This is a genomic window from Streptomyces sp. Xyl84 (assembly GCF_059731885.1).
On record NZ_AP029182.1, the window covers coordinates 1,597,879 to 1,655,549 of the forward strand.

45 protein-coding genes and 1 pseudogene (2 of these 46 only partly in view) are annotated in these 57,671 nt (G+C 72.6%); 23 read left to right on the forward strand and 23 right to left on the reverse strand.

Annotated elements, in window-relative coordinates; genetic code table 11:
- The 6 genes from AC6I72_RS06870 to AC6I72_RS06895 all read right to left on the reverse strand — a co-directional run.
- A protein-coding gene (locus AC6I72_RS06870) for an ABC transporter ATP-binding protein (RefSeq protein WP_497999975.1) crosses the window boundary here: on the reverse strand, nucleotides 1-969 show its 5' portion. 204 nt of this gene lie to the left of the window's left edge; the window shows 969 of its 1,173 coding nt (coding positions 1-969); its start codon is at nucleotides 967-969; its stop codon lies off the left edge, out of view.
- Nucleotides 970-1,481: 512 nt separating this feature from the next.
- Nucleotides 1,482-1,850: a DUF6479 family protein gene (locus AC6I72_RS06875; protein ID WP_497999976.1), complete on the reverse strand. Its 369-nt coding sequence runs from the start codon at nucleotides 1,848-1,850 to the stop codon at nucleotides 1,482-1,484.
- Between the two features lie 153 nt (nucleotides 1,851-2,003).
- The gene (gene msrB, locus AC6I72_RS06880) at nucleotides 2,004-2,411 is read right to left on the reverse strand and encodes a peptide-methionine (R)-S-oxide reductase MsrB (RefSeq protein ID WP_497999977.1); all 408 of its coding nucleotides are present in this window, start codon (nucleotides 2,409-2,411) and stop codon (nucleotides 2,004-2,006) included.
- 19 nt (nucleotides 2,412-2,430) lie between these two features.
- Nucleotides 2,431-3,822, reverse strand: a complete 1,392-nt coding sequence (murC, locus tag AC6I72_RS06885; protein ID WP_497999978.1) for a UDP-N-acetylmuramate--L-alanine ligase — start codon at nucleotides 3,820-3,822, stop codon at nucleotides 2,431-2,433.
- Between the two features lie 73 nt (nucleotides 3,823-3,895).
- Nucleotides 3,896-4,369, reverse strand: a complete 474-nt coding sequence (locus AC6I72_RS06890; RefSeq protein ID WP_366728864.1) for an indole-3-glycerol phosphate synthase — start codon at nucleotides 4,367-4,369, stop codon at nucleotides 3,896-3,898.
- 262 nt (nucleotides 4,370-4,631) lie between these two features.
- A complete protein-coding gene (locus AC6I72_RS06895; protein ID WP_497999979.1) occupies nucleotides 4,632-5,459 on the reverse strand; it encodes a pyrimidine reductase family protein in 828 nt (275 codons plus the stop codon).
- 37 nt (nucleotides 5,460-5,496) lie between these two features.
- Between AC6I72_RS06895 and zapE the strand changes: the two genes are divergently transcribed.
- From zapE to AC6I72_RS06940, 9 genes are all read left to right on the forward strand, one after another.
- Complete coding sequence (zapE, locus tag AC6I72_RS06900) at nucleotides 5,497-6,609, forward strand: cell division protein ZapE (RefSeq protein WP_497999980.1); 1,113 nt, start codon at nucleotides 5,497-5,499, stop codon at nucleotides 6,607-6,609.
- Between the two features lie 256 nt (nucleotides 6,610-6,865).
- Nucleotides 6,866-7,258 (forward strand): hypothetical protein, encoded by a 393-nt coding sequence (locus tag AC6I72_RS06905; protein WP_497999981.1) that lies wholly within the window; start codon nucleotides 6,866-6,868, stop codon nucleotides 7,256-7,258.
- A gap of 90 nt (nucleotides 7,259-7,348) precedes the next feature.
- On the forward strand, nucleotides 7,349-7,927 hold the full coding sequence (locus AC6I72_RS06910) for a carbonic anhydrase (protein WP_497999982.1): 579 nt from the start codon (nucleotides 7,349-7,351) through the stop codon (nucleotides 7,925-7,927).
- 8 nt (nucleotides 7,928-7,935) lie between these two features.
- Nucleotides 7,936-9,447, forward strand: a complete 1,512-nt coding sequence (locus AC6I72_RS06915) for a SulP family inorganic anion transporter (protein ID WP_497999983.1) — start codon at nucleotides 7,936-7,938, stop codon at nucleotides 9,445-9,447.
- Nucleotides 9,448-9,753: 306 nt separating this feature from the next.
- Entirely contained in the window at nucleotides 9,754-10,734 is a 981-nt protein-coding gene (locus AC6I72_RS06920) for a slipin family protein (protein WP_497999984.1), read from the forward strand.
- A 71-nt stretch (nucleotides 10,735-10,805) separates the two neighbouring features.
- On the forward strand, nucleotides 10,806-12,410 hold the full coding sequence (locus AC6I72_RS06925; protein ID WP_497999985.1) for an FAD-dependent oxidoreductase: 1,605 nt from the start codon (nucleotides 10,806-10,808) through the stop codon (nucleotides 12,408-12,410).
- Nucleotides 12,411-12,503: 93 nt separating this feature from the next.
- Nucleotides 12,504-13,388 carry a polysaccharide deacetylase family protein gene (locus AC6I72_RS06930; protein ID WP_497999986.1) on the forward strand — a complete coding sequence of 295 codons (885 nt, stop codon included), beginning with the start codon at nucleotides 12,504-12,506 and terminating at the stop codon, nucleotides 13,386-13,388.
- 129 nt (nucleotides 13,389-13,517) lie between these two features.
- A complete protein-coding gene (locus AC6I72_RS06935; RefSeq protein WP_497999987.1) occupies nucleotides 13,518-13,748 on the forward strand; it encodes a hypothetical protein in 231 nt (76 codons plus the stop codon).
- 100 nt (nucleotides 13,749-13,848) lie between these two features.
- Nucleotides 13,849-14,592 (forward strand): aminoacyl-tRNA hydrolase, encoded by a 744-nt coding sequence (locus AC6I72_RS06940; RefSeq protein WP_498004614.1) that lies wholly within the window; start codon nucleotides 13,849-13,851, stop codon nucleotides 14,590-14,592.
- Between the two features lie 49 nt (nucleotides 14,593-14,641).
- Here the strand turns inward: AC6I72_RS06940 and AC6I72_RS06945 are convergent, their stop codons facing one another.
- Nucleotides 14,642-14,992 (reverse strand): antibiotic biosynthesis monooxygenase family protein, encoded by a 351-nt coding sequence (locus AC6I72_RS06945; RefSeq protein ID WP_497999988.1) that lies wholly within the window; start codon nucleotides 14,990-14,992, stop codon nucleotides 14,642-14,644.
- 304 nt (nucleotides 14,993-15,296) lie between these two features.
- On the opposite strand from AC6I72_RS06945, the gene AC6I72_RS06950 reads away from it, so the two are divergent.
- The 3 genes from AC6I72_RS06950 to AC6I72_RS06960 all read left to right on the forward strand — a co-directional run bounded on the left by AC6I72_RS06950 (nucleotide 15,297) and on the right by AC6I72_RS06960 (nucleotide 19,803).
- Entirely contained in the window at nucleotides 15,297-16,784 is a 1,488-nt protein-coding gene (locus AC6I72_RS06950; RefSeq protein WP_497999989.1) for an MbnB/TglH/ChrH family RiPP precursor modification enzyme, read from the forward strand.
- Between the two features lie 277 nt (nucleotides 16,785-17,061).
- Nucleotides 17,062-17,847, forward strand: coding sequence for a TIGR04222 domain-containing membrane protein (locus tag AC6I72_RS06955; RefSeq protein ID WP_497999990.1), 786 nt, complete (start codon nucleotides 17,062-17,064; stop codon nucleotides 17,845-17,847).
- Nucleotides 17,848-18,120: 273 nt separating this feature from the next.
- A complete protein-coding gene (locus AC6I72_RS06960; protein ID WP_497999991.1) occupies nucleotides 18,121-19,803 on the forward strand; it encodes an alpha/beta hydrolase in 1,683 nt (560 codons plus the stop codon).
- Between the two features lie 112 nt (nucleotides 19,804-19,915).
- Here AC6I72_RS06960 and hemQ read toward each other — a convergent pair whose 3' ends face one another.
- Nucleotides 19,916-20,647: a hydrogen peroxide-dependent heme synthase gene (gene hemQ, locus AC6I72_RS06965; protein ID WP_037858528.1), complete on the reverse strand. Its 732-nt coding sequence runs from the start codon at nucleotides 20,645-20,647 to the stop codon at nucleotides 19,916-19,918.
- Nucleotides 20,648-20,651: 4 nt separating this feature from the next.
- Nucleotides 20,652-22,115 (reverse strand): protoporphyrinogen oxidase, encoded by a 1,464-nt coding sequence (hemG, locus tag AC6I72_RS06970; RefSeq protein ID WP_497999992.1) that lies wholly within the window; start codon nucleotides 22,113-22,115, stop codon nucleotides 20,652-20,654.
- A 173-nt stretch (nucleotides 22,116-22,288) separates the two neighbouring features.
- Between hemG and AC6I72_RS06975 the strand changes: the two genes are divergently transcribed.
- From AC6I72_RS06975 to AC6I72_RS06990, 4 genes are all read left to right on the forward strand, one after another.
- On the forward strand, nucleotides 22,289-23,383 hold the full coding sequence (locus AC6I72_RS06975; RefSeq protein ID WP_497999993.1) for a DUF4349 domain-containing protein: 1,095 nt from the start codon (nucleotides 22,289-22,291) through the stop codon (nucleotides 23,381-23,383).
- Between the two features lie 82 nt (nucleotides 23,384-23,465).
- On the forward strand, nucleotides 23,466-24,905 hold the full coding sequence (locus AC6I72_RS06980) for an FAD-dependent oxidoreductase (RefSeq protein WP_498004615.1): 1,440 nt from the start codon (nucleotides 23,466-23,468) through the stop codon (nucleotides 24,903-24,905).
- 91 nt (nucleotides 24,906-24,996) lie between these two features.
- Nucleotides 24,997-25,815 carry a rhomboid family intramembrane serine protease gene (locus AC6I72_RS06985; protein WP_497999994.1) on the forward strand — a complete coding sequence of 273 codons (819 nt, stop codon included), beginning with the start codon at nucleotides 24,997-24,999 and terminating at the stop codon, nucleotides 25,813-25,815.
- Nucleotides 25,816-26,025: 210 nt separating this feature from the next.
- Entirely contained in the window at nucleotides 26,026-28,401 is a 2,376-nt protein-coding gene (locus tag AC6I72_RS06990; protein WP_497999995.1) for a glycosyl hydrolase family 18 protein, read from the forward strand.
- 92 nt (nucleotides 28,402-28,493) lie between these two features.
- Here AC6I72_RS06990 and hemE read toward each other — a convergent pair whose 3' ends face one another.
- Nucleotides 28,494-29,564 (reverse strand): uroporphyrinogen decarboxylase, encoded by a 1,071-nt coding sequence (hemE, locus tag AC6I72_RS06995; protein WP_497999996.1) that lies wholly within the window; start codon nucleotides 29,562-29,564, stop codon nucleotides 28,494-28,496.
- Between the two features lie 125 nt (nucleotides 29,565-29,689).
- Here hemE and AC6I72_RS07000 point away from each other — a divergent pair, with 125 nt between their 5' ends.
- The 5 genes from AC6I72_RS07000 (at nucleotide 29,690) to AC6I72_RS07020 (ending at nucleotide 36,745) form a co-directional block, all read left to right on the forward strand.
- The gene (locus AC6I72_RS07000; RefSeq protein ID WP_497999997.1) at nucleotides 29,690-30,364 is read left to right on the forward strand and encodes a DUF3000 domain-containing protein; all 675 of its coding nucleotides are present in this window, start codon (nucleotides 29,690-29,692) and stop codon (nucleotides 30,362-30,364) included.
- Nucleotides 30,365-30,776: 412 nt separating this feature from the next.
- Nucleotides 30,777-31,433 carry a response regulator transcription factor gene (locus AC6I72_RS07005; RefSeq protein ID WP_037856131.1) on the forward strand — a complete coding sequence of 219 codons (657 nt, stop codon included), beginning with the start codon at nucleotides 30,777-30,779 and terminating at the stop codon, nucleotides 31,431-31,433.
- A gap of 253 nt (nucleotides 31,434-31,686) precedes the next feature.
- Nucleotides 31,687-32,979: a ribonuclease D gene (locus AC6I72_RS07010; RefSeq protein ID WP_497999998.1), complete on the forward strand. Its 1,293-nt coding sequence runs from the start codon at nucleotides 31,687-31,689 to the stop codon at nucleotides 32,977-32,979.
- Between the two features lie 419 nt (nucleotides 32,980-33,398).
- Nucleotides 33,399-34,619, forward strand: a complete 1,221-nt coding sequence (locus AC6I72_RS07015; RefSeq protein WP_497999999.1) for a thiolase family protein — start codon at nucleotides 33,399-33,401, stop codon at nucleotides 34,617-34,619.
- A complete protein-coding gene (locus AC6I72_RS07020) occupies nucleotides 34,616-36,745 on the forward strand; it encodes a 3-hydroxyacyl-CoA dehydrogenase NAD-binding domain-containing protein (protein ID WP_498000000.1) in 2,130 nt (709 codons plus the stop codon). The genes AC6I72_RS07015 and AC6I72_RS07020 overlap by 4 nt, the downstream gene beginning before the upstream one ends.
- 51 nt (nucleotides 36,746-36,796) lie before the next feature.
- Here AC6I72_RS07020 and AC6I72_RS07025 read toward each other — a convergent pair whose 3' ends face one another.
- The 3 genes and pseudogenes from AC6I72_RS07025 to AC6I72_RS07035 all read right to left on the reverse strand — a co-directional run bounded on the left by AC6I72_RS07025 (nucleotide 36,797) and on the right by AC6I72_RS07035 (nucleotide 40,017).
- The gene (locus AC6I72_RS07025) at nucleotides 36,797-37,723 is read right to left on the reverse strand and encodes a glycosyltransferase (protein WP_498000001.1); all 927 of its coding nucleotides are present in this window, start codon (nucleotides 37,721-37,723) and stop codon (nucleotides 36,797-36,799) included.
- Nucleotides 37,720-38,574 (reverse strand): annotated as a pseudogene (locus tag AC6I72_RS07030) (stealth conserved region 3 domain-containing protein); the annotation flags it as partial. The gene AC6I72_RS07025 and the pseudogene AC6I72_RS07030, both read right to left, overlap by 4 nt.
- A 321-nt stretch (nucleotides 38,575-38,895) precedes the next feature.
- Nucleotides 38,896-40,017, reverse strand: coding sequence for a PLL family lectin (locus tag AC6I72_RS07035; protein WP_498000002.1), 1,122 nt, complete (start codon nucleotides 40,015-40,017; stop codon nucleotides 38,896-38,898).
- Between the two features lie 282 nt (nucleotides 40,018-40,299).
- Here AC6I72_RS07035 and AC6I72_RS07040 point away from each other — a divergent pair, with 282 nt between their 5' ends.
- Nucleotides 40,300-40,710 carry a PIN domain-containing protein gene (locus AC6I72_RS07040; protein ID WP_498004616.1) on the forward strand — a complete coding sequence of 137 codons (411 nt, stop codon included), beginning with the start codon at nucleotides 40,300-40,302 and terminating at the stop codon, nucleotides 40,708-40,710.
- Between the two features lie 125 nt (nucleotides 40,711-40,835).
- On the opposite strand, the gene AC6I72_RS07045 is transcribed toward AC6I72_RS07040, so the two are convergent.
- From AC6I72_RS07045 to ngcE, 9 genes are all read right to left on the reverse strand, one after another.
- Entirely contained in the window at nucleotides 40,836-42,353 is a 1,518-nt protein-coding gene (locus AC6I72_RS07045; protein WP_498000003.1) for an amino acid permease, read from the reverse strand.
- Nucleotides 42,354-42,517: 164 nt separating this feature from the next.
- Nucleotides 42,518-44,449 (reverse strand): 1-deoxy-D-xylulose-5-phosphate synthase, encoded by a 1,932-nt coding sequence (gene dxs, locus AC6I72_RS07050; RefSeq protein ID WP_498000004.1) that lies wholly within the window; start codon nucleotides 44,447-44,449, stop codon nucleotides 42,518-42,520.
- A gap of 217 nt (nucleotides 44,450-44,666) precedes the next feature.
- Nucleotides 44,667-45,962 (reverse strand): sugar ABC transporter permease, encoded by a 1,296-nt coding sequence (locus AC6I72_RS07055; protein ID WP_498000005.1) that lies wholly within the window; start codon nucleotides 45,960-45,962, stop codon nucleotides 44,667-44,669.
- A complete protein-coding gene (locus tag AC6I72_RS07060) occupies nucleotides 45,959-46,750 on the reverse strand; it encodes an ATP-binding cassette domain-containing protein (protein ID WP_498000006.1) in 792 nt (263 codons plus the stop codon). Before AC6I72_RS07060 ends, AC6I72_RS07055 begins: the two co-directional genes overlap by 4 nt.
- Before the next feature lie 230 nt (nucleotides 46,751-46,980).
- Nucleotides 46,981-48,090, reverse strand: a complete 1,110-nt coding sequence (locus tag AC6I72_RS07065) for a sugar ABC transporter substrate-binding protein (protein ID WP_498004617.1) — start codon at nucleotides 48,088-48,090, stop codon at nucleotides 46,981-46,983.
- 134 nt (nucleotides 48,091-48,224) lie between these two features.
- Entirely contained in the window at nucleotides 48,225-49,424 is a 1,200-nt protein-coding gene (locus AC6I72_RS07070) for an ROK family transcriptional regulator (protein WP_498004618.1), read from the reverse strand.
- 255 nt (nucleotides 49,425-49,679) lie between these two features.
- A complete protein-coding gene (locus AC6I72_RS07075; protein ID WP_498000007.1) occupies nucleotides 49,680-50,603 on the reverse strand; it encodes a carbohydrate ABC transporter permease in 924 nt (307 codons plus the stop codon).
- Between the two features lie 2 nt (nucleotides 50,604-50,605).
- Nucleotides 50,606-51,532 carry a carbohydrate ABC transporter permease gene (locus AC6I72_RS07080; RefSeq protein ID WP_498000008.1) on the reverse strand — a complete coding sequence of 309 codons (927 nt, stop codon included), beginning with the start codon at nucleotides 51,530-51,532 and terminating at the stop codon, nucleotides 50,606-50,608.
- A gap of 91 nt (nucleotides 51,533-51,623) precedes the next feature.
- Complete coding sequence (gene ngcE / locus AC6I72_RS07085) at nucleotides 51,624-53,069, reverse strand: N-acetylglucosamine/diacetylchitobiose ABC transporter substrate-binding protein (protein ID WP_498000009.1); 1,446 nt, start codon at nucleotides 53,067-53,069, stop codon at nucleotides 51,624-51,626.
- A 460-nt stretch (nucleotides 53,070-53,529) separates the two neighbouring features.
- Here ngcE and AC6I72_RS07090 point away from each other — a divergent pair, with 460 nt between their 5' ends.
- Nucleotides 53,530-57,333 (forward strand): GH92 family glycosyl hydrolase, encoded by a 3,804-nt coding sequence (locus AC6I72_RS07090; RefSeq protein ID WP_498000010.1) that lies wholly within the window; start codon nucleotides 53,530-53,532, stop codon nucleotides 57,331-57,333.
- Between the two features lie 109 nt (nucleotides 57,334-57,442).
- On the opposite strand, the gene AC6I72_RS07095 is transcribed toward AC6I72_RS07090, so the two are convergent.
- Nucleotides 57,443-57,671 carry the final stretch of a GH92 family glycosyl hydrolase gene (locus AC6I72_RS07095; RefSeq protein ID WP_498000011.1) on the reverse strand. It continues 3,056 nt past the right edge of the window, so 229 of the gene's 3,285 nt are visible here — the last part of the coding sequence; its start codon lies beyond the right edge, outside the window; it ends in the stop codon at nucleotides 57,443-57,445.

Genomic DNA, 57,671 nt, shown 5'->3' on the forward strand with positions numbered 1-57,671 from the left:
GGATTCGCCGCCCCGCACGAAGGGCCGCCCGTGGGGCAGCAGCCGGACCGGGTCGATCCGGCCGCCCGTCAGGTCGCCGGGCTCGCCCCAGCCGAGCGGGCGGCCGTCGGGGCCGGTGACGAGGAGGTAGGGCACGTCGGCACTCGCGCGGGCGGCGATCTGCTCGGCGGTGGAGTCCACGGCGACGATCGGCGAGGTGAGCAGCTCCAGTTCCGCGGTGCCGAAGAAGGACAGCCGGCGGATGCCGCGGTCGGTGCCGAGGAAGTCCTCGACGAAGGCGTCGGCGGGGTGGGTCAGCAGCTCGGCGGGCGGGGCGTACTGGGCGAGCCGGCCGCCGGTGCGCAGCACCGCGACCATGGTGCCCAGTCTGATGGCCTCGTCGATGTCGTGGGTGACGAAGACGATGGTCTTGCCCAGCTCGTCCTGGATGCGCAGCAGTTCCTCCTGGAGGCCCTTGCGCACCACCGGGTCCACGGCGGAGAACGGCTCGTCCATCAGCAGCACCGGCGGGTCCGCGGCGAGCGCCCGCGCCACGCCGACGCGCTGCTGCTGGCCGCCCGACAGCTGGTAGGGGTAGCGCTTGGCGAGCGCGGAGTCGAGGCCGACGCGCTCCATCAACTCCACGGCCCGCGCACGGGACTTCTGCTTGCCCCAGCCCAGCAGCCGGGGCACGGTGGCGATGTTGTCGACGATGGTGCGGTGCTGGAAGAGCCCGGCGTTCTGGATGACGTAACCCATCGACCGGCGCAGGGTGTTGACGGGTTGTTCCTTGACGTCGGCGCCGTCGAGGAGGATGCGGCCCTCGCTCGGCTCGACCATGCGGTTGATCATGCGCAGGGTGGTGGTCTTGCCGCAGCCTGACGGCCCGACGAGAACGGTGATCGAGCGGTCCGGTATCTCCAGCGAGAGCCGGTCGACCGCCACCGTGCCGTCCGGGTACCGCTTGGTGACTGAATCTATGCGTATCAAAACGCCGCATACCCTTCGGGTCTGGCAGTAGCTGCCCGCTCTCGGCCACGGTCGCGCGGGCCGTTGCGGAGAGAGTCTAGACGCCCGGGATTGCGGCAGGATTGCAGCACCCGTGCGGGGCACGGCCGTCGAGGGGCGGCCGCTCCGGACACGACACCGCACCCGGCGCGGCGGCTTCGGCCGTCACACCGGGTGCGGTGCGAAGTGGGTCGGTGTCCGGGCGCGCCCGCCCGGCACGGCGTGAAACCGCCCGGGATGCGGTACGCGGAGGCCCGCGCCACGGGGTACGAGTACGAGGCGCGCCCGCGCGATCCGGTGCACGCACACGACGCCGCGTACCGGCACGGTGCGCGGCTGCCCGCGCCACGGGTACGGCGCGCGGCGCCCGGCCCGCGCACGCCCCCGGCGCCGTGTGCGGCATGCGCGCCGTCGGCCGACGTGTCACGCGCGCCGTTCTGCACGGCGCGCGTGTCGGGTCACGGCGCCGTGGACGCCGCGGCCGGCAGGCCGGGTCAGGTGCGGCCGGGTCCCCCGCTGCCGAAGGATCCGCTGCTGCCCGGAGCCCAGCGGCTGCGGTGCTGGTCCTGGCTGCGCCGGGTGCTCGCCGCGTGCAGCTCGTGCGGCAGGAGCCGCTTCCCGTCGTCGCCGCAGTGCACCTCGTCGGGCTCGCGCCTCTCGCTGATCTCCTCGACGGCGCCGGTGACCGGCAGGTGCGGCTGTTCGGACGTCTCGGGCCGGTTCGGCTCGCGGCGCATCACTCCGATGCCCATGCTGACGGCCCAGACGAGCGCCACCACGATGACGAGCCCGCCGATGAAGGCACCGAGCGTGGCCCACACGTGCGGAGCCACGGCCAGTACGACGTTGGACGCTGTGCCCATGTCTTCCACCCGCCTCTGCGGAGATGCGGCGAAACAACCGGCGGCGCCGACGACGCCACCGATGTCCCATATTGTCCCACCGTGGCCATTGTCCCACCACGGCAGGCCGCCGCAAAGCGCCGCCGGGGCGGCGCCTGTCGCCCCGGCCCCGGCTCAGCCCTCGGCGGGCGTCAGCCGCAGCGAGATGCTGTTGATGCAGTACCGCTGGTCGGTCGGGGTGGAGTACCCCTCACCCTCGAACACGTGCCCGAGGTGCGACCCGCAGCGGGCGCAGCGCACCTCGGTGCGCACCATCCCGTGCGAACGGTCCTGGAGGAGTTCCACCGCGTCGGTGTCCTTCGGGTCGTAGAAGGACGGCCAGCCGCAGTGGGACTCGAACTTGGTGTCGGAGGTGAACAGCTCCGCGCCGCAGGCACGGCAGGAGTAGACACCCTTGGTCTTGGTGTCGGTGTACTCGCCGGTGAAGGCGGGCTCCGTCGCGGCCTGGCGCAGCACGGCGTACTCGGCCGGGTTCAGCTCCTCGCGCCACTGCTCGTCCGGCTTGTCCACGTCGTACGCCATGAGCCCTCAGCCCCTTCGCTCAGTTCTGCTGCAGTCGGTCCAGGATGCGCGGCCCGAGGTCGGTGACGTCGCCCGCGCCCATGGTGAGAACGAGATCACCGGGCTTGGCCATTCCCGCGATCACGTCGGGGATCTCGGCCTTGTCGTGGACCGCGGTGACGTCGGCGCCGGCGGCCCGGGCGGAGGCGATGATCAGTTCGCTGGTGACGCCCGGGACCGGTTCCTCGCGGGCCGGGTAGATGTCCAGGACGACGGAGGCGTCGGCGAGGGCGAGCGACTGGCCCATCTCCTTGCCCAGTTCCTGGGTGCGGGAGAAGAGGTGCGGCTGGAAGACGACCAGGATCCGGGCGTCGCCCGCGGCGGCGCGCATCGCCTCCAGGTCGGCGGTCATCTCGGTGGGGTGGTGGGCGTAGGAGTCGATCACCTGGACGCCGGCGGCCTCGCCCTTGAGCTGGAGGCGCCGCTTGACGCCGGTGTAGGCGGCCAGGGCGGGGGCCAGTTCGGCGGCCGGGACGCCGAGGGCGGCGCCGGCGGCGAGCGCGGCGACGGCGTTGTGGGCGTAGTGGCGGCCGGGCACGGAGACCGTGAAGGTCAGCTCGGTGCCGTCCAGCACGACGGTGACCTCGCTCTTGAGGCCCTGCGGCACCACGGACAGGATGCGCACGTCGGCGTCGGCGGACTCGCCGTACGTCACCGTCCGCACCGATCCGGCCAGGCGCCGGGTCAGCTCGCGCGCGCCCTCGTGGTCGGCGGCGATCACCAGCGTGCCGCCGGGGACGATCTTCCCGGCGAAGGTCTCGAAGGACTCGTAGATCTCGTCGATCGAGGCGTAGTTGGCGTGGTGGTCGAGTTCGACGTTGAGGACGATGGCGACCTCGGGCGCGTACTTGTGGAAGCTGCGGTCCGACTCGTCCGCCTCGGCGACGAAGATGTCGCCCTCGCCGTGCAGCGCGTTGGAGCCGGGGGCGTCCAGGTCGCCGCCGATGGCGTACGACGGCTTCAGGCCCAGCTCGGTCAGACAGACCGCCAGCATCGAGGTGGTGGTGGTCTTGCCGTGGGTGCCGGCCACCGCGATCGGGCGCAGGCCGTCCATCAGGGCGGCCAGGGCGTCGGAGCGGTGGACGGCCGGGATGCCCAGCTCGGCCGCCCGGACCAGTTCCGGATTGTCCGCGCGGATCGCCGAGGAGACGACGACGCAGGTCGCGTCGGCGGCGAGGTGGTCCGCCGCGTGCCCGATGTGCACGGTGGCGCCCAGCGCTCGCAGCGCCTCGGCGGTCGCCGACTCCTTGGCGTCGCTGCCGGCCACCCGGGCGCCGCGCTGCGCGAGGATCTTGGCGATGCCCGACATTCCGGCGCCGCCGATGCCGATGAAGTGCGGTCGGTCCATGGCGGTAGGAAGGCCGGGTGCCATGCGCTGTTCTCCCCAGGTGGTGCGGCGTCGGTACGGGCGTGCGGCGCACCGCGGGCGCGGGCGCCGCCCCAGCCTAAGCCTTGCTGTGCGAGAACAGCTTCAGGACCGGCACGCCGACCTTGTGGCGGGCCCGCGAGGCCCAGTCGCGGTGGAAGAACTCTTCCACGTAGTGCGGGTCGGTCAGCACGATCACCTCGTCCGCCCCGGCCTGGGCGACCAGGGATCTGAGGGCGTCCAGCGGGTGGTTCTCGACGAGCCGGCCCTCGGCGTCGGCACCGGCCGCGCGCAGCGCCTTGAGGGAGACGTCCAGGGCCTGTTCGCCCTCGCCCTTGGCGGCCTCGCCCTCGGGTGTCCCGCCCTCGCGCGCGGCCTCGTCGATCTCGCCGAGGGCGATGTCGTCGATGGCCCGCAGCAGCCGGTCCGCCTGGTCCCCGCGCGGCTGGAGCAGCACCTCGAAGCGGACCGCCTCCTCCCCGTGCAAAGTCGTGACGAACTCCACGTCGGCGGACGTCAGGGCCTTCTCGATCATCAGTACGCTTGTGAACACCAGACGCCCTTTCTCGTGTGAGGGCCGCGCCCTCTCGCTACCTCCGTGTGGGCCGGAAACAGCCCCCGCAGAAACCATCCTGCCCTGTGATCGCACGGGTATCGCCGGAATTCCTCCCGCTGCCACCACCTGAACGGAATTACCAATTCCGCTTTCGGGCGACGCCGGGCCGTTCCCGGCCGTCCCGGTGGGGAGCACCGGGGGCGGGAGTGAGGGGGGCGGCGCCTCCTCGTCACGCCCGGGGCGGGCCGGCGCCCGGCCGTCACGCCCGCTGGTAGCGGCTGAACAGGAACCCCTCCTCCTCCAGCAGGGAGGCCAGGGTGAATCGGTGCGGGACAGCGACCGGGGGCCCGCCCGCGATGCGCTGGGCGTCGCCCGCGGTCAGCGTCGGCGAGACGGTCAGGCACAGCTCGTCCAGGACCCCGGAGGCCACCATCTGCCCGAGCAGACGCGGACCGCCCTCGGTCAGCAGACGGGTGTGGCCCAGTCCGGCCAGCGCCCGCACCGCACGCGGGGGGTCGATGCCCACGCCGTCGCCCGCGGTCACCACGCGCGCCCCCGCCCGCTCGGCCGCCGCGATCCGGTCGGGCGCCGCGGCGGCACCCGTGAGGATCAGCGTGGGCACCAGGGGCGAGGTGAACAGCGGCAGGGAGAAGTCCAGCTCCAGACCGGCGGTGACGACCGCGATCGCCGGGGCCGGCCCCTGCCCGGCCGCCGCCCGCAGGGCCGCGAACTCCCCGCGCGCGCGGGCCGGGCGGTACCCCTCCTGCCGTACGGTCTCGGCGCCGACCACCACCACGTCGGCCAGCGCCCGCAGCGTGCCGAAGATCCGCATGTCGGCGGCGCCGGAGATGGGCTGCGAACGGCCCTCGTGCTGCGCCGCCCCGTCGAGCGTGGAGACCATGTTGGCCCGCAGCCAGGGCTCCCGGCCGCCGGCCGCGGGCTCGGGGTAGGCGTAGGCCTCGGCCAGCTCGGCGAGGGTCCACTCCCGGTCCGCGAGGGCGGCGCTCACGCGCTCACCGCCGGCTCCGGCGGCCCCGCGCGAGGTCTGGGCTGCTGTTTCGTCGGTCACAGGGAACAGGCGTCGCATGCCGTGCAGTGTTCCACGCGGCTTACCATGGGGAACCGTGTCGTCCTCCACAGCCGCCTCCCGGCTCAGCCCCGTGACCGGTGCCACCCCGCTCTCCCTGTGCGCCCGCGAGCCGCACGTCCCGGCGGACCGGCTGGTCGCCGAGATGGTGCCGCCGCCGCGGTTCGACTCGGTGCGCTTCGCGACGTACATCCCGGACCCGAAGCAGCCGAGCCAGACGGAGGCGGTGCGCGTCCTGGAGGACTTCGCCGCCGGACTCGGCGGCGCGCCCGCAGCCGGTTCCGCCCGGCGCGGCCTCTTCGGCCTCGGCAGGGCCCGGACGAAGACGCCGAAGACCCCGGCCGCACCGCGCGGCGTCTACCTGGACGGCGGTTACGGCGTCGGCAAGACGCACCTGCTCGCCTCCCTGTGGCACGCCACCCCGGCCGAGCCCGCGCTCAAGGCGTTCGGCACGTTCGTGGAGCTGACCAACCTGGTGGGCGCCCTCGGCTTCCAGAAGACGGTCCAGACGCTCTCCGGGCACCGGCTGCTGTGCATCGACGAGTTCGAGCTGGACGACCCCGGCGACACCGTGCTCGTGTCCACCCTGCTCGGCCGCCTGGTCGAGGCGGGGGTCGCGCTCGCCGCCACCTCCAACACGCTGCCGGGCAAGCTCGGCGAGGGCCGGTTCGCCGCCGCCGACTTCCTGCGCGAGATCCAGGGCCTGTCGGCGCACTTCCGTACGCTGCGCATCGACGGCGAGGACTACCGCCACCGGGGTCTGCCCGAGGCCCCCGCGCCCTTCTCCGACGAGCAGGTCACGAAGGCGGCGCAGACCACCGAGAACGCCTCGCTCGACGACTTCGCCCAGCTCCTGGAGCACCTGGCCAGGGTGCACCCCAGCCGCTACGGTGCGCTGACCGACGGCCTGGGGGCCGTGTGCCTGACCGGGGTGCGGCCGGTGCCCGACCAGTCGACCGCGCTGCGGCTCGTCGTGCTCGCGGACCGGCTCTACGACCGTGAGGTGCCGGTGCTGGCCTCCGGACTGCCGTTCGACCGGCTGTTCAGCGAGGAGATGCTGAACGGCGGCTACCGCAAGAAGTACTTCCGCGCGATATCCCGGCTCACCGCCCTCGCCCGCGACGCCAAGAGCCTCGTCGAGACCGCCTGACCCGGCGCCCGGCGTCGGCACCGGCCGAGAAGCGGCCTTTATCCGAACACGTGGGCGATTAGCTCGAACATGCGGGCGACATCGCCGCACACCGGCGTCCGGTTCGCGCCAATACCCCCGCACTTTTCGGGCGCCTTACGCGCCGTAACACGGCGTTAACCCAGCGGAAGGCCATGCCGGGCTATCGTGCTTCTTGACCATCCATTGACCAATCCTTGGTGTGTTCTAGAGCTACGTGCGGTGCGGAGGGAGGCGCATGTTCCGAGGCCCGGCGGCCCGCGCCGCACTCGCGCTCCTCACCGCCGCCCTGCTCGCCCTCCTCCTCGCCGCACCGGCAGCCCCCTTGCCATCCGCGCAGGCGGGGCGCCACGCCGGGGCCGCCGCGCAGCCCGGCGGCACCCCGCCCGGCGCGTGGCAGCAGGAGGAGGAGGAGCGCTCCACCCCGCGCGAGCGCGCCCCGGCCCACCACCCGGCCGGTCCGGTGCGCGCCCGCGCCTGTCACCGGGCCGCCGGCCCCCCGCCGGCCCCGGCCCGCGGACAGCAGCCCGTCGCCGCCCACGAAGCGGCCGTGCCCGGCGTCCCGTCCGCCCGCCCGCCCGGACCCCTGACCGGCACCACCCCGGCCGCGCTCCAGGTCTTCCGCTGCTGAACCGCGCACCCGTCTCCCTCGCGCACACCCCCCACCTCTGTCGTGTCAGCCCGACGCGCCCGCACGGCGCGCCAGGAGGAGTCACCGCACATGCAGCCCCTCATCGACAACGCCCGTACGTTCGGACAGCGCCCCGAGGAGTTCGCCGAACTCGCCGCGGGCCAGTCCCCCCAGGTCCTGTTCATCACCTGCTCCGACTCACGGGTCGTCCCGGCCCTGATCACCGGCGCCCGCCCCGGCCAGCTCTTCGAGCTGCGCACCGCGGGCAACATCGTGCCGCCGTACGACCCGGCCCGTCCCACCGCCGAGGCCGCCACCGTCGAGTACGCCGTGCAGGTGCTCGGCGTGCGGGACATCGTGGTCTGCGGCCACTCGCACTGCGGCGCCGTCGGCGCCCTGGTCCGCGGCGACGACCTCGACGCCGTCCCCGCGGTGCGCGACTGGCTGGCGGGAGCCACACCCCCGCCGACGGGACCGGCCGAGGACCCGTGCGTCGCCGAGGGCGTCCAGAGCCATGTCCTCACGCAGCTGCTGCGGCTGCGCTCGTACCCGTGCGTCGCGCGCGGGCTGGCCGACGGGACCGTGTCCCTGCACGCCTGGTACTACGAGGTGCACACCGGTGCCGTCCTCGCGCACCGGCCCCGGACCGACACCTTCACGGCCCTGTGAGCGCCGCCGTGAAGACCGCGATATCCAGGTTCCCCTTCCTCCGGCAGGACTTCACCGCCTCGCTCGTCGTCTTCCTCGTCGCGCTGCCGCTGTGCGTCGGCGTGGCCGTCGCCTCCGGCGTACCGGCCGAACTCGGCCTCGTCACGGGCATCGTGGGCGGTCTGGTAACCGGGTTCCTGCCGGGCAGCAGCCTGCAGGTGTCCGGGCCGGCCGCCGGACTGACCGTGCTCGTGTTCGAGGCCGTCCGCGAGTTCGGGCTGCCCGTGCTGGGCGTGATCGTGCTGTGCGCTGGGCTGCTCCAGCTCGCCATGGGCGCGCTGCGGCTCGGGCGCTGGTTCCGGGCCATCTCGGTCTCCGTGGTCGAGGGGATGCTGGCCGGCATCGGGCTCGTGCTCATCGCCGGTCAGCTCTACACGGCGGCCGGGCTGAAGGCCCCGGCCGCCGGCCTCGACAAGATCACCGGGCTGCCGGGCGCGCTCGCCGGCGCCCTGGGCAGTCCCGGGGCGGCGGCCTCCCTCGCGCTCGGCGCGGGCACCGTCGCCGTGCTGGTGCTGTGGACGCGCCTGCCGGACCGCACCCGACCCGGCGGGGCGGCACGGCCGCTGTGGGCGGGCGTGCGCGCCGTCCCGGGCGCCCTGGTCGCGGTGGTCCTGGCCACGCTCGTCTCCCTCGCGTTCGGCCTGCCCGTCGCCACCGTCCGGGTCCAGGGCCTGTTCGACGCGGTCCAGCCGCCCGGTGCCGGGGCCTTCGGCGAACTGGCCGGCCCCGCGATCTACGGCACCGTCCTCGCCTTCACGCTCATCGCCTCGGCGGAGAGCCTGTTCAGCGCGGCGGCCGTGGACCGGCTGCACGACGGACCACGCACCCGCTACGACAAGGAACTGATGGCCCAGGGCGCGGGCAACTGCGTGTGCGGGCTGCTCGGCGCGCTGCCGATGACCGCCGTGATCGTCCGCAGTTCGGCCAACGTGCGGGCCGGTGCGCGCACCAAGGCGTCCCGGGTGCTGCACGGGGTGTGGCTGCTGCTGTTCGCGGCGCTGCTGCCGTCCGCGCTGGCGCTCATACCGCTGCCCGCGCTCGCCGGCATCCTCGTGCACGCGGGCTGGAAGCTGATCCCCTTCCGCCAGGTGGCCTCGCTGTGGCGCACGCACCGGGGCGAGGTGCTGGTCCTGGTGGCGACGGCCGGGTCCATCGTCGCGCTGAACATGTTCGAGGGCGTGCTGATCGGTCTGGCCCTGTCGGTCGCCAAGACCGCCTGGGAGGCCTCCCACGTGAAGCTGGACGTCGTCGACAAGGGCGCGGGCCCGGTCCAGGCGTACCTGACGGGCAACGCGACGTTCCTGCGGCTGCCGAGGATCCTCGACAGCCTGGAGTCCCTCCCCCGGGACCGCCCGGTCGAACTGCACCTCGCCGGCCTGCACCACCTCGACCACGCCTGCCGCACGGCCCTGGAGACCTGGGCCGAACGCCACAGCACGGCGGAGACGGAGCCGGTGAGACTGCTGACGCCGGCGCCCTGACGGCAGGGCCGCCGGCGCGGTGACGGACGGCGGGGCGGGCGGCCCGGCGCGGTGCCCCGGGGCGACGGCGGCTGGCCGACGCCGGGGCGGACGGCGACGCGGTCCGCCCGCCCCCGCCGCCGGGCGGGCCGGGCCGCCCGCCGGTATGCCGTCCGGCCGCCCCGCGCCCGCTGCCCGGCCTCCGGCTGCCGGGGGGCGGCCGGACGGCCGTCTCCCGGCGAGGACTCGACCGTGTTCTCGGGGCGGGCATATCGTTGAACAAGGCCTCTCACGGGCGTTCGGACGACTGGTCGAGGAGTCGTCATCATGTTTCAGGACGTACTGACCGCCGTAATCGCCGCGGGCTGCGCCGGTCTCGTGTACCTCGCGGCGGCGGCGCGGGTCGTCAAGCAGTACGAACGCGGGGTGGTGCTGCGGCTCGGGCGGTTCGCCGGAGGTCCGCGCCCGCCCGGCTTCACCATGATCGTTCCCTTCGTGGACCGGCTCTACAAGGTGAACATGCAGATCGTCACGCTGCCGATCCCGGCCCAGGAGGGCATCACCCGCGACAACGTGACCGTGCGCGTGGACGCCGTCGTCTACTTCAAGGTGGTCGACCCGGCCAACGCCGTCATCCAGGTCGAGGACTACCGGTTCGCGGTGTCGCAGATGGCGCAGACCTCTCTGCGCTCGATCATCGGCAAGAGCGATCTGGACGACCTGCTGTCCAACCGCGAGAAGCTCAACCAGGGCCTGGAGCTGATGATCGACAGCCCGGCCATCGGGTGGGGCGTGCAGATCGACCGGGTGGAGATCAAGGACGTCTCCCTGCCGGACACGATGAAGCGCTCCATGGCCCGGCAGGCGGAGGCCGACCGGGAGCGGCGGGCGAGGATCATCAACGCCGACGCGGAACTCCAGGCGTCGAAGAAGCTCGCCGAGGCCGCCCAGCAGATGGCCGACACGCCCGCGGCGCTGCAACTGCGGCTCCTGCAGACGGTGACGGCGGTGGCCACGGAGAAGAACTCGACCCTCGTCCTGCCCTTCCCCGTCGAACTGCTGCGCTTCCTGGAGAGGGCGGCCCAGCAGCAGACACCCGGGCAGGCACCCGCGCCCGCTCCGCCCCCACCGGCCGGGCCGCCGAAGCCCCTCGGCAACGGCACGGCACCGGTCCCGGACCTGCCCGGTGCCCCGCTCGACGCGGCTTCCGCGACACCCGGCACCGCTTCGGTGACACCCGACGCCGCTTCCGTGACGCCGGTCCGGGCCGCCGCGGACGCCGTCTCCGCGTCCGGGGCCGAACCCTGACCGGTCCGCCGGTGTCCCGCGCGCCCCCCTCACCTGAGATCAGGCCGCCCGCGACGGGGTACCCGGCGGCCATGAGCGAACATCAGCAGGGCCGGGAGCGGCAGGAGCGGCGGCACGGACGGCGCCGCGTCACCGGTTCGTACTGGGTCGAGACGGCACCGGGGCCCGAGCGCCCCGCGCTGACCGAGGACCTGGACGTCGACGTCGTCGTGATCGGCGCGGGCATGGCCGGGCTGAGCACGGCCTACGAGCTGACGCGGGCGGGGCTGGGCGTGGCGGTGCTGGAGGCGCGGCGGGTCGCGGCGGGCGTGACCGGGCACACCACCGCCAAGCTGACGGCGCTGCACACCCTCGTCTACGACAAGCTGCGCCGCACCCGCGACGCGCAGGCGGCCCGTCTGTACGCCCGTTCGCAGTGCGAGGCACTGGAGCACGCCTGGGAACTGGTGGACGAACTGGGCATCGAGTGCGAGTGGGAGACCCGCAGCGCCTACACCTACGTACGCGATCCGGGCCGGGTGGAGGAGGTGCGTGCCGAGGCGGAGGCGGCCCGGGACGCGGGGCTGCCGGCGTCGTTCGTGACGGAGACCGGGCTGCCGTTCCCGGTGGCGGGCGCGGTGCGGGTGGCCGGGCAGGCGCAGTTCCATCCGCGCAAGTACCTGCTGGCCCTGACGGCCGACCTGGTGGCGCGCGGCGGGCAGGTGTTCGAGAACACCGTCGTGCGGGGCCTGACCGAGGGCGAGCCGTGCCGGGTGACGACCGCGACGGGCGCCACCGTCCGGGCCCGGCACGTCGTGGTCGCCACGCACTACCCGATCTTCGACCGGGCGCTGCTGTTCGCCCGGCTCTCCCCCCGCCGGGAACTGGTCGTGGCCGGGCCAGTCGACGCCGCCGAGGACCCCGACGGCATGTACATCACCCCGGAGGAGAACACCCGTTCGGTACGGACCGCGCCGTACCGCGCATACGAGGCCGAGGGGAGCACCACCGACGAGGACGGCAACGGGGAGAGCGGCCGGCGGCTGCTGGTGGTGACCGGGGAGCACTTCACGCCCGGCACCGGCGACACCCCGGCCCGCTTCGACCGGCTGACGGAGTGGGCGGGCGAGCACTTCCCGGGGGCGGAGCTGCGGCACTCCTGGGCCACCCAGGACATCGACCCCACCGACACCGTGGCGATGGTCGGCCCGCTGCACCAGGCCGCCCGCAACACCTACGTGGCGACCGGCTTCGGCGGCTGGGGCCTGAGCGGCGGCATCATGGCGGGGCAGCTGCTCACCGCGCTGATCACCGGACGGGACTGCCCGTGGCAGGAGCTGTACGACCCCCGCCGGCTGCGGACGGCCGTACGGGAGGCCCCGACGTTCCTGAAGAACCAGGCCGAGGTCGCGCGGCACTTCGTGGGCGACCGGCTGCGCTCCACGCCGCCGGTGGACGCCATCGCGCCGGGCGAGGGCGCGGTGGTCCGCAGCGGTCTCGACCACCTGGCCGTGTACCGGGACGACGGGGGCGACCTGCACACGCTCTCCGCCCGGTGCACGCACCTCGGCTGCCTGGTCGCCTTCGACTCCGCCGAGCACGCCTGGGAGTGCCCGTGCCACGGCTCGCGTTTCGACACCGAGGGCAACGTGCTCCAGGGCCCGGCGACCCAGCCGCTGGAACGCCGCGAACGGTGAGCACGGGGCTGCGCCCCGCGGGTGGCGTCCGGCCGGGTGACCGCACGGCCCCGCCGCCGCTCATATGATCACAGACCGCCCTACGTTCGTCAGGTGATCCCACTTGTACGACGTATTACCGGTCTCGCCGCGACCTGTGCCCTGAGCGTCGCCCTGGCCTCGCTCGCCGCGTGCGGCACCACGCGGGCCACCCACGCCGCTCACCCCGTCTCCCCCACCTCCCCCTCCACCCCCGCCACGCCGTCCGCGACCGCACCGTCCAAGCCGCCCAGGCTCACTCCCGGGCCCGGCGGGCTGACCCCCGTGTTCACCAACGGCCCGCGCGACCAGGGCAGGACGGTCGCGTTCACCTTCGACGCCGACATGACCGCCGACGAGGGCCGCCGCGCTGCGTCGGGCGAGCACTTCGACAACCCGCAGCTCATCGCCACGCTCCGGGCCCTCAAGGTGCCGGCCACGGTGTTCATGACGGGCAAGTGGGCGGAGACGTACCCGGACGAGGCGCGCTCCATCGGCACGGACCCCGGGTTCGAACTCGCCAACCACTCCTACAGCCACTACGCGTTCACCGGTGACTGCTACGGCCTGCCGACCGTCTCCCCGGACCAGGTCCGCTCGGACGTGGAACGCGCGTACACGGCCTTCGCCAAGGCCGGCGTGCCGCATCCGATGCCGTACCTGCGGTTCCCCGGCGGCTGCTACGACACCCAGGTGCTGCGCACCCTCGCACCCCTCGGCGTCACCGCGGTCCAGTGGGACGTGGTGAGCGGGGACGCGTTCGCCACGGACGCGGACGCCGTGGCCCGCCAGGTCCTGGCCGGCGTGAAGCCGGGCTCGGTCGTGGTCATGCACTGCACCCGCAGCGCCGCCCCCACGACCGAGCGCGTGGTGCGCGCCGTCGTGCCGGAGCTGCGCAAGAAGGGGTACCGCTTCGTGAAGGTGTCCGAGATGATCGGCGCCTCGACGGGCCACTCCTGACCAGCGCGCCCGGCCCGGGCGGCCGCCCCTGCGCGCCGCCCCGCACCGGCCGTGCCCGCCCCTCCGGCGGGCCTGCTGCCCGGCTGCCCGGCCGGCCCGGACCCGGCAAGGGCGCCCTACGCTGGACGCATGAGCGAGGACGCCAGGAACGACGACGACAGGGACGGCCGCGACAAGGACGGCCGCGACGGCGGTTACTGCCTGATCGACGCGACCCGGCCGCCCCGGGCCGACGGGCCGCCGTACGCCGAGTGCGTACTGTGCCGGGAGCCGACCGAGTACCCGGAGTCGTACAAGGGGATCACCCTCTGCCCCGTCTGCGAGTGGCAGGAGGCGCAGCGCACGGCCTGCTCGGGATGACCTCCGCGCGGTGAGCACGGCTCAGGACGGCGGCCGGTCCCGTGCGGCCGTGGCCCTCTCGCGCGGGGGCCGTCCGCCCGTGTGCGCCGTGGTTGGCACACTGGGGGGCGTGACGTACGAGACCTCCGCCGAAACCTCCGCTGCCGAGAGCCCCTTCCGCACCGAGCCCACCGCGCGGGACCTGGCCCCGCAGTTCGTGCTGCCGCTGGTCGTCCGCATCGAGCGGGCCGCCCCGCCCGCCCGTACCGACGCGCTGGAGACGGCCGCCCGCGCGGTGCTGGTGCTGCTGGACGACGAGCGTTCGCTCGGCGACGGTGTGTGGGCGGGGCGGGTGCGGGACTGGCAGGACGCCCGGATCCGCAAGGTGGTGCGGCGGGCGCGCGGCGCGGAGTGGCGGCGGGCCGGGGCGCTGGAGGGCATCACGGTCACCGGGGCGAGTGCGGAGGTACGGGTCTTCCCGCCCGTCCCGCTGGACGGCTGGCCCAAGGACCTGGCGAAGCTCCAGGTCTCCGGCACCGACCTCGACGACCCGGAACCGCCCGCCCCGCCCGCGCCGGACGTCCCGGTGCTCTGGTTCAACCCCGGTCTGGAGATGTCCGCGGGCAAGGCGATGGCCCAGGCCGGTCACGGTGCGCAGCTCGCCTGGTGGGACCTCGCCGACGAGCAGCGCGCCGCCTGGCGCGACGCCGGTTTCCCGCTCCGCGTGCGCACCGCGGCCCCCGCGCAGTGGCAGCGCCTCACGGACAGCGGACTGCCGGTGGTGCGCGACGCGGGCTTCACCGAGATCGCTCCCGGTTCGTGCACGGTGGTCGCCGACCACCCGGCACTGCGGCAGGGCTCCTAGGGGGTGTCGCGGGACGCCGGACGGCAGGCGTGGGACGACAGCCGCCGTGTCACACGTCGATCCGCTCGAAGATGTGCGGGTAGGACACGATGTCGTCGGGGAACTCGGCCGCCACCCGCTGGAACTCCGGACTGCCGAACGCCCTGGCCAGCGCCTCGGTCGACTCCCACACCGCCACGTTCATCATGAGCCGGCTCCCGCCCGTTCCCCGGTGCATCTGCAGCGAGACGAATCCCGGCTGGGCCTTCATGAACTCCGCCTGCCTCCGGAAGAGAGACAGGAACTCCTCCGCCCTCTCCTCGGGAACGAAGAAGGTGTTGGCCAGGACGACGGGCCCCGTCCTCTCCTTGAACTGCGCGAACATCGGCGTCATCGGGTCCAGGCTCTCCAGCTTCGCCATCTTCGGTACTCCCTCTCGCTTCTCTCCGGAACCATTCCATCGTCCCGGCGCGAGCGGGCCCTGAAGTCAGCCGCAGCTCCTGTTCCGACGGGCGACTCCGGTCGCAGTACGTGACGCCACGTCAGACCTGGGGATGACACCGGCCCCGCCCGGGAAGCCGCGACGCGGGCGAACCCTCAATTCTTGCTCTGAAGACGCGCGCGGTGCGGTTCCCCGCCGCCCGACGGGGCCATACCCTCTTCACCCGCGCCGCGCGCGGGCGTCCGGTGACAGGGGGCGAAAGGACCAGGGGGGCGCAGGACTCATGGAACGACTGGGGACGGGGATCGGCTGGCGGCCGGAGATCGCGGACGCCGTGGAGGGCATGCCGGGGATCGACTGGGTCGAAGTAGTGGCCGAGAACGTGTGCCCCGGCCATCCGCCCGCCTCGCTGCGGCGGCTGCGCGAGCGCGGGGTGACCGTCGTGCCGCACGGGGTGTCCCTCGGTCTCGGCGGCGCCGAACGGCCCGACGAGGGACGTCTGCGGGCACTGGCCGAGCGGGCGGAGGCGCTCGGCTCGCCGCTGGTGACCGAGCACATCGCCTTCGTGCGGGCGGGCGGCCCGCTGACCGCGTCGGACCGTATCGAGGCGGGCCACCTGCTGCCGGTGCCCCGTACGCGCGAGGCCCTGGACGTGCTGTGCGAGAACGTCCGCATCGCCCAGCGGGCCCTGCCCGTGCCGCTCGCCGTGGAGAACATCGCCGCGCTGCTGGCGTGGCCCGGTGAGGAACTGACCGAGGGGCAGTTCCTGTACGAACTGGCCGACCGTACGGGCGTACGCCTGCTGATCGACGTGGCCAACCTGCACACCAACCACGTCAACCAGGGCGAGGATCCGGCGCGGGCGCTGGCCGAGCTGCCGCTGGAGGCCCTGGCGTACGTCCATGTCGCGGGCGGGTTCGAACGGGACGGCGTCTGGCACGACAGCCACGCGCACCCGGTCCCCGGACCGGTGCTCGACATCCTGACGGACCTCGCCTCCCGGGTGTCCCCGCCGGGCGTGCTGCTGGAGCGCGACGAGAACTTTCCCGAGGCGGACACCCTGGGCGGCGAACTGGAGGCCATCCGGAAGGCGGTGGCGCGGGGACGCGGGGACGCCGCGGAGCGCGCCACCGCCGCCGCGTCGGGGGGCGCGCGCACCACGCCGCGCCGGCCTGCCGTCGTCGGAGGAACGGGGCTCGCCGGAAGCCGGGGCCGCTTGAGCGGAGGCCCGGACGGAAGCCATGAGCCCGCGCGCGGGAGCGCGGACGGGAGCCAGGAGCACGCCGAGGGGAGCCGTGAGCACGCGCGCGGGAGTGCGGACGGGCGTGGCGGCGAGCCGGCTGCGGCCGTCGCGGAGCCGGTCCGGCAGCGGCTCGCGCTCGCGCAGACTGCGCTCCTGTCGGCGCTCGTCGCCGGGACGCCCGCCCCGGAGGGCTTCGACCGGGGGCGGCTCGCGGTGCAGGCCCGTGCACTCGCGTCGAAGCGGGCCGGTGTGGTGGCCAAGGTGGCGCCCGAGCTGCCGGTCATCCTCGGCACCGGATACCGTGCCGCCTTCCTCGCGTACGCGCAGGAGTATCCGATGCGCGGGGGCTACCGCCTGGACGCGCTGGCGTTCGCCGAGTCCCTGCTGCTCGCCGGGCAGCCGCAGGATGCGGGCGCCCGCCGGGACCTGCGGGAGTGGTGGCTGGAGCGGTCGGGGCCCGCGCCGCGCTCCCGCCGGCCGGTGGTCCGCGCGGCCCGGGCGGCGCGCCGCATGCTGCTGCGGCGCTGAGACGGAAAGACCCGCGCCCCCGCACGCGGCCGGTGCGCACCGTCCGGCACCTCGTCCTGTGGGCGGTGCCGCGGGCGGCCGTGCCCGGCTGACGGACCGTCGGAGCCGCTACGGGCGCGCCGGCCCGCGCGCTGCCCCCCGTCGAGTCCGGCCCCCCGGACGCCCGATGCGACGCACTGACCTCGGAAAACAAACGGAACGTCACATACAGGCCACACCTGGTCCGGGATGTGAAAAGGGCATGGAGTTTCCCGGATCCCTGACATAGAAATTTGTCATGCTCTGGCTCCTTCTCCTCCTGCCGGCCTGGGCGGCCGCCGGGACGGCGTGCACGCGGCTGTGCCTGGCCGCCGTGCGGGCGGCGGCCGCCGACACCCCCGACGCGGCCGTGGGCCTGGACCGGGAGCTGACCCTGTACGAGACGGCGTTCCTGTCCGGCGGTCCCGCGCGGGTCGTCGACGTCACCCTGGTCTCCATGGCCCGCCAGCGCCGGCTGCTGCTCGCGCACACCGGCTGGGCCACCGTCGTCGATCCGCGCGGGCGCGACGAGATGGAACGGTCCGTCATAGGAGCCATCGGCCCCGAAGGGCAGTCCCGCATCGCTCCCGTGCGGTCCGCCGCGGCCTGCGCGGACCCGGTGCGCAGCCTGGCCGACCGCCTGGTCGACGCCGGCCTGGCCGTCCCGGAGGGGACGGGTTCGGCGGTCGCGGCCGGAATGCGCCAGGTGCGGGCCGCCGCGCTGGCCGTGACCGCGCTGGCGGTGGCGGCGCTGCTGCTGCCCGGCCCGACCGGGATGCCGCGCGGTCTGGTCGCCCTCTGGTTCGCGCTGCCGCTGGCCCTCACCCTGGGCTGTCTGGCGATAGCCCGCGTCGAGATCCACCCGTACTCGCGCTGGGCGTCCCCGGCCGGCCAGCGGCTGCTCGGCACGCTGGCCCGGCGCGTACGCGGCGGGGACGACGAACGCACCGGCCTCGCCTCCGTCGCCGTGCGCGGCGTCCGCGCGATCGGCGAACCGGACCTGCGCGCCGCATTCGCCCACCGCGACCAGCCCGGGCGGGAGTAGCCCCGCCGGGCAGGACCGTGCCCAAGGCCGGCCCGGCAGGAGCGCGCCCGCGGCCGTCCCGGCCCGGCAGAAGCCCGCCCGCGCGCCGTCCCGGCCCGGCAGGGCGCGCGGCCGGCCCGGGGGCGCATCGGGCGCATCCGTGCCGACATCCGCCATCCGGTGCTTGCCTTCGTCCCCGGGCGGACGAAACATCCCTTGTGCCGCCGCCGGGCGCGGCCTGGTCACCGGAGCGCGGCGAAGGCGAAGCCGCCGTGCGCCGAAGGGACGACACCGATGAGAGCAGCCGCCGTGTGGACGGTCGCCGGGTCCTTGCTCCTGACCGCCCTCGCCGCCGCACCCTCCGGCGGCGTGCCGCAGACCGGCGGCGCACCGCGGGGCGGGCCGTGGCCGGCCGGCGGGGCGGACGAGCTGCGCGGCACCGTCGTGGCCGCCGCGCGCGCCCGGCTGACCGGCATCGCCTTCGGCCCGTGCCCGGACGCACGGGAGACGCCGGGGTCCATGGAGTGCGGCACCGTGTCCGTGCCGCTCGACTACGCCCGGCCCGACGGCACGCAGATCCGGCTCACCGTCAGCCGGGTGCGGGCCGCCGGAGGGGGTCCGCGCTCCGCAGCCGGTGCGCCCGCGGTGCCGCGGCAGGGCGCCCTCGTGTTCAACCCGGGCGGACCGGGCGGCGACGGCACGTCCTTCCCGCTGGTCGCCCTGCTGCCCGAGTGGAAGCGGGTCGCCGCCGCCTACGACCTCGTCGGCTACGCCCCGCGCGGGGTGGGCCGTTCGGCGCCGCTGTCCTGCGTGGACCCCGGGAACTTCTTCAGGGCGCCGAGCGCGGCCCCTGAGCATCCCTCGGCGGCGTACAAGAGGAAGCGCGTCGCCGAGGCGCGGGCCTACGCCCGCGGGTGCGCCCGGCGTTCCGGCCCCGGTCTGCGCTTCTACACCTCGCTCGACAACGCCCGTGACCTGGAGGTGCTGCGCGCGGCGCTCGGCGAGGACCGGTTGACGTTCATGGGCGCCTCCTACGGCACCTACTTCGGCGCGCTGTACGCGACGCTGTTCCCCGCGCATGTGCGCCGGATGGTCTTCGACTCGGCCGTGAACCCCGACCCGTCGCTGGTGTGGTACGGCGACAACCTCGCCCAGTCGGCCGCGTTCGAGACCCGCTGGGCGGACTTCAGGGCGTGGGTGGCCCGGCACGACGACGTGTACGGGCTGGGCCCCACGGCGCGGGCGGTGCGGGCCGCCTACGAGAAGGCGCGCGCACGCCTGGCCGCGCGGCCGGCGGGCGGCACGGTGGGCCCCGGGCAGCTGCAGGGCGCGTTCCTGAACGCCGGGTACGACGACGGCTTCTGGCCGGTGGCCGCCGATGCCCTGGCCGCCTATCTGAGGGGCGACGAGAAGCCGCTGGTCGCGCTGGCCGCGCCGTACCGGGCGGGGGCGGTCGAGGCGGAGAACAGTGCCGCGGTGTACACGGCCGTGGAGTGCAACGACGCGCCCTGGCCGACCGACTTCCGGGTCTGGGACCGGGACAACACGCGGCTGGCCCGCACCGCGCCGTTCGAGACGTGGGGCAATGTGTGGGCGAACCTGCCGTGCGCCTACTGGCCGGTGCCCCGGCAGCGGCCCCTGGACGTGCGGACCACGCCGGGCGTGCTGCCGCCCACGCTGGTCCTGGCCGCCGAGCGGGACGCGGCCACGCCGTACGGCGGCGCGCTGGAACTGCACCGGCGGCTGGCGGGTTCCACGCTGGTGACGGAGCGGGGCGCGGGCACGCACGGTCTCGCCTACGGCCCGAACCGGTGCGTCAACGCGTACCTGGACGCCTACCTGCTCCAGGGGCGGCTGCCGGGCCGGACCGCGGACTGCGCCGCACGTCCCGAGCCGCGGCCGGGCCGGCCGACCTTCCAGGAGACCCGCGGCCGGGAACTGCGGGACGCCCTGAAGGGCAAGGGCGACCGGCCCTGAAAGACAGGGACGGCCGGTGGTGAGAGGCGGGAGGGCCGGCCCGCGCGGGCGACGACGGCCGGCCGCGGACCTCGCGGGCGGCCGGCCGTCGGCCCGGACGTGAGCGGAAGCGTCAGGCGAGCCCGGCGACCAGGTCCGCCACGTCCTTGCGGCGGCCGGTGAAGAACGGCACCTCCTCGCGGACGTGCCTGCGGGCCTCCGAGCCGCGCAGGTGACGCATCAGGTCGACGATGCGGTACAGCTCGTCGGCCTCGAAGGCGAGGACCCACTCGTAGTCGCCGAGCGAGAAGGAGGCGACGGTGTTCGCCCGCACGTCCGGGTAGCCGCGGGCCATCTTGCCGTGGTCGGCGAGCATGCGCCGGCGGTCCTCGTCGGGCAGCAGGTACCAGTCGTAGGAGCGTACGAACGGGTAGACGCTGATGTAGTTGCGCGGCGTCTCGTCGGCGAGGAACGCCGGGATGTGCGAGCGGTTGAACTCGGCGGGACGGTGCAGCGCCATGTTCGACCACACCGGCTCCAGCGCGCGGCCCAGCTCGGTGCGGCGGAAGAGGTTGTACGCCTCCTGGAGCTGGTCGCTGGTCTCGGCGTGCCACCAGATCATGATGTCGGCGTCCGCGCGCAGGCCCGAGACGTCGTACGTGCCGCGGACCGTCACGTCCTTGGCGGCGAGCTGGTCGAACAGTTCCTGGACCTCGTCGGCGTAGCCCGCGCGGTCCTCGGGGAGCACGTCCTTCAGCTTGAAGACGGACCACAGCGTGTAACGGATGACCTCGTTGAGGTCCTTGGCCAGCTTGCCCTTGTTCGGGATCCTGCCGGAGTCGGTGGTGGAGGCGTCGTCACTCATGGGGCTATTCTCCCGCTCCGCCGTGCAGACTCTGCACCGGGTGGGCGGTGAGTTCCTGCACAGCGCGCAGGTCGCCCGCCAGCTGGTCCACCGCGGCGTACGCGCTCGCCACGCACGCGGGGATGCCCACGCCGTCGTACACCGCGCCGCACACCGCGAGGCCCGGCAGCGCGGCGACGTGGGCGCGGACGCGGGCCACGCGCGCGTGGTGGCCGACGGGGTACTGGGGCAGACCGTCGGTCCAGCGGGTGACGCGGGTCCGCAGCGGCACGGCGTCCAGGCCGGTGGCCTCGCGCAGGTCGTGCCGGGACAGACCGACCAGCTCGGCGTCCTCGCGCTGGAGGATCTCCGTCTCGCCGTACCGCCCGACGGAGGTGCGCAGCACCAGCACGTCCGGATCCTCGTCGGCGATCCAGCCCCACTTTCCGGAGGCGAAGGTCGACGCCTTGATGGTGCGCCCGTCGACCGGCGGCACGAGGAAGCCGCTGCCCTCGGGCAGGGCGGCGTCGGCGCGGCGGTAGGCGAGGGTGATCAGGGCCATGGAGGCGTACTCGACGGCCCGCAGCTCCGCGGCCGCGCCGGGGGCCTCGGCGTCCAGCAGCCCGGCGGCGGCGGGCGCGGGCGCGGCGAGGACCACCGCGTCCGCGTGCAGGACGCGGCCCGCCGCGACCACACGCCAGCCGCCCTGCGGCCGCCTGCGCAGCTCCGTCACCGGACAGCCGGTGCGGATCTCGCCGCCGCGCGCCCGTACCGACTCGGCGACCGCGAGGGGCAGGCTGCCGACGCCGCCCCGGATGCCCATGAAGACGGGTCCCGTCCGGCCGCCGCGCTGGGCGTCGGCCGCGGCGGCCTGGATCCCGCGGACCGCCTCGGTCAGGGAGGTGTGCCGCCGCGCGGCCTCGAAGAGCTGGGGGACCGCCGAGCGCATCGAGATGCGGTACGCGTCGCCCGCGTAGACACCGCCGAGCAGCGGTTCGACCAGGCGGTCGACGACCTCGCGGCCCAGGCGGGCCGCCACGTACTCCCCCACCGCCACGTCGTCGCCGACCTCGGTGCGGGGCAGGTCGGCGTCGCGCTCGACGCGGGCCAGGCCCTCGGCGGAGAGCACTCCGGCGAGCGCGGCGGCGGTGCCGGGGACGCCCATCACATGGCCCTTGGGCATCGGGCGCAGGGTCCCGCGCGTCCACAGGGAGGCGCCGGCGGTCGCGGGCGGCTCCAGCCGGTCCGCGAGGCCGACCTCGCGCGCCAGGTCCACGGCCTCGGGCCGGCGGGCCAGCATCGACTCGGCGCCCAGGTCGACCCGGACGCCCGCGATCTCGCCGGGCAGCAGCTTGCCGCCGACCCGGTCCGCCGCCTCCAGCACGGTCACCCGCGCGCCGCGCTCCAGCAGCCGGTGCGCGGCGGCCAGCCCCGCGATCCCGCCTCCGATGACGACGACCTGCCCCGTGCCCGTACCCGTTGCGCTCATGTCCCCCACTCTCTCAGACCCCGCTGACACCCCCTCCCGGCACTCCCGCCGGGACCCGGTGTCCCGGGCGAGTCCTGACCGTGATCGCATCGGAACCCGATTCCGGCAACGCCCCGCGCGCCCCGCGAGTCGAAGAGGCGTCAGAGGTCAACACGGCCCAGGGGGTACGCGTCATGCGCGCACGGTGTTCTGTTCGACGTCCGGTCCCATCCACGCCGGCCCTCGCCGGGCTGCTGCTCGCGGCGGCGCTCGCGCTCGCCGGATGCGGCGGCGCCGGGGACTCCGGCGGCAGCGCGTCCGACAAGGCCGCGGGCAGCGGGGCGCAGCGGGGCGCCCCCGCCACGGGGAACGGCGGCAGCGGGTACGGCGGCAGCGGCACCGCGTCCGGCGCGAGGGCCACCGCGGCGCCGAAGGTCATGGCGAGTCACATCGTGCGCACCGCCTCGGTGACCGTGGAGGTCGAGGACGTGGGGAAGGCTCTCGCCGCCGCCCGCGCGGCGGCCGTCGAGGCGGGCGGTTACGTCGGCGACGAGAACACCAGCCGTGACGCGGAGGGCCACGAGCGGACCCGGGTCGTGCTGCGCGTGCCCTCCGGGAGGTACGACGAGGTCCTCGCCGGCCTGGAGGGCACCGGCCGGCTCGTGGAACGTTCCGCCAAGGCCGAGGACGTCACCGGCCAGGTCGTCGACGTCGACAGCCGCATCAGGTCGCAGCGGGCCAGCGTGGCCCGGGTCCGCGGCCTGATGGACAAGGCCGGCAGCATCGGTGACGTGGTCGCCCTGGAGAGCGAACTGAGCCGCCGCGAGGCCGACCTGGAGGCGCTGCTCGCCCAGCAGGCGTCGCTGAAGGACCGTACGAGCCTGGCCACCATCACGCTGTCGCTGTCCGTGACGCCCGCGCCGGGGACGAAGGCCGCCGACGACGGCGGTCCGGGTTTCCTCGACGCCCTGGCGGGCGGCTGGCACGTGTTCGTGACCGTGGTCCGCTGGATCGCCCTGGCGCTCGGCGCGGTCCTGCCGTTCGCCGCCGCGGCCGCGCTCCTGACCGTGGCGTGGCTGCGTCTCGTACGCCCCCGGCTCCCGCGCCGCGCCGCCCCCGGCGCGGCGGCGATGACCGCGCTGGGACCGCTCGGACCGGTCGGGCCCGCGGCCGGAACCGGAACCCGAACAGGTAGCGGCACCGCACCAGACACCGGCACCGGAACCGGCACCACAACAGGAACAGGAACCGGAAGCTCCGGTGAGGCGCCCGGCGGCGGCTCCCGCTGAGGCGGGCCGCCCCGGGAGTCCGGCCGCGGGACCGGGCGGTCCCGGCTCCGGTCCCGGCCGGCCGTAGCGTGTCCGCATGACCATGAGCAACAGCACCAGCGGCGGCACCGGCACGGACACGGACGGAGAGCGCCGGGCACGGGGCGGGCGGGAACGGCTGGTCGTGATCGGCGGGGACGCCGCGGGAATGTCCGCGGCGTCCCAGGCGCGCCGGCTGCGCGGGCCCGGCGAGCTGGAGATCGTGGCGTTCGAACGCGGCCACTTCAGCTCGTACTCGGCCTGCGGGATCCCCTACTGGGTGGGCGGCGACGTCAGCGACCGGGACCGGCTGATCGCCCGCAGCCCCGAGGAGCACCGCGCCCGGGACATCGACCTGCGGCTGCGCACCGAGGTCACCGAGATCGACGTGGCCGCGGGCCGCGTCCGCGCGCGGGACGTCGATTCCGGGGCGGAATCCTGGACGTCGTACGACAAGCTCGTGATCGCCACCGGGGCCCGCCCGGTGCGCCCGGAGCTGCCCGGCATCGACGCGCCCGGCGTGTACGGCGTGCAGACGCTGGACGACGGCGAGGAGCTGCTCGCCGGCATGGCACGCGCGCGTGGCCGCCGGGCCGTGGTGGTCGGCGCCGGCTACATCGGCGTGGAGATGGCCGAGGCCCTGATCAAACGCGGGTACGAGGTGACGGTCGTCAACCGCGGCCAGGAGCCGATGTCCACCCTGGACCCGGACATGGGCCGGCTGGTGCACGAGGCCATGACGGGCCTGGGGATCACCATGGCCGGCGGCACCGAGGTGACCCGGGTGCTGACCGGGCCGCGGGGCCGGGTGCGGGCCGTGGCCGCCGGCGACGCCGAGTACCCGGCGGACGTGGTCGTGCTGGGCATCGGTGTGCGCCCCGAGACGTCCCTCGCGCACGCGGCCGGGCTCCCGCTCGGGGCGCACGGCGGCCTGCTCACGGACCGCGCGATGCGGGTGCGCGGTCACGAGAACATCTGGGCGGGCGGCGACTGCGTCGAGGTCCTCGACCTGGTGTCCGGCCAGCAGCGCCACGTCCCGCTGGGCACCCACGCCAACAAGCAGGGCCAGGTCATCGGCACCAACGCCGGCGGCGGTTACGCGACCTTCCCCGGCGTGGTCGGCACGGCGGTGAGCAAGGTGTGCGACCTGGAGATCGCGCGGACCGGGCTGCGGGAGCGGGACGCCCGGCGGGCCGGGCTCCGCTTCGAGGCGGTCACCGTCGAGTCGACGAGCCGGGCGGGCTACTACCCGGGCGCCTCGCCCATGACGGTGAAGATGCTCGCCGAGCACCGCACCGGCCGGCTCCTGGGTGTCCAGATCGTCGGCCGGGAGGGCGCGGCCAAACGCGTGGACATCGCGGCGGTCGCGCTCACGGCGGGGCTGACGGTGGAGCAGATGACCGCCCTCGACCTGGGCTACGCGCCGCCGTTCTCACCGGTGTGGGACCCGGTCCTGGTGGCGGCCCGCAAGGCGGCGGCCCGGGTCGACGCCACGCGGGGGTAGCGTCTGCGGCGGGCCGGGCGGGGGACGCGGGGCGCGTCCCCCGCGCGGGGGGACACCGGTTCGCCCCGCGCATCCCGGGCACTACTCCTGTGTGGTGATCCCCGTCCATGACGTGAACCCGGTGCGGCGCACCCCCTGGGTGACGTACGCCCTGATCGTCGCGAACGTCGTCGTGTTCCTGGCCACGCCCGGCATCTCCGGCTCCCTGACCGGGAGCAGCACCCTGGCCCAGCTGTGCCACGGGCAGGCCTTCACGGAGCACTGGGCGCTCGTCCCGCGCGAGCTGATCCACCACCGCATGCCGTCCCTGGTGCCGACGGGCGCGGTGGGCGTGGGGGCGCAGGGACCGGGCTGTGTGCTGGGGCCGCCGGCGTACGCCAAGTCCCCCGTGCTGTCGGTGCTCACCGCGATGTTCCTGCACGGCAGCTGGCTGCACCTGCTGGGGAACATGCTGTTCCTGTTCATCTTCGGCAACAACGTCGAGGACCGGATGGGGCACCTGCGCTTCACCCTGTTCTACGTCGTCTGCGGCTACGCGGCCGGGTACGGCTTCTCGTTGCTGGACGCGGACTCGGGCCAGCCGCTGATCGGCGCGTCGGGGGCGATCGCCGGGGTCCTCGGCGCCTATCTGGTGCTGTATCCGAGGGCCCGGGTCTGGGTCCTCGTACCGTTCCTGATCTTCCTGCCGCTGCGCCTGCCGGCCTGGATCGTGCTCGGGTTCTGGTTCGTGCTCCAGGCTTTCTACTCCGCCGGGGAGGGCGTCTCCGGCGCGGGCACGGTGGCGTACACGGCCCATGTGGTCGGCTTCGTCGTGGGCCTGCTGATCGCGCTGCCGCTGCGCCCGGGCACCCCGCCCCCGCCGGAGCCGCGGGGTCTGCTGTTCGGCCGGCGGGCCCGCACGGGCTGGTGAGGCCCGCCCGGGCGCCCGCGGGCCCCGGGACGCCCGACCGGACCTGTTGACTCATTGGTCCAGACCTTCTACGTTGTGGGCGCCTGCCCGAAGCGGCACGGCCGTGCCCCGGCCCGCCCCGCGCACCGGCCTGCCTTCGTCCGGGCACACGCATGCGCACGCGCACGGTTCACCTCACCCCTGTACCACCCCACCATCACAGGGAGAGCCATGTTCCACAGGCGCAGACCACTTCCCGGAACAGGACCACGGCCCGGCGGACGGGCGCTGCCCGGCGCGGCGGCACCGCACGCACCCGGCGACCGCGGCGCCGCCCGGCTCCGGCGGCGGATCGCCGCCCTGGGGACCGCGCTGCTGCTGCCGGTCGCGGCGCTCACCGTCCTCGCCGCGCCCGCCCACGCGGCCGGCACCCTGACGGCGGCCTTCAGCACCCAGGACAACGGCTCCTGGTGGAAGGGGACGTACGTCGTCCGCAACAGCGGTACGGCGGCCGTCAGCGGCTGGACCCTGGAGTTCGACCTCCCGGCCGGGGTGTCCCTGACCGGGAACTACAACGGTGACGCGACCGTCTCCGGGCGCCATGTGACCGTGAAGAACGCCTTCTACAACGCGAACGTCCCGGCCGGCGGCAGCACCGAGCCGTACAGCTACTGGTTCACGGCGACCGGCACGGCTGCCGCGCCCACGGGCTGCACGGTCAACGGCGACAAGTGCGACGGCACCCCCGACGTCCCGCCGACCGCCCCCGGAACGCCGAAGGCGACCGCCGTCACCGCGCACTCGGTGGCCCTGAGCTGGGCCGCCGCCCAGCCCGGCGACCACACCGTGGCCTCCTACGAGGTGCTCAGCGGCACGGCCACCGTCGCGACCGCGACCGGCACCTCGGCGACGGTCACCGGCCTGACGCCCGCGACGGGCTACACGTTCACCGTGCGGGCCAAGGACACCCGCGGCAACACCGGACCGGCCAGCGCGCCGCTGACCGTCAGGACGGTCGATCCGTCGACCGACCCGACGCCGCCGACCGCGCCGGGCGGCCTGCGCGCCACCGGCAAGACCTCCTCCAGCGTCAGCCTGGCCTGGGACAGGTCCACCGACAACGTGGGCGTGGCCGCCTACGACGTCTACCGCGGCTCCACGGCGGTCAAGTCGGTCGGCGCGGACACCACCTCGGCCACGGTGGACGGGCTCTCCCCGGCCACCGCCTACACCTTCACCGTCAGGGCCCGCGACACCGCCGACAACCCGTCGTCCGCCTCCGACGCGGTGACCGTCACCACCGACGACGTGGCCGGGCAGGGCAAGCAGCTCAAGGTGGGCTACTTCGTGCAGTGGGGCATCTACGGACGCCAGTACTTCGTGAAGAACCTGGACACCTCCGGCGCCGCCGCCAAGCTGGACGTCGTCAACTACGCCTTCGAGAACCTGGACTCGAAGGACCTCACCTGCAAGGCGGGCGTGACCAAGGGCACCTCCACCGACCCCGAGGACCCCGACCAGGGCACCGACGCCGGCGACGCGGACGCCGACTACGCGCGGCCCATGTCCGCCGGCCAGTCGGTCGACGGGGTCGCCGACGACGGCTGGGGCAAACTGCGCGGCAACCTCAACCAGTTGAAGAAGCTCAAGGCCAAGTACCCGAAGCTGAAGGTCGTCGCCTCGATCGGCGGCTGGACGTACTCGAAGTTCTTCTCGGACGCCGCCGCCACGCAGGCCTCCCGGGAGAAGTTCGTCAAGTCCTGCATCGACGTGTGGATCAAGGGCAACCTGCCCGTCTACAACGGCGCGGGCGGCCCGGGCACCGCGGCCGGCATCTTCGACGGCTTCGACATCGACTGGGAGTGGCCGGGCTCGGAAGGCCACCCGGGCAACCACTACGGCGCCCAGGACAAGGACAACCTGACCGCGCTGCTCGCCGAGTTCCGCAAGCAGCTCGACGCGCTCGGCGGCGAGCACCGGCTGCTGACCGCGTTCACCCCGGCCGACCCGGCGAAGATCTCCGCCGGCTGGGACCTGAAGCGGATCTTCGACTCCCTCGACTACGCCGACGTGCAGGGCTACGACTTCCACGGCTCGGGCAGCGACAACTCCTGGGAGCCGAAGCGCACCGGTGACGCCTCCAACCTGTACACCGACGCCCAGGACCCCTACCCGTTCCACTTCAGCATCGAGACCGCGATCCGGGCGTACCTCGACGCGGGGGTCAACCCGCGCAAGCTGGTGGTGGGCTTCCCGTTCTACGGGCGCGGCTGGCAGGGCGTGAGCGACGGCGGCGCCGCCGGTGAGTGGCAGGACGCGAACGGCGCCGCCCCCGGCCAGTTCGACACCGAGGCCGGGGTCCGCGGCTACAACAACCTGATCACCGCCTTCCCGTCGATGACGGTCCACCACGACGAGCAGTCGGTGTCGACGTTCGGCTACACCGGCGCGAACGGCCAGTGGTGGTCCTTCGACGACGCATGGTCGATCGGGAAGAAGACCGCCTGGATCAAGTCCGAGGGGCTGCTGGGCGGGTTCGTCTGGGAGATGTCCGGCGACACACCGGACGGCCAGCTGCTGACCGCGCTGGACGGCGGTCTGAAGTAGCGCGGCGCGGCCCCGGCCCTGCCGGGCCGCGCACAGCTCCCGGGCGGGCGGCCGGCGGACCGCCCGCCCGGGTCACCTCCTGGCCGGACGCCTCAGCGGGCGGTGTGCGTGTGGACGTGGTCCACGAGCCGGGTCAGCGCGTCCGGGTCGGTGGACGGCATGACACCGTGGCCGAGGTTGAAGACGTGCCCCTCCAGCCCGGCGGCCGACTCCAGCACCTCGCGGGTCTTGGCCTCCACGGCCTCGCGGGAGGCGAACAGGACGGTCGGGTCCAGGTTGCCCTGGAGCGCCTTGCCCGGGCCGACCCGGCGGGCGGCCTCGTCCAGCGGGACGCGCCAGTCGACGCCGACGACGTCCGCGCCCGCCTGGCCCATCAGGCCCAGCAGCTCGCCGGTGCCGACGCCGAAGTGGAGGCGCGGGACGCCGTACCCGGCGACGGCCTCGAAGACCTTCGCGGAGGCGGGCAGCACCGAGCGGCGGTAGTCGGCGGGGGACAGGGCCCCGGCCCAGGAGTCGAAGAGCTGCACGGCGCTCGCGCCGGCCTCGATCTGCACCTTCAGGAAGGCGCCCGTGATGGCGGCGAGCCGGTCCAGCAGGTCGGCCCACAGCCCGGGGTCGCCGTACATCATCGCCTTGGCGTTCTCGTACGTGCGCGACGGGCCGCCCTCCACGAGGTAGCTCGCCAGGGTGAAGGGAGCCCCGGCGAAGCCGATCAGCGGCGTGCCGCCCAGCTCGCTCGTGAGCAGGCCGATCGCCTCGGTGACGTAGGAGACGTCCTCGGGGGTCAGGTCGCGCAGCCGGGCCAGGTCCTCGCGGGTGCGGAACGGACGCTCGACGACCGGGCCCACGCCCGGCTTGATGTCGAGGTCGACGCCGATGGCCTTCAGGGGGACGACGATGTCGCTGTAGTAGATCGCCGCGTCCACGCCGTGCCGCCGGACCGGCTGGAGGGTGATCTCGGTGACCAGCTCGGGCCGCGTGCAGGACTCCAGCATGCCGATGCCCTCGCGCACCTTGCGGTACTCCGGAAGGGAGCGCCCCGCCTGCCGCATGAACCACACGGGGGTGTGCGGCACCGGTTCGCGCCGGCACGCCCGGAGGAAGGCGGAGTCGTAGGGGGCCGTCGGCGGCCGGTGGCTGGCGGGCGTCTCGTTGGCACTCACGGGGGCAAGTCTCGCACGGCGCCGGGGGCGCGCAGGCCGCGGTGTGCGGCCCCCGGGCGGCGCTCCTGCCTGCGGCGGGGTGTCTTGCCCTGCACAAAGGCCCGGTTCCCCTTAATCTTCCCGGCATGGCTGCGGCTCAGGGACGACTGTCGGACGGCGCTGGCGGAATGGACGACGCGAAGGAGGGGGACGGGAATGCGGGCAGGGCGGATCAGGTCCCGTTGCCCTTCCGGGCCGCCGTCGACGCGCTGAGAGCCGCGCGGCTGCGGCCGCAGGTGGAGATCGAGCAGGTACCGCCGCCGCAGCGGCTGGCTCCGTACGCGTACGCGCTGGAGGCCACGGTCGTCGACGGCGAGCAGGACCTCGCCGACGGCCGCCTGGTACTGCTGCACGACCCGGCCGGACACGACGCGTGGCGGGGCACCTTCCGGCTGGTGACCCTGGTCCGGGCGGAGCTGGAGCCGGAGATGGCCGTCGATCCGCTGCTGCCGGAGGTGTGCTGGTCCTGGCTGACCGGGGCGCTGCAGGCGCGCGGTCTGACGTACGGGGAGCCGAGCGGGACGGTCACGCGCGCCGGCTCGCACTACTTCGGCGGGCTCTCCGCACGCCCGCCGGCCTCGCAGATCGAGATCAGGGCCTCGTGGACGCCGCGCGAGAGTCTGGGCGGGGTGCCGGACACGGGGGCGCACCTGGCCGCCTGGTGCGACCTGCTCGCCCAGGTGGCGGGGCTGCCGCCGGCCGGACCGGGCGACGCGTCGGTGGTGACGCTGCCGCAGCGCCGGGGCCCGCAGTCACGCTGAGTCGCCCCGGTCGGCGAAGCACCCCTCCCCTTCTCCGCCCCCTCCGTCTCCTTCTCCCCCTCCCCTGCCCCTTCTTCCCCGTCTTCTCCGGCCGGCCCGGGCGGTGCTCCGCCCGGGCCGGCCGCTGTCGTGCCCCCGCCGCCGTTCGTCTTACCGGCTCCTTGCCGTGTCTTTGTCGATACGGCCACTTTCGAGCAGGTAACGACCCCGAACGGCCCCGAGTGAACCGATTCGACCTTCGGATGATCGACAGTATGTCCGAATTGCACGCATTGTTACTCACCAGATCGTGATCATTCTCTAAAGGACAACGGGTTTGATGCCGAAGACGACTGTGACCTAGCAAGCACGGTTCGTACCGGCTTCCTCCCCACAAGCCGGCCCCGTCCCCCCCCCACCCCCAGGAGGCCTGGTGTCCGTTCTCCTCGAGCAGCCCGCAAGCCTGGTCGCCTACCGCCCGAACAAGCCGACCGCCATGGTCGTCGTGGCGGACCCGCGCGTCCGTTCCACCGTCACCCGTCATCTGTGGGCACTCGGAGTCCGTGACGTCATCGAGGCGTCGTCCGTCGCGGAGGCCCGTCCGCGCATCGGCAACCCGCGCGACATCTGCGTCGCCGACGTGCACCTGCCCGACGGCTCCGGGCTCACGCTGCTGTCCGAGACCCGTGCCGCCGGCTGGCCCAACGGCCTGGCCCTGTCCGCCGCCGACGACATCGGCGCCGTGCGCAACGCCCTCGCGGGCGGCGTCAAGGGCTACGTCGTCACCGGCACCCGTACCAACGTCGGACTCCCCACCCGTCCGGGCGCCGCTCCCATCGGCGCCGCCCGGCTGCACCGCCGTCCCCCGGGTGCCCCGAGCCACCCGGGTGGCTACCGCGAGCTGTCCGGCCGTGAGGTCGAGGTGCTCCGGCTGGTCGCCGAGGGACAGTCGAACAAGGCGATCGGCGTCTCGATGGGCCTGTCCGCGCTGACCGTCAAGAGCCACCTCGCCCGCATCGCCCGCAAGCTCGGCACGGGCGACCGCGCCGGGATGGTCGCCGTGGCCCTGCGCACCGGCATCATCCACTGACACCCCCCACCGCCCCGTGTCCGGCCGCCGGCACTCCCCCGATCGGCCGCCGCCCGTCACTCCACCGCCCGTCCCCTTCCACCCCGTCTCCTCCCCCACCGGTTCACCTCCGCGCCGTGCTCCTTCCCCCCGGCGCACCGGCCCCAGCCCCGTACCGGACGTGTCCCCCGACCTGACCGGTTCACGACCCCCGGCGCCCGCCGACGGAACGTTCCGTCGGCGGGCGCCGTCCATCCACCGATACCCTTGACAGGTGACCGACGCCCAAGAAACCGCAGCAGACAGCCCACTGCGCACCACCGGAGGCGCCCCTCCGGACGACGGCGGAACTTCTGACACGGGGGCGCCGATCCCGTTGCTCGAACCGCGCGAGGGCATTCCGCCCGTGATCGCCGATCCCGGGGCCCTGGCGGAGGTGGTCGCCGCCTTCGCCGCCGGCTCCGGTCCCGTCGCCGTCGACGCCGAGCGCGCCTCCGGCTACCGCTACGGGCAGCGCGCCTACCTGGTGCAGCTGCGCCGCCAGGGCGCGGGGACGGCGCTGATCGACCCCGTCGGCTGCCCCGACCTGTCCGGCCTCGGCGAGGCGCTGACCGGCGTGGAGTGGGTGCTGCACGCGGCGACCCAGGACCTGCCGTGCCTGCGCGAGATAGGCATGGTCCCGACCCGGCTGTTCGACACCGAGCTGGCCGGCCGCCTCGCCGGTTTCCCGCGCGTGGGCCTGGGCGCCATGGTCGAGAACGTGCTCGGTTTCGTCCTGGAGAAGGGCCACTCCGCCGTCGACTGGTCGACCCGGCCGCTGCCCGAACCCTGGCTGCGCTACGCGGCCCTCGACGTGGAACTCCTCGTCGACCTGCGCGACGCCCTGGAGAAGGAGCTGGACCGGCAGGGCAAGCTGGACTGGGCCCTGCAGGAGTTCGACGCCATCGCCTCCGCGCCGCCGCCCGAGCCCCGCAAGGACCCCTGGCGGCGCACCTCCGGCATGCACAAGGTGCGGCGCAGGCGGCAGCTCGCCGTCGTACGGGAGCTGTGGCAGACCCGGGACCGGATAGCGCAGCGCCGCGACGTGTCGCCGGGCAAGGTGCTCTCGGACGCCGCCATCGTCCAGGCCGCGCTCGCCGTGCCGGCCAACGCGCACGCCCTCGCCGCGCTGACCGGCTTCGGGCACCGGATGGGGCGGCGTCAGCTGGAGCAGTGGCAGGCCGCGGTGGACCGGGCCAGGGCCCTGCCCGAGTCGGCGCTGCCGCAGCAGGGCCAGACCGTGACCGGCCCCCCGCCGCCGCGGGCGTGGGCCGACAAGGACCCGGCGGCGGCCGCGCGGCTCTCCGCGGCCCGCGCGGCGGTCTCCGGGCTCGCCGAGCAGCTCGGCCTGCCCCAGGAGAACCTGGTGGCGCCGGACGCGGTGCGGCGGCTGTGCTGGGAGCCGCCGAAGCCGGCCGACGGCGAGGCCGTCGGCGCGGCCCTCGCGGGGTACGGGGCGCGGCCGTGGCAGGTCGAGCTGGTGACGCCGGTCCTGGTCGCGGCCCTGGGGAGCGGCGGCGGAGCGTAGGTGCCTGCGGCGGCTGCGGGGGTGGGGTGCGTGTGGCTCCGCCGGGCGGGCGCGTGGGGGTCCGGTCACCGTCAGGGCCTGGTCGCCGTAGCGGCTTGGGCGGTGCGGCGAGTGCCGGTTCCTGGGGGTTGCTCGCGCAGTTCCCCGCGCCCCTTTCCGGGCGCCTGCGACGACCGTCCGGGGGCCCGTGGCTTCGCCCGGAAGCGCCCGAGCGCCGCAGCGGCTCGGGCGGGTGGGGCGGGTACCGGTCCGTCGGGGTTGCTCGCGCAGTTCCCCGCGCCCCTTTCGGGGTGTGACGTTCGCCGCTTGGGGTGGGGGGACTGGGCAGTCACATTACTCGCGAGTAGCATGAGCGCTGAGCGCGCGCTCAGCGCTGCGCGTCGCAGCAGTGCCATCCCGCACCCTGGAGGAGAGCCATCGTGCCTCGTACCGTCAGGGACGTCGTCTTCGTCGACGGCGTCCGCACCCCGTTCGGCAAGGCGGGCCCGAAGGGCATCTACCACGAGACCCGCGCCGACGACCTCGTCGTGAAGGCGATCCGGGAGCTGCTGCGCCGCAATCCCGGTCTCGACCCGAAGAAGGTCGACGAGGTCGCCATCGCCGCGACCACGCAGATCGGCGACCAGGGCCTGACCATCGGCCGCACGGCCGGCATCCTCGCGGGTCTGCCCACCTCGGTTCCCGGCTACTCGATCGACCGCATGTGCGCGGGCGCGCTGACCGCCGTGACCACGGTGGCCGGCTCCGTCGCCTTCGGCGCCTACGACGTCGCCATCGCGGGCGGTGTCGAGCACATGGGCCGCCACCCGATGGGCGAGGGCGTCGACCCCAACCCGCGGTTCGTCAGCGAGAAGCTGGTCGACGAGTCCGCCCTCTTCATGGGCATGACCGCGGAGAACCTGCACGACCGCTACCCGCAGATCACCAAGCTGCGCGCCGACGAGTACGCGGTCCGCTCCCAGGAGAAGGCCGCCAAGGCCTACGCGAACGGAAAGATCCAGGCCGACCTGGTCCCGGTCTCCGTGCGCCGCACCACGCCCGAGGCCGGCGAGACCGGCTGGGGCCTGGTCACCGCGGACGAGCCGATGCGCCCGGGCACCACCCTGGAGAACCTGGCCGGCCTCAAGACGCCGTTCCGGGTGCACGGCCGGGTCACCGCGGGCAACGCGGCCGGTCTGAACGACGGCGCCACCGCCTCCGTGATCGCCAGCGAGGAGTTCGCCCGCGAGAACGGCCTGCCGGTCAAGATGCGCCTGGTCTCCTACGCCTTCGCGGGCGTGGAGCCCGAGGTCATGGGCTACGGCCCGATCCCGGCGACGGAGAAGGCGCTGGCCAAGGCCGGGCTGTCCATCTCCGACATCGGCCTGTTCGAGATCAACGAGGCCTTCGCCGTCCAGGTGCTGGCCTTCCTCGACCACTACGGCATCGCGGACGACGACGAGCGCGTCAACCAGTACGGCGGCGCCATCGCCTTCGGCCACCCGCTGGCCTCCTCCGGCGTCCGGCTGATGACGCAGCTGGCCCGCCAGTTCGAGGAGCAGCCGCACGTCCGCTACGGCCTGACCACCATGTGCGTCGGCTTCGGCATGGGCGCGACGGTCATCTGGGAGAACCCGCACTTCGACGGAGGCGACAAGTGAGCACCACCGCTGAACTCCTGAAGGGCGCGGCCGAGCTGTTCCCGGACGAGGTCGTCACGCAGGCGCACGTGCGCCACTTCGACCTGCCGCTGGGCGCCGGGCGCTTCGCGCTCATCACCCTGGACAACGGCCTGGACCACACCAAGCCGACCACCTTCGGGCCGGCCTCGCTCGCGAACCTGAACACCGCGATCGACCAGGTCGAGAAGGAGGCCGCGGACGGCGCGATCGTCGGCGTCGGCGTCACCGGCAAGCCGTTCATCTTCGCGGTCGGCGCGGACCTCAAGGGCGTCGAGCTGCTCAAGCAGCACGACCACGCGCTGGCCATCGGCAAGGGCGGCCACGAGGTCTTCAAGCGGCTCGCGAAGCTCGCCGTGCCCACCTTCGCGTACTACAACGGCGCGGCGATGGGCGGCGGCGTCGAGGTCGGCCTGCACTGCACCTACCGCACGGTGTCCGCGGCCCTCCCGGCGTTCTCGCTGCCCGAGGTCTTCCTCGGCCTGGTCCCCGGCTGGGGCGGCTGCACGCTGCTGCCGAACCTGATCGGCGCGGACAACGCCGTGACGGTCATCATCGAGAACTCGCTCAACCAGAACCGGCAGCTCAAGGGCAAGCAGGTCTACGAACTCGGCATCGCGGACGCGCTGTTCGAGGGCGCGGACTTCCTGGAGCAGTCGCTGATCTGGACGGCGTCCGTCCTCAAGGGCGAGATCGCGGTGGAGCGTCCGGCGGTCGACCGCGGCGAGGGCTGGGACCAGGCCGTCGCGCGCGGCCGGTTCATCGCCGACTCCAAGGTGCACGGCGCGGCCCCGGCCGCCTACCGCGCCCTGGACATCATCGCCGCCGCCAAGGACGGCGACCTCCAGGCGGGTTACGACGCCGAGGACCAGGCCCTCGCGGACCTGATCATGGGCGGCGAACTGCGCGCCGGGATCTACTCGTTCAACCTGGTGCAGAAGCGCGGCAAGCGCCCCGCCGGCGCGCCGGACAAGAGCCTGGCCCGCCCGGTCACCAAGGTCGGCGTGGTCGGCGCGGGTCTGATGGCCTCGCAGCTCGCCCTGCTGTTCCTGCGCCGCCTCGAGGTGCCCGTCGTCCTCACGGACATCGACCAGGAGCGCATCGACAAGGGCGTGGGCTACGTCCACGCCGAGATCGAGAAGCTGCTGGGCAAGGGCCGGATCAACCAGGACAAGGCCAACCGCCTCAAGGCGCTGGTCACCGGCGTCCTGGACAAGGCCGAGGGCTTCGCGGACGCGGACTTCGTCATCGAGGCCGTGTTCGAGGAGATGGGCGTCAAGCAGCAGGTGTTCGCGGAGGTGGAGGCGGTCGCCCCGGCGCACGCGATCCTCGCCACCAACACCTCCTCCCTGTCGGTGTCGGAGATGGCGTCGAAGCTGAAGCACCCGGAGCGGGTCGTCGGCTTCCACTTCTTCAACCCGGTCGCGGTCCTGCCGCTGCTGGAGATCGTCCGCGGCGAGCGGACGGACGACGCGTCGCTGGCGACCGCGTTCGCGGTGGCCAGGAAGCTGAAGAAGACCGCGGTCCTCGTCAAGGACGCCCCGGCGTTCGTCGTGAACCGCATCCTGACCCGCTTCATGGGCGAGATCCAGAACGTCATCGACGAGGGCACGCCCGTCGAGGTCGCCGAGAAGGCGGTCGAGCCGCTGGGTCTGCCGATGTCCCCGCTGGTCCTGCTGGAGCTGGTCGGCCCGGCGATCGGGCTGCACGTGTCGGAGACGCTCAACAGGGCGTTCCCGGACCGCTTCACGGTCTCCCCGAACCTCAAGGCGGTCGTCGAGGCCGGCAAGCGCGGCTTCTACGTCTACGACAGCGGCAAGCCGGAGCTGGACCCGGAGGTCGCCGCGCTGCTCAAGCAGGGCGACGTGGTGCTGACCGAGGAGCAGGTCCGGGAGCGGGTGCTGGACGCGGTCGCGCAGGAGATCGGGCTCATGCTGGAGGAGGGCGTCGTCGCCGAGGCCCAGGACGTCGACCTGTGCCTGATCACCGGCGCGGGCTGGCCCTTCCACCTGGGCGGCGTCACGCCGTACCTGGACCGTGAGGGTGTCAGCGAGCGCGTCAACGGCAAGCGGTTCCTGGCGCCGGGCGTGGCGTCGGTCCCGGCGTGAGACGCGAAGGCGTGTGAGGAGGGCCCCCGCCACGGCGGGGGCTCTCCGTCGTCAGGTACGGCCCCGGCGGGTGAACTCGCCCTCCAGCAGCGCCTGGTCGGACTCCGGGCCGCCGTGCGCCGTCCCGCCGGCGGCGGTGAAGTGGCGGCGGTCCGCGAAGACGTAGTCGATCTTCCGGCCGCCTGCCGTGGGCCGGTCCCCGCCGGCCTCGGCGAACCGGGCCCGCAGCAGCGACAGGGCGGGTGCGCCGGGCGGCAGGTTGAGGTCCCCGGCGAACACCACGGGCAGGGTGGCGGGGAAGCCGGCGGCGAAGGCGCGGATCAGCAGGTCGTAGCGCTTGATGTGGTGCATGCGGCCGGCGCTGACGACGATCTTCCGGGTGCCGTCGGAGGGGGTGACGGCAGGTTCGGGGACGCTGTTGGGGATGCCGGTCACCGGGATGCCGGGGATCGGGGTGTTCTCCTGGAAGGAGCGGGCGTCGGCCTCGGTGACGGTGGTGATGGCGTCCAGGCGCGGGTAGACGCGGGCCATCTCGGCGCGTACCGCCGGGGGGATGGCGAGGTGCGTCATGTGTTCCTGGGCGACGCGCAGCGCTCCGTCGCGGGTGTGTGCGGCGACGAAGAGGTTGAGGCTCGGGCGGGTGCCGACGACGACGTCCGCGGAGGTCTTCTCCAGTTCGCGGATGATCCGTGCGTCGGTGAACTTGCTGTACTGGGCGTAGAACTCCTCCTGGCGCGGCACCACCTCGCTGGGCTGGTCGCTGCCCGCAGCGCCGCGGTCGGCGCCGCCGGGTCTGAGGTCCACCAGCGCGCGGACGGTGATGCGCGGGGAGATCTCGAACTTGGTGGCGGTGGCGCGCCGGAAGACGGAGACGATCTCGACGTCGTGGTGGACGGAGAGCGCCTCGGCGAGGTTGATGACGGTGCGGTTGGTGCCGCCGATGCCGTAGATGTTGTTGATCAGGAAGGAGATCTTCACCGGACCTCGCGCTCCTTGCGCTCGAAGGGACTCGGCACGGGGTAGTAGGCCCGCAGGAACGCGCTGAGCACGGCGGTCTGGCGGACGGTGTCGTGCCCGTCGGAGAGGGTGTCGTTGATGCAGAACGCCTGCCGGTCGCGGCGGGCCAGCAGGATGCCGAGCCTGCGCTGGATCTCGGGCCGGGCGAGGGCGAGGTAGGCGAAGGCGATCTGAGAGGGCACGGCCCGTCCGGTCAGGTACGCGTAGTAGTGGTACAGCGAGGACGGGATGGAGATGTCGGTGGCGCTGCGGAACCGGCTGTAGGTGGTGCGCAGGTGCTCCTCGGCGTACTCCTGCTCGATCTCCTGGAGCACGCTGCGGCGCAGGGCGTAGGGGGCGTGGCGCAGTTTCTGCACCAGGGCGGTGCCGAAGCGTTCCATCAGCAGCCGCCGGTTGTTCTTGCCGGCCGCGTCGACGGGGCGGTCGCCGGGGGTGAGGTCCCAGCGGGGCACCTGGGAGGGCGAGAAGAAGGTGCGGGTCATGCCGTTGGAGAGGAAGAAGTCCTGCGGGGTGACGGGCCGCCCGAGGAACATGTCGTCGTTGAAGTACAGGAAGTGCTCGGCCAGGCCGTCGATGTGGTGCAGGCGGCTCTCGATGGCGTGCGAGTTGAAGGTGGGCAGCGCGGCCGGGTCGTCGAAGATCTCGCTGTGGTCGACGACGGTGAGCCGCGGGTGGCTGCCGGTGAGCCAGGCCGGGCGCTGGCGGTCGGTGACGAGGTAGACGTGGCGGACCCAGGGGGCGTTCTGTTCCAGGGCGCGCAGGGAGTAGCACAGTTCGTCGCGGCTGATGTAGCGGGCCGCGTTGGCGGACTCACCCTGACGGACAACGGCCGGGGCGGCGGCGGGAGCATGGCCCGTGCGATGCCCCCGCCGTCGCCCGGCCGTTGCCCGGGTGCGCGGCCGTTGCAGGGGCGCCGGGCGTTTGTCCGCGTGACCGGCGTTGTACGGGTGCCCGGCGTTGGTAGGCGTGCCGGGCGTCTGTACGCGTTCCCGGCGCTGCTCGGGTGCTTGGCGTTGTACGCCTACCGGACTCCGTACAGGTGCCCGGCATTTGTCCGCGTGCCCGGCGTCGTACGGACGCCCGGCCGTTGCCCGGGCGCCGGCGAGACCCGGCCGGCGGCCGTGCCCGTGGCGTCAGACGCGGACCCACGCACCCAGCGACAGCCCCGGGGCGTCGGCCTGGCGGGCCACCCTGAGCCTGCCGTCCGGGTCGATCACCGCGACCACCACGCGCCCGTGCCCGTCCAGCGCCAGCGCCGGTGCGCCCAGGGCGCGTTCACCGGTCGGTGTCCACCACACGCCGGCCTGCTCGTTCTCCGTGCCGCACACGGCGAAGGAGACCTGCCAGTCGAGGTCGCGGTGGGCCAGCACCGTGCAGTCGTAGCCGTCCAGTTCCGCGCGCAGCGCGCTCACCGGCTCACCGTCTGGGGCGCCGCCGATCGGGATCACCCACTGCCCGGGCCGGTGCGCGACCAGACCGCCCTGATCGGGGTCGGCCCAGTAGTACGTGACGCGTTCCGGCCCGGTCGGCAGCGCCGCCGCCGTGCCCGGCGCCACCCGCAGCGGGACGTTCGGCTCGCGCCGGAACTCCCCGTCGGGGGCCTCCTGCTGCCAGCGCATCGCGATGCCCTCGCCGGCGGCGAAGAGTTCGATACGGCCCGAGTCGTGGACGACCGCGGCCATCCCGTCCCGCACCTGACTGCCCTTGAGGTCCTGCCAGCCCTCCCACTTCCCGGTGGGAGCCTCGCGGCGCAGCATGACGCCACCGCCGGCGTTGCGCGCGAAGACGTACACCCGGCCCGACCCGCTGACCGCGCCCGCGGGCGCGCCGAAACGGGCGCCCTTCTCCCGGTCCTGGTGAGCGTTGCCCAGCGACCGCCACTCGGTGACCGGACGGCCGGTCTGGTACTGGATCGCGTGGACGATGTCGACGGCCGGCGGTCCGTCCGAGCGGCGCACCTCGCGCCGCCCCAGGAAGTGCACGTAACGGTCGGCGCCCTGAACGACCGTCAGGTCGGTGAGGTCCGCCACCGGGAAGAACTCCGGGCCCGTCCACTGCGGTCCGCCCGGCCGCAGCTCGGTCCAGCGCAGCAGCCCGTCGTCCGTGCGGGCGTACGCCGTGAGTCTGCCGTCCTTGCCCAGCACGAGCCGGCGTCCGCCGACGGTGTGCCGGGCGGTGTGCCGCTCGCCGCTCGCGCGCCCCGCAGCCGCGTCGGCTCCGCCGCGGGCGGCGTCGCGCCCGGATCTGGTCCGCATGAGGTGACCTGGCCCCTTCCCTGACGTGACCTCGGCGCGGCTGATCCGCCTGCCCCGAACCTGTGTACGGGCGGCCGAGCTGGCCCATCATAGGCGAGCGTGCGGTGAACGTCGTATGGCGGCCGGATGGACGCAGGCGCCCCGCGGGGGTCCTGGGCGGGCCGCGGGCAAAGTGGCCGGGGCGGGCGGCGTCGACGCCCGGTGCGGCGCGGGCGGGGGCCGGACGTCCGGCCGCCGGGACCGTGGCAGGCTGGGGCCGTGGAGCCGCACGGGAGCGAGGACATGCCGGACCGGAACGAGGAGAGGGCGCGGAGCGGGAGCGGCGCGCCGGCGCTGCTGGTCGTGGACGGCGCCAACGTCGTCGGGTCGGTGCCCGACGGCTGGTGGCGCGACCGGCGCGGGGCCGCCGAACGGCTGCGGGACCGCCTGGTGGCGTACGCGGAGCAGGGGCTCGCCGGATACCCGGGACCGGTGGAGATCGTCCTGGTCGTCGAGGGCGCCGCCCGGGGCGTGACGTCCGTTCCGGGAGTACGGGTCGAGGCGGCGCCCGGCAGCGGCGACGACCTGGTCGTCGGACTGGTCGAGGCGGCCGGAGACCGGCCCGTGCTGGTGGTGACGGCGGACCGGGAGCTGCGCCGCCGGGTCGGGGAGCTGGGCGCCCGGGTCACCGGGCCGCGGGCGGTACGCGACTGACCCGGAAGGGTGCCCCGGCCTTGGACGGGAGACCCCTGGGACCTGCCCGGCGGATCGTGCTCCGGACGCGACCTGCGCCGAACAGGCGCCGCGGGTTCCCCGCGGCCTGGTCCGCCGGGCCGGGCCTAGGCCCGCCCGCCCTCGCCCGAGGGCTGCTCCGCCGCCGCGCGGGTCCGCGCGGCGAGGCGGCTGTGGGAGCGGCCGTAGAGGAAGTAGACGACGAAACCGATCGCCATCCAGATGGCGAACCGCACCCAGGTCTCGGCGGGCAGGTTGAGCATCAGCCACAGGGAGGCGCAGACCGAGACGACCGGGACGACCGGCACCCAGGGGGTGCGGAAGGACCGGGGCAGGTCCGGGCGGGTGTTGCGCAGGATGATCACGCTGATCGCGACGACGACGAAGGCGAAGAGCGTGCCGATGTTCACCAGCTCGGCCAGGACGCTCAGGCTGGTGAAGCCCGCCACGACGGCGATGACGACGCCGAGCAGGATCGTCGGACGGTAGGGGGTGCGGAAGCGCGGGTGGGTGTGCGAGAAGAAGCGGGGCAGCAGGCCGTCGCGGCTCATCGCGAAGAACACCCGGGCCTGGCCCAGGAGCAGGATCATGCACACCGTGGTCAGGCCGATCGCGGCGCCGAAGCTGATCAGACCGGCGAACCAGGGGTGCCCGGTGGACTTGAACGCGTCGGCGAGCGGCGCGTCCACCGACAGCAGGCTGTACTTCTGCATACCGGTCACCACGATGGACACGCCGACGTACAGCGCGGTGCAGATGATCAGCGAACCGAGGATGCCGCGCGGCACGTCGCGCTGCGGGTTGCGGGTCTCCTCGGCGGCGGTGGCGACCACGTCGAAGCCGATGAAGGCGAAGAAGACGACGGAGGCGGCGGTGAAGACGCCCATGACGCCGAAGTTCGAGGGCGCCCAGCCGATCATCAGCTGGATGAGCGGGGCCTTGAGGCTGCTGCCGGCGGGCACCGGCTGCGGCGCGGGGACGAACGGGTGGTAGTTGGCGCCCTTGATGAAGAACGCGCCCGCGATGATCACCACGAGCACGACGGCCACCTTGACGGCGACGACCACCGTGGTGACCCGCGCGGAGAGCTTCATGCCGACGACGAGGATGGCGGTGAGGACCAGGACCAGCGCGGCGGCCAGGATGTCGAAGCCGAACCCGGAGGCGCCGTCCCGGCCGCCGAGGTAGGCGGGCAGGTGCCAGCCCGCGTTGTCGAGCAGCGAGTGGATGTAGCCGGACCAGCCGACGGACACCACCGCCGTGCCGAGCGCGAGTTCCAGAACCAGGTCCCAGCCGATGATCCAGGCGGGGAACTCGCCGAGCGAGGCGTAGGAGAAGGTGTACGCCGATCCGGCGACCGGCACCGCGGAGGCGAACTCGGCGTAGCAGAGCGCGGCGAGCGCGCAGACCGCCCCGGCGACGACGAAGGAGAGCGCCACGGCGGGCCCCGCGGTGTTCCTGGCGGCCGTGCCGGTGAGGACGAAGATGCCGGTGCCGATGATGACGCCGACGCCGAAGACGGTCAGGTCGAGGGCGGACAGGGACTTGCGCAGCGCGTGCTCGGGTTCCTCGGTGTCCTGGATCGACTGCTCGACGTTCTTCGTCCTGAACAGCGAACTGGTCACGGGCCTACCTCCCACGCTTGTCGCCTCGACCTGGCTCGACATGATCGAGAGGGCTGGGGATGCGTATGCCCCGGCACTGGCAGGTTCACGCAGAAGGACCGGTTCCGCCACCCGTGGAAGGGGGCCGAACCGGTCCTTTTGCGGTGTGCGGGGGCGCGGCGGACTCAGTCGCGGGCGGGCTGCACCGCCGAGTCCACCTCGGTGGCCGTACGGGAGAAGCGGCCGTCCAGCTCGGAGACGAGGCCGGTGACCTGACGGGCGATGTCGGGTGCGGTCAGGCCGATCTCCGCCATGACCTCGGCGCGCGAGGCGTGGTCGAGGAAGCGCGGCGGGATGCCGAAGTCGCGCAGCGGCACGTCGACGCCGGCGTCGCGCAGGGCCTGGGCGACGGCGGAGCCGACACCGCCGACGCGGGAGTTGTCCTCGACGGTGACGACCACGCGGTGGCGTTCGGCCAGCGGGGCCATGGCCTCGTCGACGGGCTTGACCCAGCGCGGGTCGACGACGGTGGTGGAGATGCCCTGCCGGTCCAGGAGGGCCGCGATCTCCAGGCACATCGGGGCGAGCGCGCCGACGGAGACGAGGAGCACGTCCGGGGTGTCGGTGCCGGGCTCGCGCAGCACGTCCATGCCGCCGACGCGGCCGACCGCGGGCACGGCGGGGCCCACGGCGCCCTTGGAGAAACGGACCACGGTGGGCGCGTCGTCGACCTCGACGGCCTCGCGCAGCTGGGCGCGGACCTGGTCGGCGTCGCGCGGGGCGGCCAGCCGCAGGCCGGGGACGACCTGGAGGATGGACATGTCCCACATGCCGTTGTGGGAGGCGCCGTCGGTGCCGGTGACACCGGCCCGGTCCAGGACAAAGCTGACTCCGCACTTGTGCAGCGCCACGTCCATCAGCACCTGGTCGAAGGCACGGTTGAGGAAGGTGGCGTACACGGCGAAGACCGGGTGGACGCCCGCGTGGGCGAGGCCGGCCGCGGAGACGGCGCCGTGCTGCTCGGCGATGCCGACGTCGTAGACGCGGTCGGGGAAGGCCTTGGCGAACTTGTCCAGGCCGACCGGCTGGAGCATGGCCGCGGTGATGGCGACGATGTCCTCCCGCTCCTTGCCGAGCTTGACCATCTCCTCGCCGAAGACGGAGGTCCAGTCGGCGCCGGAGGCGGAGATCGGCAGCCCGGTGTCCGGGTGGATCTTGCCGACGGCGTGGAAGCGGTCGGCCTCGTCCTGGAGCGCGGGCTGGTAGCCGCGGCCCTTCTCGGTGAGGCAGTGCACGATGACCGGGCCGCCGAAGCGCTTGGCGCGGGTGAGCGCGGACTCCAGGGCCTCGATGTCGTGGCCGTCGATCGGGCCGACGTACTTCAGGCCCAGGTCCTCGAACATGCCCTGCGGGGCGATGAAGTCCTTCAGGCCCTTCTTCGCGCCGTGCAGCGTCTCGTACAGCGGCCTGCCGACGACCGGGGTGCGCTCCAGGACCTCGCGGGTGCGGGCGAGGAAGCGCTCGTAGCCGTCGGTGGTGCGCAGGGTGGCGAGGTGGTTGGCGAGGCCGCCGATGGTGGGCGCGTAGGAGCGCTCGTTGTCGTTGACGACGATGACGAGCGGGCGGTCCTTGGCGGCGGCGATGTTGTTGAGCGCCTCCCAGGCCATGCCGCCGGTCAGCGCGCCGTCGCCGATGACGGCGGCGACGTGGGCGTCGCGCCCCAGGATCTGGTTGCCCTTGGCGATGCCGTCGGCCCAGCCGAGGACGGTGGAGGCGTGGCTGTTCTCGATGACGTCGTGCTCGGACTCGGCCTGCGAGGGGTAGCCGGACAGGCCGCCCTTCATCTTCAGCTTCGAGAAGTCCTGGCGGCCGGTGAGCAGCTTGTGCACGTAGGACTGGTGGCCGGTGTCCCACAGCACCTTGTCCTTGGGCGAGTGGAAGACCCGGTGCAGGGCGATGGTCAGCTCCACCACACCGAGGTTGGGGCCGAGGTGCCCGCCGGTCTTGGACACGGCGTCGACCAGGAAGGTCCGGATCTCCTGCGCCAGCTGGTCCAGCTCCTCCATGCTGAGCCGGTCCAGATCGCGCGGTCCCCTGATGCGGGTCAGCAGCGGCACCCGTGCCTCCTTGCAGTAGAGCTGATCGAGCTGTTGCCGGGCTTGTCGAGTCTAATGTTCCGCCTGGGCGCCCCGTGGCCGGGCGGTGGGTCGTAGGTCACGCGAACGGCTGTACCCCGGCGGGGGCCCTTCCATGGCCCGGCCGGGTGAGGCTTCCCTTCACGGCTGTGCCCGGCACCGCGTCGGTGCCGGGCACAGGTGTTCGGGTCGGGCGCGGTCAGGCGCGTCCGGCCGTCTTCTGGGTCTTGCGGGTGACCGAGTCGATGACGACCGTGGCCAGCAGGACCGCCGCGGTGATCATGTACTTGACCGGCTCGGCGATGGACTCCAGCTGGAGGCCGTACTGGATCGAGACGATGACCAGCACACCGAGCAGCGCGTTCCAGGTGCGGCCGCGGCCGCCGAAGAGGGACGTGCCGCCGATGACGGCCGCCGCGATGGCGTTCATCAGCAGGTCACCGGTGCCGGCGCTCTGGTTGGCCGAGGCGATCTTGGAGGCCAGGAACAGGCCGCCGACCGCCGCGAAACCGCCGGAGATCGCGAAGACCGAGATCCGGATCGCGGTGACGTTGATGCCCGCGCGGCGGGACGCCTCGACGCTGCCGCCGAGCGCGAAGACCTTCCGGCCGTAGGCGGTGCGGCGCAGCAGGAAGTCGGTGCCGATGAGGAACACCAGGAAGACCACCGTGGCCAGCGGCAGGCCCTTGTACTGGTTGTACATGAAGGCCGCGGCGAAGGAGATCACGGCGAGCAGCACGGTCCGCAGCACGGTGTCGCTCATCGGCCGGGACGGGATGCCCGCGGCCTCGCGGCGCCGGTTGCCCAGGAAGGAGGTGACGAAGAACACCACGACCACGATGAGCGCGAGCCCGTAGGCGGCGGCCACGTCCGAGAAGAAGTACGTGGTCAGCTTGCCGATCAGGCCGTCGCTGTCGAGGTTGATGGTGCCGTTCTCGCCCAGGATCTTGAGCATGAAGCCGAGCCAGAACAGCAGGCCGGCCAGGGTGACGGCGAACGCGGGCGCGCCGAGCACCGCGAAGAAGAAGCCGTGCAGGGCGCCGATGGCCGCGCCGGCGGCGACGGCGATGAGCACCGCGGCCCACTCGGGCCAGCCCTGGTTGACGGCGAGGACGGCGGCCAGGGCGCTGCCGGCGCCGCTGACGGAGCCGACGGACAGGTCGATCTCGCCGAGCAGCAGCACGAAGACGATGCCCACGGAGATCATGCCCGTGCCGACCATGGTGACGGTGATGTCGCTCAGGTTCTGCGCGGACAGGAACTGCGAGTTGAGGCTCTGGAAGACGACGCAGATGATGATCAGGCCGAGGATGACCGGGAGCGAGCCCAGTTCACCGGCCTTCATCTTCCGCTTGAACTCGCCGAGGTAGCCCGCGAGGCCCTGCTCGCGCACCAGCAGGCGCGGGTCGACCGCGGTCACCGCGGCGGCCGCGGCCTCGGGGTTCTCGACGGCCTGCTCGTCCTGCGCGGTGGCGGAGGTCTTGTCGATGCTCACTGGGATACCTCCCCGTTCGCGCGCGCCGCACGGCGGGTCACGGCGTTGTCGGTGGCGCCGGTGATGGCGGAGATGATCTCCTCCTGCGAGGTCGTCTTGACCTCGAAGACGCCGTTGTTGCGGCCCAGACGCAGGACGGCGACCTTGTCCGCCACGGCCTTCACGTCGGCCATGTTGTGGCTGATGAGGATGACGGCGTGGCCGCGCTCGCGCAGCCGCTCGACGAGGTCGAGCACCTGGGCGGTCTGCTCGACACCGAGGGCGGCGGTGGGCTCGTCCAGGATGACCAGCTTGGGCTCGCCGAGCATGGACCGGGCGATGGCCACGACCTGGCGCTGGCCGCCGGAGAGCGAGGCGATCGGGATGCGCACGCTCGGGATGCGGATCGACAGGGTGCGCAGCAGCTCCTGGGAGCGGCGCTCCATCTCGACCTCGTCGAGCACGCCGAACCGCTTGAGTTCGCGGCCCAGGTAGAGGTTGCCGACGACGTCGATGTTGTCGCACAGCGCGAGGTCCTGGTAGACGGTCGCGATGCCGAGGCTCTGGGCGTCGTGCGGCTTGCTGATCTGGACGCGCTTGCCGTCCCACTCGATGGCGCCCTCATCGATGGGGTGCACGCCGGCGATCGTCTTGACCAGCGTGGATTTTCCGGCGCCGTTGTCGCCCACCAGGGCGACCACCTCACCGGCGTGGACCTCAAGCTCTACGTCGGTGAGCGCCTGAACGGCACCGAACCGCTTGGAGACCCCGCGCAACGCCAGCACGGGCGTAGCGGACACGTGAACCATCTCCTTCGCCGCCTGACCCGGCGGGAGGTTGTGCAGAAGTTTGGGGGGATGTTCCGTCCGGCGCCCCGCACCGAGCTTGCGGGGCTGAATGGTGCGCGGGGCGCCGGCGGAGCCGTGGGGCGGCCGGGGTCCCGTGCCGGCGGCCTCGGGCGAGGTGCCGTACGCGGACCGGGGCGGCCGCTCGTGCGCGGAGGGGGCCGGACCGCGGTGCGCGGGCCCGGCCGGACCGCTTACTTGACGCCGTACTTGTCGCAGTCGGCCTTGTACTTGCCGGTGCAGATCTGGGCGGCGGTGTAGAAGCCCTCCTTGATGACCGTCTCGTTGACGTTGTCCTTGGTCAGCGAGACGACCGGGACCAGCAGCGCCGGGACGCCCTTGGCGCTGTCGCTGTCCACCTTGGTCTTGGCGATCGAGTCCAGGCCGGTGCCCTTGGCGAGGGCGACCGCCATCTCGGCGGCGACGTTCGCCTCCGTCGGGTAGGACTTGAAGATGCTCATGTACTGGTCGCCCGCGAGGATGCGCTGCACACCGGCGAGTTCGGCGTCCTGGCCGGTGACCGGGACGTTGACGCCCGCGGCCTTGAGGGCGGTGATGGCACCGCCGGCCATGCCGTCGTTGGCGGAGTAGACGCCCGCGATGTTCTTGGCGCCGACCGCGGAGATCGCCGCCTCCATCTCGGAGTTGGCGTTGTCCGGCGCCCACTCCTTGGTGTCGTACTCCTTGGCGATGGTCACCTTGCCGTCGAGGGCGGCGTGGGCGCCCTTCTTGAACTGGGCGGCGTTCGGGTCGGTCACCGAGCCGTTGATCATGACGATCTTGCTCGCCTTGGTGGCCTTGCTGCCCAGGGCCTTCAGCAGCGCCTCGCCCTGCGCCTTGCCGACCTCTTCGTTGTCGAAGGTGGTGAAGGCGTCGATCGGGCCCTCGGCCAGGCGGTCGTAGGCGACGACCTTGATGCCCTGGTCCTTGGCCTTCTGGATGGAGTTCTTGATGGCCTTGGCGTCCACCGCGTCCACGATGAGCACGTCCACCTTGTTGGTGATCATCGTGTCGACCTGCTGGCTCTGCAGGTTCGCGTTCTGCTGGGCGTTGTTGTAGAAGACCTTGCCCTTGTTGTTCGTCAGCTCCTTGATCTTCTTCTCGATCAAGGGCTTGTCGAACTGCTCGTAGCGCGCGGTCTTGTTCTCCGGCAGCAGCAGACCGACCTTGATGTCGTCGCCCTTCTTGGCGGCCGGGGCGGACGACTTGGAGGAGTCGCTGTCCTTGGACTCCTTGGCACTGCCACAGGCGGCGAGCGAGACGGCCATGGCACCAGCGGCAACGGCGAAGGCCGCACGACGCATACGCGTGTTCACTTCCTCAAACCTCCCTGACGAGGCCGCGTCGTTGCGGCCGAGGTGGCTGGAAGTCAACTCGGCCACGCGTGCGACGTCAAGAAGTAAATCCTTAACGAGATGGCAACGGTGCCATACGTTCTCTAAGTGAAGACAGGGGCCGCCGCCGCCAGGGTCCCGTCCAAAAGGGTGGAATCCCCCATCTCGCTGAGCGCCAGGGCGAGCGCCCCGAGCACCTCCGCCCGGCCGCCAAGTGCCCCGGGCAGCACGGACAGTTGGCGCGCGGCGCTGGGGATGGCGTAGCGGCCCACCGACTCCCGGATGGGCCCGAGGACCAGCTCCCCCGCCTCGGCGAGATCACCGCCGAGGACCACCCGGCTCGGGTTGAGCAGGTTGCAGAGATTGGCGACCCCGCTGCCGATGTGCCGGCCCACGTCGGCGATCACCCGGCGGCATCCCGGGTCCCCCTCGCGTGCCAGCCGGACGACGCCCTCCATGGTCAGCTCGGTGCCGTGACTGGGCTGGAGCAGGGGCAGGACGTAGCGCGCGGAGGCGAAGGTCTCCAGGCAGCCCCGGTTGCCGCAGCGGCAGACCGGGCCGGACTCGTCGAGGGTGATGTGCCCGATCTCGCCGGCCGTGCCGCCGGGCCCGCGGTAGATCTTCCCGTCGATCACGAGACCGGCGCCCACACCGCTGGCGATCTTGATGTACGCGAGGTCGCGCACCCCGCGCCCGCTCCCCCAGACCAGCTCGCCCAGGGCGCCGAGGTTGGCGTCGTTGTCCACGTGCACCGGCACGCCGAGGCGCCCCCGCAGCTCCTCAGCGGGCTTGATGCCGCCCCAGCCCGGCAGGATCGCCGTGGAGCCGAGCGTGCCGGATTCCACGTCGATCGGTCCGGGCACGCCGAGGCCCACCCCGGCGATCTTCGCCCGGTCCACCCCGGTGGCCGCGATCAGCCGGTTGACCAGCTCCTCCGCCCGGTCGAAGCCCTCGCCGGCGGAGGCGTCCACGTCCAGCGGCTCGGACTCCTCCGCGAGCACCTGGTGGGCGAGGTTCCCGATCGCGACCCGCAAATGGGTGTGCCCGAAGTCGACGCCGATCACGATCCCGGCGTCCCCGCTCAGGGAGACGCTGCGCGCCCGGCGGCCACCCGCGGACGTGGGTGTGACCTGGACCGTTCCGCCGTCCTTCAGCTCCCGCACGATGTTGGAGACCGTCGCCGCGGACAGACCCGTGGTCCGCGCGATCTCCGCCTGGGTGAGGGATCCGGCAAGACGCACGGCACGTACGACCCGCTCCAGGTTGGCTCGGTGCAGCGACGACTGCGACCCTGGAGTCTCCACGACGACCTCCTGCGCGCGGGGCCGCTCCGGCGAGGCCCCGTCCATGTCCAACAAGTGAACTCTAAGATGAGCCGTTCGGGTTGCCTCCCGTCAAGAGGTTGAACCGTTTCCGGGTACACGAACCACCGCGGGGAGCCGCGGTGGCATGCACGGGACAGGGCCCGGGGGTGTGTCCGGGCACGCCGAAGCCGCCCCCGGCGGGCCGGGGACGGCTCGGGAGGCGGCGGGGGCGCAGGGGCCGGGAGCCCCGGCAGGCTATTTCAGGGCGCCTGCCGTCAGGCCCTGCACCACCTGGCGCTGGAAGATGATGTACGCCGCCAGGACCGGCAGCATCGCCATCACCAGACCGGCGAAGAGGCCGGACCAGTCACCCTTGTACCCCTGGCTGACGGCCAGCTGGACCAGGCCCTGGGTGAGCACGCGCTTGTCCGGATCGGTGTTCAGCACGGTCGGCAGGATGTACTGGTTCCACTGCCCCAGGAAATTGAAGATCCCGACGCTGATCAGACCGGGCTTCGCCATCGGCAGCATGATCTGGAAGAAGGTCCGGGTGTGCGAGGCGCCGTCCACGAATGCGGCTTCCGCCACCGAACTCGGCAGTGAGCGGAAGAACGCCGTCAGGAAGAACACCGTGAAAGGCAGCGAGTAGGCGATGTAGACCAGGATCAGCCCGTGGATGGTGTTCAGCAGCCCCATGTTGTTCACGACATAGAACAACGGCACCAGCGCGAGAATGACCGGAAAACTCATTCCGGCGATGAACAGGTAGTAGATGAACCGGTTGCCCGGGAACTCGAAGCGGGCCAGTACGTAGGCCGCCATCGAGCCGAGGACCAGGGTGCCGACGAGCGATCCCCCGACCACCAGGACCGTGTTCAGGAAGTAGTCGCTCATGTGCGCGTCGTTCCACGCCCGCGACCAGTTGCCGAAGTGCAGTGTGTCGGGCAGCGCCCAGGGCGAGCTGAAGATGGCGCCGTCGGACTTGAAGGACGTCATCACCGCCCACACCAGCGGCAGGACGACCATGATCGCCCAGATGATCAGGACCCCGTGCGAGAAGACGTTGAGGACACCGCCCTCCCTCTTCTGCCGGGGCGCCTTCTCCCGCGGGGCGCCGGTCTTGCCGACCGCGACGCCGGGCTCGGCCGGTACGGGGGCGGGGGTCTTGGTGGTTTCCATGATCAGAACTCCAGCCGCTCGCGCCGGCCCAGTTTCATCACGACGGCCGAGAAGAGCAGCGTGACGACCAGCAGGGCGACGCCGATCGTGGTGGCGTAGGCGGCCTGACCGTCACGGAACGCCTTCTGGTACACGTACAGGACCATGACGGTGGTCGAGTAGTCGGGGCCGCCGGGACCGGTCGTCATGATCTGTACGACCGCGAACGACTCGGCGCCGAGCGCGAGGATGCCCATGTAGACCCAGCCGGACTGCACGGTGTCCCACAGCAGCGGCAGGGTGATGCGGAAGAAGGTGGTGAAGCGGCTCGCGCCGTCGAGCAGCGCGGCCTCGTACAGGTCCGCCGGGATGGAGGCCATGGCCGCCGAGAAGAGGACCACGAAGAAGCCGGTGGTCGACCAGACGAGCACGGCCATCACGCACCACAGGGCGAGGTCCGGGTCGCCCAGCCACAGCGGCTGGAGACCGCCGAGCCCGATCCCGCGCAGCAGCGAGTTGATCGCTCCGCTGTCCGGGTTGTACGCGAAGGCGAACAGCAGGGCGACGATGGCGATCGACAGCACCTGCGGGAAGAAGTAGACGATCTTGTAGAAGGAGGAGCCGCGGACCCCGCTGATGGCCGGGCCGCCCTTCCTGCGCCGTCCGCCGACATTGATCATGAAGGAGAAGAACAGCGCGAGCCCGATCGTCACCACCGGCAGCACCAGGGCGAACAGCAGGCTGTGCTGCAGCGACTTCCAGAAGATCTCGTCGTCGAACATCCTCTTGTAGTTGTCGACACCGACCATCTTGAAGTCGGGGCTCAGGCCGGTCCAGTCCGTGAACGAGTAGTAGATGGACTGGATGAACGGCCAGATGACGAAGAGCGCGTACAGCCCCAGGGGTACCACCAGGAACCCCACGATGAACCGGTACTTGCCGTGCTGCATTGCTAGCGACCCCGATCTGAAGGGCGGACGGTGCCGCCAGGGCCCGTCCGGCGGCCTGACCGACCGCCGGGCGGACCCTGGTGACAGACCCTCACTGGTGCTTGTAGTGCTTGATCGACGTGTCCTTGGCGGCCTCGTCGGCGAAGCCCTGGATCTTCTTGATGGCCTCCGCCGGGGTGGCGCGGCCGGCCATCATCTCGCCCAGGCCGGCCACACCGATCTTCTCCTTCTGCAGCTGCACGTACCAGTCCTGCAGGCGCGGGTTCAGCACGTTGGAGCCGGCCTTCTCCAGCGCGGCCACGCCCGACTTCAGACCCGGGGTCAGGTCGATGCCGGTGGTGCCGCCGTTGTACGCGGTCAGCGACTTCACCTTGGCGGTGAAGTTCTTCGAGGACGCCTCGCTGAGCATGATGCGCAGCTGCTCCATGCCGCCCTCGGTGTTCGCGGCCTTGGCCGGGACGATGAAGGGCTCACCGCCGGAGGCCCAGATCGTGCCGAAGGGCATCTTGTCGGAGCTGTCGAGGCCGGTGGGCGCGGAGACGGCGAGGTTGAAGTCCGAGGGGATGACGTTCGCCGACTCGTTCTCCACCCAGGAGCCGTTCGGGATGAACAGCGCCTTGCCCTTGGCCCACGCGGTCTGCGACTGGATGTGGTCCAGACCGGGGGTGCCCTTGAGGATGAAGCCCCGCTTGTACAGCTCGTAGTACGCCTCGAAGCAGGCCTTGACGGCCGGGTGCTTCCAGGCGTTGGGCTCCAGGTTGTCGATGGCGTCCAGGACCTCGCGGCCGCCGACCTTGCCGATCATCGGGTACAGCGAGAAGGGGAGGTAGTACGGGTACTTGCCCGCGTAGGTCCAGCCCGCCATGCCCTTCTTCTGGGCCTTCTGGCAGACCTTGATCATCTCGTCCCAGGTCTCGGGGTACTTCTCGTCCAGCGAGTCCAGGGCCTTCTGCGAGTACCAGACGCCGTAGACCGTGTAGGCGTAGTAGAGGATCCAGACCGGCTTGCCGTCGAACTGGCCCATCTCCACGATGCCCGGCCGCAGCGTGTCGCGGACCTTCTTCGCCGGGTCGTCGTAGGAGGGGGCGTCCAGCAGCGGGGTGAGGTCGGCGAGCTGGTTCTTGCCGACGAGCACGCCCATGTCCATCTGCTCGGCGCCGGAGTTGTCGATGAGGTCCGGCGGGTTGCCCTGGTTGAAGCGGGGCTGGAGCGTGGACTGGATCTTCTGGGTGGTGGTGAACTTGACCTTCGCCTTCGGGAAGCTCTTCTGGTAGATCTGCGTGGCGTCCTTGGCGTACTCGGAGCCGAAGCCGCCGTCGAACAGGACGAATTCCATCTGCGCGGTGTCGTTGACGCCGAGCGGGTTCTTGGCCGTCTTCTTGCCCGCCTTGGCCTTGTCCTGGCCGTCGCCGCCGCCGCTGGCGCACGCGGACAGGAAGCTCATCGCGGGTACGGAGACCAGACCGAGGGCCGCGGACCTCTTGATCAGGGAACGGCGGCCGACGCCCCCGTGGTTCTCGGCGGAAGTGGATCCCATGCGCAAGTCCTCGCCTTCTCCAGGACTCAGGCGGTGAACCGGATCCTCCCCGGCACCGCGGTAGGCCAAGCTCGTGCAATAAGTACTTCGTGCGTCATCCACCGGGATCGCTGGGAAAACAAGGAGGCCGACGCGTTTCGCACGTCGAACCACCTTTCCGGCTCCCCCCGGGTCCGCCGCCGACCGGTCGAACGGCTTCACGGACGCCGACAGGTATAGTCCACTTCAGGCGGACGGAGCAAGATCGAACGCAAGGTTCACTGTCGGTCTTTTCCGAGTTGAGACCTCGCGGAAATATGAACCCCCTGTGGGGTCCCTTGACGGAAATATCCGGGACTTCACGCCCGAATGCCGCACCCAACACCCTTGACATCTCTGGCCACTTGACTCCCTACTGGAGCTTGCGCCGAATTTGACAACGTTGTCCGGCGCTTTGGAGAACCAGGGAGGGTGCCCTCGTATGCAGCGCAGAGTACGGCACAGATGGGGTCCGGCGGTCGTCGTCACGGCCGCCTTCGTCTTGGCCGCCGGATCCCAGGGGGCGGCGGTCGCCCTGCCCGGCAAGGCCCCGGCGGCCGACCGGGAGTTCGCGTCCTCGTTCGAGTCCGGCGACCCGGCACCGGACTGGCTGAGCACGGTCGACACCGCCCCGGGCGGCGGCAAGCGCGCCTCGGGCGTGGACGGCGGCTACAGCACCGGCATCCCGGGCAACGTCGACGACCACGTCACCGACCTCCGGGCCAGCTCGGAGAACAGCGGGTCGGGCGAGGTCAAGGAGAACCTCGTCGACGGCGAGCCGGGCACCAAGTGGCTCACCTTCGAGTCCACCGGCTGGGTGGAGTTCGATTTCGACAAACCCGTGAAGATCACCCGTTACGCCCTCACCTCCGCCAACGACTACGGCGAGCGTGACCCGAAGGACTGGACGCTCCGGGCCTCCGCCGACGGCAAGGACTGGAAGAGCGTCGACAGCCGCTCCGGCGAGTCCTTCGCCCAGCGTTTCCAGACGAAGACGTACGATCTGGCCGCGCCCGCGGAGTACCAGCACTTCCGGCTGGAGATCACGAAGAACAACGGCGCCTCGAACATACTCCAGCTCGCCGATGTCCAGTTCTCCACCGGCGACGACGGCGGCACGGTCCCCCAGGACATGCTCTCCCTCGTCGACCGCGGCCCCAGCGGCTCCCCGACCGCGAAGGCCGGCGCGGGTTACACGGGCAAGCGGGCGCTGCGCTACGCCGGCCGGCACACCGCCAAGGGCCGCGCCTACTCGTACAACAAGATCTTCGACGTGAACCTGAAGGTGACCCGGGACACCCAGCTGTCCTACCGCCTCTTCCCGTCGATGGCCGACGGCGACCGCGACTACGACGCCACGAACGTCTCCGTCGACCTCGCCTTCACCGACGGCACCTACCTGAGCCGGCTGGGCGCCACCGACCAGCACGGCTTCGGGCTGAGCCCGCAGGCGCAGGGCGCGGCCAAGACGCTGTACGTGAACCAGTGGAACAACGTGGTCTCGCGGATCGGGTCGGTCGCGGCCGGCAAGACCGTCGACCGCGTGCTGCTCGCCTACGACTCCCCGAGCGGCCCGGCGAAGTTCCGCGGCTGGCTGGACGACGTGTCGATCAAGCGGGCCGCGCCCGAGCGGCCCAAGGCGCACCTGGCCGACTACGCGCTGACCACCCGCGGCACCAACTCCAGCGGCAGCTTCTCGCGCGGCAACAACTTCCCCGCGACCGCGATGCCGCACGGCTTCAACTTCTGGACCCCGGTCACCAACGCGGGCTCGCAGAGCTGGCTGTACGAATACGCACGTGCGAACAACAGCGACAACCTGCCCACCGTCCAGGCGTTCGCCGCGAGCCACGAGCCGAGCCCCTGGATGGGTGACCGGCAGACGTTCCAGGTGATGCCGTCGGCGGCGTCCGGCACCCCGGACACCGGCCGCACCGCCCGCGCGCTGCCCTTCCGGCACGAGAACGAGACCGCGCACCCCTACTACTACGGCGTGCGGTTCGAGAACGGCCTGAAGGCCGAGATGGCCCCGACCGACCACGCGGCGGCGCTGCGCTTCACCTACCCGGGTGACGACGCGAGCGTCCTCTTCGACAACGTCACCGACCAGGGCGGCCTGACGCTGGACAAGGAGCACGGCGTCGTCACCGGCTACTCGGACGTGAAGTCCGGGCTGTCCACCGGCGCCACCCGGCTCTTCGTCTACGGCGTCTTCGACAAGCCCGTCCAGGACGGCTCCTCCAGCGGGGTCAAGGGCTACCTGCGCTTCGACACCGGCAAGGACCACGCCGTGACCCTGCGCCTGGCCACCTCGCTCATCAGCGTGGACCAGGCGAAGGACAACCTGCGCCAGGAGATCCCGGACGGCACCGCCTTCGACACCGTCGAGGCACGCGCCCAGCGCACGTGGGACCGGCTGCTCGGCAAGGTCGAGGTCCAGGGCGCCACGCCGGACCAGCTGACCACGCTGTACTCCAGCATGTACCGGCTCTACCTGTACCCGAACTCGGGCTTCGAGAAGGTCGGCGGCAAGGACCGGTACGCCTCCCCGTTCTCGGCGATGACCGCCGAGGACACGCCGACGCACACCGGCGCGAAGATCGTCGACGGCAAGGTGTACGTCAACAACGGTTTCTGGGACACCTACCGCACCACGTGGCCCGCGTACTCGCTGCTGACGCCCTCGCAGGCCGGTGAGATGGTCGACGGGTTCGTGCAGGGGTACAAGGACGGCGGCTGGACCTCGCGCTGGTCCTCCCCCGGCTACGCCGACCTGATGACCGGCACCTCCTCGGACGTGGCCTTCGCCGACGCGTACGTCAAGGGTGTCCCGATGGACGCCAAGGCGGCGTACGAGGCGGCCCTCAAGAACGCCACCGTCGTGCCCCCGTCCTCCGGGGTGGGCCGCAAGGGCATGAGCACCTCGCCCTTCCTCGGCTACACCAGCACGGCCACCGGCGAGGGCCTGTCGTGGGCCATGGAGGGCTACGTCAACGACTACGGCATCGCGAAGATGGGCGAGGCCCTCTACAAGAAGACGGGCCAGAAGCACTACAAGGACGAGGCGCAGTACTTCCTCAACCGCGCCCAGGACTACGTGAAGCTGTTCGACCCGAAGGCGGGCTTCTTCCAGGGCAAGGACGCCAAGGGCAACTGGCGCCTCGACTCCGCGAAGTACGACCCGCGCGTGTGGGGCTACGACTACACGGAGACCGACGGCTGGGGCTACGCCTTCACCGCCCCGCAGGACAGCCGGGGCCTGGCCAACCTGTACGGCGGCCGGAAGGGCCTGGCGGACAAGCTCGACACGTACTTCGCCACCCCGGAGACGGCGACCTCCGAGTTCGCCGGCTCCTACGGCGGGATCATCCACGAGATGACCGAGGCGCGGGACGTGCGCATGGGCCAGTACGGCCACTCCAACCAGGTCGCCCACCACGTCACGTACATGTACGACGCGGCCGGTCAGCCCTGGAAGGCGCAGGAGAAGATCCGCGAGGTGCTCTCCCGGCTCTACGTCGGCAGCGAGATCGGCCAGGGCTACCACGGTGACGAGGACAACGGCGAGCAGTCGGCCTGGTACCTCTTCTCCTCGCTCGGCTTCTACCCGCTGGTCATGGGCAGCGGCGACTACGCCATAGGCTCCCCGCTGTTCACCAAGGCGACCGTGCACCTGGAGAACGGCCACGACCTGGTCGTGAAGGCGCCGAGGAACAGCGCGAAGAACATCTACGTGCAGGGTGTCCGGTTCAACGGCAAGAAGTGGAACTCCACCGACCTGCCGCACTCCCTGCTCTCCAAGGGCGGTGTGCTGGAGTTCGACATGGGTCCGCGGCCGTCGAAGTGGGGCACGGCCGAGAACGCCGCGCCCGTGTCGATCACGACCGGCGACAAGGCGCCGGCGCCGCGCGCGGACGTGCTCAAGGGCGACGGCGCGCTGTTCGACGACACCTCGTCGACGGACGCGACGGTGACCCAGGTGGACCTTCCGGTCACCGGCTCCGTCAAGGCCCTCCAGTACACGCTGACCTCGTCGGGCGACCGCGGCAAGGCCCCGGCGGGCTGGACGCTCCAGGCGTCCTCGGACGGCACGCACTGGAAGACGGTGGACCGCCGCTCGGGCGAGTCCTTCGCCTGGGACAAGCAGACCCGGCCGTTCACGATCGCCTCGCCGGGCACCTACCAGAAGTACCGGCTGGTGCTCGACGGTGCCTCGACGCTGGCGGAGGTGGAGCTGCTGGCCTGACGCACACCCGGTGTGCGGCACAGCAGAAGGGGCGGGTCCTGGCGGGCCCGCCCCTTCGTGCTGCTCCCGCCCGGCTCGGCAGGTCGCTTCACGCGGTCGTTTCAGCCGGTCACTTCACCGCGAGGGCGAAGACGTGCAGGTCGGTGTCGGACGGCAGCTTCACCGACCGGATCCGCAGGCCCGCCGGGGCCTCGAAGGGCCGGGTGGCGAACACGTAGGTGGCCACCGGGTCCTTGTCGGCGCCCGCGACGTTTCGGTACGCCGTCCTCGCGACGACCGTGTTGCCGTACTGGACGGTGCCGCCGCCCCCGCCGACGGTCCAGTCGGTGAAGGAGAGG

Excerpts from the sequence above, each read along its gene's own strand:
- AC6I72_RS06875 (WP_497999976.1), bottom strand. The coding sequence starts at position 1,850 with ATGGGCACAGCGTCCAACGTCGTACTGGCCGTGGCTCCGCACGTGTGG.
- msrB (WP_497999977.1), bottom strand. The coding sequence starts at position 2,411 with ATGGCGTACGACGTGGACAAGCCGGACGAGCAGTGGCGCGAGGAGCTG.
- murC (WP_497999978.1), bottom strand. The coding sequence starts at position 3,822 with ATGGCACCCGGCCTTCCTACCGCCATGGACCGACCGCACTTCATCGGC.
- AC6I72_RS06895 (WP_497999979.1), bottom strand. The coding sequence starts at position 5,459 with ATGCGACGCCTGTTCCCTGTGACCGACGAAACAGCAGCCCAGACCTCG.
- AC6I72_RS06905 (WP_497999981.1), top strand. The coding sequence starts at position 6,866 with ATGTTCCGAGGCCCGGCGGCCCGCGCCGCACTCGCGCTCCTCACCGCC.
- AC6I72_RS06910 (WP_497999982.1), top strand. The coding sequence starts at position 7,349 with ATGCAGCCCCTCATCGACAACGCCCGTACGTTCGGACAGCGCCCCGAG.
- AC6I72_RS06920 (WP_497999984.1), top strand. The coding sequence starts at position 9,754 with ATGTTTCAGGACGTACTGACCGCCGTAATCGCCGCGGGCTGCGCCGGT.
- AC6I72_RS06925 (WP_497999985.1), top strand. The coding sequence starts at position 10,806 with ATGAGCGAACATCAGCAGGGCCGGGAGCGGCAGGAGCGGCGGCACGGA.
- AC6I72_RS06935 (WP_497999987.1), top strand. The coding sequence starts at position 13,518 with ATGAGCGAGGACGCCAGGAACGACGACGACAGGGACGGCCGCGACAAG.
- AC6I72_RS06945 (WP_497999988.1), bottom strand. The coding sequence starts at position 14,992 with ATGGCGAAGCTGGAGAGCCTGGACCCGATGACGCCGATGTTCGCGCAG.
- AC6I72_RS06950 (WP_497999989.1), top strand. The coding sequence starts at position 15,297 with ATGGAACGACTGGGGACGGGGATCGGCTGGCGGCCGGAGATCGCGGAC.
- AC6I72_RS06955 (WP_497999990.1), top strand. The coding sequence starts at position 17,062 with ATGCTCTGGCTCCTTCTCCTCCTGCCGGCCTGGGCGGCCGCCGGGACG.
- AC6I72_RS06960 (WP_497999991.1), top strand. The coding sequence starts at position 18,121 with ATGAGAGCAGCCGCCGTGTGGACGGTCGCCGGGTCCTTGCTCCTGACC.
- hemQ (WP_037858528.1), bottom strand. The coding sequence starts at position 20,647 with ATGAGTGACGACGCCTCCACCACCGACTCCGGCAGGATCCCGAACAAG.
- hemG (WP_497999992.1), bottom strand. The coding sequence starts at position 22,115 with ATGAGCGCAACGGGTACGGGCACGGGGCAGGTCGTCGTCATCGGAGGC.
- AC6I72_RS06975 (WP_497999993.1), top strand. The coding sequence starts at position 22,289 with ATGCGCGCACGGTGTTCTGTTCGACGTCCGGTCCCATCCACGCCGGCC.
- AC6I72_RS06980 (WP_498004615.1), top strand. The coding sequence starts at position 23,466 with ATGAGCAACAGCACCAGCGGCGGCACCGGCACGGACACGGACGGAGAG.
- AC6I72_RS06990 (WP_497999995.1), top strand. The coding sequence starts at position 26,026 with ATGTTCCACAGGCGCAGACCACTTCCCGGAACAGGACCACGGCCCGGC.
- AC6I72_RS07000 (WP_497999997.1), top strand. The coding sequence starts at position 29,690 with ATGGCTGCGGCTCAGGGACGACTGTCGGACGGCGCTGGCGGAATGGAC.
- AC6I72_RS07035 (WP_498000002.1), bottom strand. The coding sequence starts at position 40,017 with ATGCGGACCAGATCCGGGCGCGACGCCGCCCGCGGCGGAGCCGACGCG.
- AC6I72_RS07040 (WP_498004616.1), top strand. The coding sequence starts at position 40,300 with ATGCCGGACCGGAACGAGGAGAGGGCGCGGAGCGGGAGCGGCGCGCCG.
- AC6I72_RS07060 (WP_498000006.1), bottom strand. The coding sequence starts at position 46,750 with ATGGTTCACGTGTCCGCTACGCCCGTGCTGGCGTTGCGCGGGGTCTCC.
- AC6I72_RS07065 (WP_498004617.1), bottom strand. The coding sequence starts at position 48,090 with ATGCGTCGTGCGGCCTTCGCCGTTGCCGCTGGTGCCATGGCCGTCTCG.
- AC6I72_RS07075 (WP_498000007.1), bottom strand. The coding sequence starts at position 50,603 with ATGGAAACCACCAAGACCCCCGCCCCCGTACCGGCCGAGCCCGGCGTC.
- AC6I72_RS07080 (WP_498000008.1), bottom strand. The coding sequence starts at position 51,532 with ATGCAGCACGGCAAGTACCGGTTCATCGTGGGGTTCCTGGTGGTACCC.
- ngcE (WP_498000009.1), bottom strand. The coding sequence starts at position 53,069 with ATGGGATCCACTTCCGCCGAGAACCACGGGGGCGTCGGCCGCCGTTCC.
- AC6I72_RS07090 (WP_498000010.1), top strand. The coding sequence starts at position 53,530 with ATGCAGCGCAGAGTACGGCACAGATGGGGTCCGGCGGTCGTCGTCACG.